General features: G+C 62.9%; 57 protein-coding genes, 3 tRNA genes and 1 pseudogene (2 of these 61 only partly in view). 23 read left to right on the top strand and 38 right to left on the bottom strand.

The window, feature by feature from the left end:
- Positions 1-250, top strand: partial view of a DoxX family protein gene (locus AC1D05_RS00600; RefSeq protein WP_477437263.1) — the 3' portion only. 173 nt of this gene lie to the left of the window's left edge; 250 of the gene's 423 nt are visible here — the last part of the coding sequence; its start codon lies beyond the left edge, outside the window; its stop codon occupies positions 248-250.
- A 172-nt stretch (positions 251-422) separates the two neighbouring features.
- Complete coding sequence (locus AC1D05_RS00595) at positions 423-845, top strand: DoxX family protein (protein WP_477437261.1); 423 nt, start codon at positions 423-425, stop codon at positions 843-845.
- A gap of 21 nt (positions 846-866) precedes the next feature.
- On the opposite strand, the gene ppx is transcribed toward AC1D05_RS00595, so the two are convergent.
- Together ppx and AC1D05_RS00585 are read right to left on the bottom strand one after the other, a co-directional pair.
- Positions 867-2402 carry an exopolyphosphatase gene (gene ppx, locus AC1D05_RS00590; RefSeq protein ID WP_477437259.1) on the bottom strand — a complete coding sequence of 512 codons (1536 nt, stop codon included), beginning with the start codon at positions 2400-2402 and terminating at the stop codon, positions 867-869.
- Positions 2402-4603, bottom strand: coding sequence for an RNA degradosome polyphosphate kinase (locus AC1D05_RS00585; protein WP_477437257.1), 2202 nt, complete (start codon positions 4601-4603; stop codon positions 2402-2404). The genes ppx and AC1D05_RS00585 overlap by 1 nt, the downstream gene beginning before the upstream one ends.
- A 229-nt stretch (positions 4604-4832) precedes the next feature.
- On the opposite strand from AC1D05_RS00585, the gene AC1D05_RS00580 reads away from it, so the two are divergent.
- Together AC1D05_RS00580 and AC1D05_RS00575 are read left to right on the top strand one after the other, a co-directional pair.
- The gene (locus AC1D05_RS00580; protein WP_477437255.1) at positions 4833-5078 is read left to right on the top strand and encodes a zinc-finger domain-containing protein; all 246 of its coding nucleotides are present in this window, start codon (positions 4833-4835) and stop codon (positions 5076-5078) included.
- Between the two features lie 19 nt (positions 5079-5097).
- Entirely contained in the window at positions 5098-6336 is a 1239-nt protein-coding gene (locus AC1D05_RS00575; protein ID WP_477437253.1) for an FAD-dependent monooxygenase, read from the top strand.
- Between the two features lie 14 nt (positions 6337-6350).
- On the opposite strand, the gene AC1D05_RS00570 is transcribed toward AC1D05_RS00575, so the two are convergent.
- The 7 genes from AC1D05_RS00570 to AC1D05_RS00540 form a co-directional block, all read right to left on the bottom strand.
- Entirely contained in the window at positions 6351-7016 is a 666-nt protein-coding gene (locus AC1D05_RS00570; RefSeq protein WP_477437251.1) for a TIGR02117 family protein, read from the bottom strand.
- Between the two features lie 117 nt (positions 7017-7133).
- Complete coding sequence (locus AC1D05_RS00565; protein WP_031240865.1) at positions 7134-7883, bottom strand: amino acid ABC transporter ATP-binding protein; 750 nt, start codon at positions 7881-7883, stop codon at positions 7134-7136.
- A 138-nt stretch (positions 7884-8021) separates the two neighbouring features.
- A complete protein-coding gene (locus AC1D05_RS00560) occupies positions 8022-9179 on the bottom strand; it encodes an amino acid ABC transporter permease (protein ID WP_477437249.1) in 1158 nt (385 codons plus the stop codon).
- A gap of 4 nt (positions 9180-9183) precedes the next feature.
- Complete coding sequence (locus AC1D05_RS00555; protein WP_477437248.1) at positions 9184-10371, bottom strand: amino acid ABC transporter permease; 1188 nt, start codon at positions 10369-10371, stop codon at positions 9184-9186.
- Between the two features lie 63 nt (positions 10372-10434).
- The gene (locus AC1D05_RS00550) at positions 10435-11463 is read right to left on the bottom strand and encodes an amino acid ABC transporter substrate-binding protein (protein ID WP_475451430.1); all 1029 of its coding nucleotides are present in this window, start codon (positions 11461-11463) and stop codon (positions 10435-10437) included.
- A gap of 385 nt (positions 11464-11848) precedes the next feature.
- Positions 11849-12724: a DUF2182 domain-containing protein gene (locus AC1D05_RS00545; protein ID WP_477437246.1), complete on the bottom strand. Its 876-nt coding sequence runs from the start codon at positions 12722-12724 to the stop codon at positions 11849-11851.
- A 9-nt stretch (positions 12725-12733) separates the two neighbouring features.
- Positions 12734-13369 carry a DUF1326 domain-containing protein gene (locus AC1D05_RS00540; RefSeq protein WP_477437244.1) on the bottom strand — a complete coding sequence of 212 codons (636 nt, stop codon included), beginning with the start codon at positions 13367-13369 and terminating at the stop codon, positions 12734-12736.
- Positions 13370-13690: 321 nt separating this feature from the next.
- Here AC1D05_RS00540 and AC1D05_RS00535 point away from each other — a divergent pair, with 321 nt between their 5' ends.
- The 5 genes from AC1D05_RS00535 (at position 13691) to AC1D05_RS00515 (ending at position 17920) form a co-directional block, all read left to right on the top strand.
- Complete coding sequence (locus tag AC1D05_RS00535) at positions 13691-14872, top strand: cystathionine beta-lyase (RefSeq protein ID WP_477437242.1); 1182 nt, start codon at positions 13691-13693, stop codon at positions 14870-14872.
- Between the two features lie 213 nt (positions 14873-15085).
- Positions 15086-16165 (top strand): HPP family protein, encoded by a 1080-nt coding sequence (locus AC1D05_RS00530; protein ID WP_477437240.1) that lies wholly within the window; start codon positions 15086-15088, stop codon positions 16163-16165.
- Positions 16166-16298: 133 nt separating this feature from the next.
- Positions 16299-16970: an RNA polymerase sigma factor gene (locus AC1D05_RS00525; RefSeq protein ID WP_477438110.1), complete on the top strand. Its 672-nt coding sequence runs from the start codon at positions 16299-16301 to the stop codon at positions 16968-16970.
- 105 nt (positions 16971-17075) lie between these two features.
- Positions 17076-17600 (top strand): DUF4142 domain-containing protein, encoded by a 525-nt coding sequence (locus AC1D05_RS00520; RefSeq protein WP_477437238.1) that lies wholly within the window; start codon positions 17076-17078, stop codon positions 17598-17600.
- Positions 17597-17920 carry a cupredoxin domain-containing protein gene (locus AC1D05_RS00515; RefSeq protein WP_477437236.1) on the top strand — a complete coding sequence of 108 codons (324 nt, stop codon included), beginning with the start codon at positions 17597-17599 and terminating at the stop codon, positions 17918-17920. Before AC1D05_RS00520 ends, AC1D05_RS00515 begins: the two co-directional genes overlap by 4 nt.
- Before the next feature lie 76 nt (positions 17921-17996).
- Here the strand turns inward: AC1D05_RS00515 and AC1D05_RS00510 are convergent, their stop codons facing one another.
- Positions 17997-18632 (bottom strand): CGNR zinc finger domain-containing protein, encoded by a 636-nt coding sequence (locus tag AC1D05_RS00510; RefSeq protein ID WP_477437234.1) that lies wholly within the window; start codon positions 18630-18632, stop codon positions 17997-17999.
- 352 nt (positions 18633-18984) lie between these two features.
- On the opposite strand from AC1D05_RS00510, the gene AC1D05_RS00505 reads away from it, so the two are divergent.
- On the top strand, positions 18985-19827 hold the full coding sequence (locus tag AC1D05_RS00505; protein ID WP_477437232.1) for an alpha/beta fold hydrolase: 843 nt from the start codon (positions 18985-18987) through the stop codon (positions 19825-19827).
- 27 nt (positions 19828-19854) lie between these two features.
- Here the strand turns inward: AC1D05_RS00505 and AC1D05_RS00500 are convergent, their stop codons facing one another.
- Positions 19855-20730, bottom strand: coding sequence for a crotonase/enoyl-CoA hydratase family protein (locus AC1D05_RS00500; protein ID WP_477437230.1), 876 nt, complete (start codon positions 20728-20730; stop codon positions 19855-19857).
- 79 nt (positions 20731-20809) lie between these two features.
- Between AC1D05_RS00500 and AC1D05_RS00495 the strand changes: the two genes are divergently transcribed.
- Complete coding sequence (locus AC1D05_RS00495; protein ID WP_477437228.1) at positions 20810-21394, top strand: TetR/AcrR family transcriptional regulator; 585 nt, start codon at positions 20810-20812, stop codon at positions 21392-21394.
- 58 nt (positions 21395-21452) lie between these two features.
- Positions 21453-22169: a hypothetical protein gene (locus AC1D05_RS00490; protein WP_477437226.1), complete on the top strand. Its 717-nt coding sequence runs from the start codon at positions 21453-21455 to the stop codon at positions 22167-22169.
- On the opposite strand, the gene AC1D05_RS00485 is transcribed toward AC1D05_RS00490, so the two are convergent.
- The 7 genes from AC1D05_RS00485 to AC1D05_RS00455 form a co-directional block, all read right to left on the bottom strand.
- Positions 22107-22976 (bottom strand): tetratricopeptide repeat protein, encoded by an 870-nt coding sequence (locus AC1D05_RS00485; protein ID WP_477437225.1) that lies wholly within the window; start codon positions 22974-22976, stop codon positions 22107-22109. The genes AC1D05_RS00490 and AC1D05_RS00485 overlap by 63 nt on opposite strands.
- Positions 22977-22992: 16 nt before the next feature.
- Complete coding sequence (locus tag AC1D05_RS00480; RefSeq protein WP_477437223.1) at positions 22993-24219, bottom strand: anion transporter; 1227 nt, start codon at positions 24217-24219, stop codon at positions 22993-22995.
- 132 nt (positions 24220-24351) lie between these two features.
- Positions 24352-25314, bottom strand: a complete 963-nt coding sequence (locus tag AC1D05_RS00475; protein WP_477437221.1) for a glycosyltransferase family 4 protein — start codon at positions 25312-25314, stop codon at positions 24352-24354.
- A gap of 104 nt (positions 25315-25418) precedes the next feature.
- The gene (locus tag AC1D05_RS00470) at positions 25419-26210 is read right to left on the bottom strand and encodes a GGDEF domain-containing protein (RefSeq protein WP_477437219.1); all 792 of its coding nucleotides are present in this window, start codon (positions 26208-26210) and stop codon (positions 25419-25421) included.
- Between the two features lie 183 nt (positions 26211-26393).
- Positions 26394-26615 (bottom strand): hypothetical protein, encoded by a 222-nt coding sequence (locus AC1D05_RS00465; protein ID WP_477437217.1) that lies wholly within the window; start codon positions 26613-26615, stop codon positions 26394-26396.
- Positions 26616-26787: 172 nt separating this feature from the next.
- Positions 26788-27033, bottom strand: coding sequence for a hypothetical protein (locus AC1D05_RS00460; RefSeq protein WP_477437215.1), 246 nt, complete (start codon positions 27031-27033; stop codon positions 26788-26790).
- 106 nt (positions 27034-27139) lie between these two features.
- Positions 27140-27205: transfer RNA gene (locus tag AC1D05_RS00455), tRNA-OTHER, on the bottom strand.
- A 222-nt stretch (positions 27206-27427) separates the two neighbouring features.
- Between AC1D05_RS00455 and AC1D05_RS00450 the strand changes: the two genes are divergently transcribed.
- Positions 27428-27637, top strand: a complete 210-nt coding sequence (locus AC1D05_RS00450) for a hypothetical protein (protein WP_477437213.1) — start codon at positions 27428-27430, stop codon at positions 27635-27637.
- A 172-nt stretch (positions 27638-27809) separates the two neighbouring features.
- Entirely contained in the window at positions 27810-27986 is a 177-nt protein-coding gene (locus AC1D05_RS00445) for a hypothetical protein (RefSeq protein ID WP_477437212.1), read from the top strand.
- 231 nt (positions 27987-28217) lie between these two features.
- Here the strand turns inward: AC1D05_RS00445 and AC1D05_RS00440 are convergent, their stop codons facing one another.
- The 3 genes from AC1D05_RS00440 to AC1D05_RS00430 form a co-directional block, all read right to left on the bottom strand.
- The gene (locus AC1D05_RS00440) at positions 28218-28625 is read right to left on the bottom strand and encodes a hypothetical protein (protein WP_477437210.1); all 408 of its coding nucleotides are present in this window, start codon (positions 28623-28625) and stop codon (positions 28218-28220) included.
- Between the two features lie 202 nt (positions 28626-28827).
- A tRNA-Arg gene (locus tag AC1D05_RS00435) sits at positions 28828-28904 on the bottom strand.
- Positions 28905-28951: 47 nt separating this feature from the next.
- Positions 28952-29257: an ETC complex I subunit gene (locus tag AC1D05_RS00430; protein WP_015318428.1), complete on the bottom strand. Its 306-nt coding sequence runs from the start codon at positions 29255-29257 to the stop codon at positions 28952-28954.
- A 124-nt stretch (positions 29258-29381) separates the two neighbouring features.
- Between AC1D05_RS00430 and AC1D05_RS00425 the strand changes: the two genes are divergently transcribed.
- Positions 29382-29458 (top strand) — tRNA-Pro (locus tag AC1D05_RS00425).
- Positions 29459-29723: 265 nt separating this feature from the next.
- On the opposite strand, the gene hdaA is transcribed toward AC1D05_RS00425, so the two are convergent.
- From hdaA to AC1D05_RS00410, 3 genes are read right to left on the bottom strand one after another with little or no spacing between them, the layout of a single operon-like run.
- Positions 29724-30428: a DnaA regulatory inactivator HdaA gene (gene hdaA / locus AC1D05_RS00420; protein WP_477437208.1), complete on the bottom strand. Its 705-nt coding sequence runs from the start codon at positions 30426-30428 to the stop codon at positions 29724-29726.
- 1 nt (position 30429) lies between these two features.
- The gene (locus AC1D05_RS00415) at positions 30430-31632 is read right to left on the bottom strand and encodes an AI-2E family transporter (RefSeq protein WP_477437206.1); all 1203 of its coding nucleotides are present in this window, start codon (positions 31630-31632) and stop codon (positions 30430-30432) included.
- Entirely contained in the window at positions 31604-32161 is a 558-nt protein-coding gene (locus AC1D05_RS00410; RefSeq protein ID WP_477437204.1) for a CDP-alcohol phosphatidyltransferase family protein, read from the bottom strand. Before AC1D05_RS00410 ends, AC1D05_RS00415 begins: the two co-directional genes overlap by 29 nt.
- A 215-nt stretch (positions 32162-32376) precedes the next feature.
- On the opposite strand from AC1D05_RS00410, the gene purM reads away from it, so the two are divergent.
- From purM to AC1D05_RS00385, 5 genes are all read left to right on the top strand, one after another.
- Positions 32377-33501, top strand: a complete 1125-nt coding sequence (purM, locus tag AC1D05_RS00405; protein WP_477437202.1) for a phosphoribosylformylglycinamidine cyclo-ligase — start codon at positions 32377-32379, stop codon at positions 33499-33501.
- On the top strand, positions 33498-34205 hold the full coding sequence (gene purN / locus AC1D05_RS00400; RefSeq protein WP_477437200.1) for a phosphoribosylglycinamide formyltransferase: 708 nt from the start codon (positions 33498-33500) through the stop codon (positions 34203-34205). Before purM ends, purN begins: the two co-directional genes overlap by 4 nt.
- Positions 34206-34220: 15 nt before the next feature.
- Positions 34221-34730, top strand: coding sequence for a SixA phosphatase family protein (locus AC1D05_RS00395; protein WP_477437198.1), 510 nt, complete (start codon positions 34221-34223; stop codon positions 34728-34730).
- A 433-nt stretch (positions 34731-35163) separates the two neighbouring features.
- Positions 35164-35841, top strand: a complete 678-nt coding sequence (locus AC1D05_RS00390) for a response regulator (protein ID WP_477437196.1) — start codon at positions 35164-35166, stop codon at positions 35839-35841.
- Between the two features lie 12 nt (positions 35842-35853).
- Positions 35854-37212, top strand: coding sequence for a sensor histidine kinase (locus tag AC1D05_RS00385; protein ID WP_477437194.1), 1359 nt, complete (start codon positions 35854-35856; stop codon positions 37210-37212).
- A 13-nt stretch (positions 37213-37225) separates the two neighbouring features.
- Here AC1D05_RS00385 and AC1D05_RS00380 read toward each other — a convergent pair whose 3' ends face one another.
- From AC1D05_RS00380 to AC1D05_RS00355, 6 genes are all read right to left on the bottom strand, one after another.
- The gene (locus tag AC1D05_RS00380; protein WP_477437192.1) at positions 37226-38104 is read right to left on the bottom strand and encodes an ABC transporter permease; all 879 of its coding nucleotides are present in this window, start codon (positions 38102-38104) and stop codon (positions 37226-37228) included.
- Between the two features lie 11 nt (positions 38105-38115).
- Positions 38116-38925, bottom strand: a complete 810-nt coding sequence (locus AC1D05_RS00375) for an ABC transporter ATP-binding protein (protein ID WP_477437190.1) — start codon at positions 38923-38925, stop codon at positions 38116-38118.
- Positions 38926-39032: 107 nt separating this feature from the next.
- Positions 39033-39989 carry an ABC transporter substrate-binding protein gene (locus AC1D05_RS00370; RefSeq protein ID WP_477438108.1) on the bottom strand — a complete coding sequence of 319 codons (957 nt, stop codon included), beginning with the start codon at positions 39987-39989 and terminating at the stop codon, positions 39033-39035.
- Between the two features lie 256 nt (positions 39990-40245).
- The gene (gene dapB, locus AC1D05_RS00365; protein WP_477437188.1) at positions 40246-41022 is read right to left on the bottom strand and encodes a 4-hydroxy-tetrahydrodipicolinate reductase; all 777 of its coding nucleotides are present in this window, start codon (positions 41020-41022) and stop codon (positions 40246-40248) included.
- A gap of 8 nt (positions 41023-41030) precedes the next feature.
- Complete coding sequence (locus AC1D05_RS00360) at positions 41031-43124, bottom strand: ATP-dependent helicase (protein WP_477437186.1); 2094 nt, start codon at positions 43122-43124, stop codon at positions 41031-41033.
- 54 nt (positions 43125-43178) lie between these two features.
- The gene (locus tag AC1D05_RS00355) at positions 43179-43352 is read right to left on the bottom strand and encodes a hypothetical protein (RefSeq protein WP_172230336.1); all 174 of its coding nucleotides are present in this window, start codon (positions 43350-43352) and stop codon (positions 43179-43181) included.
- Between the two features lie 121 nt (positions 43353-43473).
- Here AC1D05_RS00355 and AC1D05_RS00350 point away from each other — a divergent pair, with 121 nt between their 5' ends.
- Positions 43474-43620, top strand: coding sequence for a hypothetical protein (locus AC1D05_RS00350; protein ID WP_477437184.1), 147 nt, complete (start codon positions 43474-43476; stop codon positions 43618-43620).
- 6 nt (positions 43621-43626) lie between these two features.
- Here AC1D05_RS00350 and AC1D05_RS00345 read toward each other — a convergent pair whose 3' ends face one another.
- The 4 genes from AC1D05_RS00345 to AC1D05_RS00330 all read right to left on the bottom strand — a co-directional run bounded on the left by AC1D05_RS00345 (position 43627) and on the right by AC1D05_RS00330 (position 47730).
- Positions 43627-43818 (bottom strand): hypothetical protein, encoded by a 192-nt coding sequence (locus tag AC1D05_RS00345; protein WP_477437182.1) that lies wholly within the window; start codon positions 43816-43818, stop codon positions 43627-43629.
- 303 nt (positions 43819-44121) lie between these two features.
- Positions 44122-45294: a M20 aminoacylase family protein gene (locus AC1D05_RS00340; protein WP_477437180.1), complete on the bottom strand. Its 1173-nt coding sequence runs from the start codon at positions 45292-45294 to the stop codon at positions 44122-44124.
- The gene (locus AC1D05_RS00335) at positions 45287-46525 is read right to left on the bottom strand and encodes an allantoate amidohydrolase (protein WP_477437178.1); all 1239 of its coding nucleotides are present in this window, start codon (positions 46523-46525) and stop codon (positions 45287-45289) included. The genes AC1D05_RS00340 and AC1D05_RS00335 overlap by 8 nt, the downstream gene beginning before the upstream one ends.
- Complete coding sequence (locus tag AC1D05_RS00330; RefSeq protein ID WP_477437176.1) at positions 46522-47730, bottom strand: diaminopropionate ammonia-lyase; 1209 nt, start codon at positions 47728-47730, stop codon at positions 46522-46524. Before AC1D05_RS00330 ends, AC1D05_RS00335 begins: the two co-directional genes overlap by 4 nt.
- A gap of 74 nt (positions 47731-47804) precedes the next feature.
- On the opposite strand from AC1D05_RS00330, the pseudogene AC1D05_RS00325 reads away from it, so the two are divergent.
- Together AC1D05_RS00325 and AC1D05_RS00320 are read left to right on the top strand one after the other, a co-directional pair.
- Positions 47805-48313, top strand: a pseudogene (locus AC1D05_RS00325) (Lrp/AsnC family transcriptional regulator).
- A gap of 79 nt (positions 48314-48392) precedes the next feature.
- Positions 48393-49535, top strand: a complete 1143-nt coding sequence (locus AC1D05_RS00320; RefSeq protein WP_477437174.1) for a flavin-containing monooxygenase — start codon at positions 48393-48395, stop codon at positions 49533-49535.
- A gap of 13 nt (positions 49536-49548) precedes the next feature.
- Here AC1D05_RS00320 and speB read toward each other — a convergent pair whose 3' ends face one another.
- From speB to AC1D05_RS00300, 4 genes are all read right to left on the bottom strand, one after another.
- Positions 49549-50352: an agmatinase gene (gene speB / locus AC1D05_RS00315; protein ID WP_477437172.1), complete on the bottom strand. Its 804-nt coding sequence runs from the start codon at positions 50350-50352 to the stop codon at positions 49549-49551.
- 105 nt (positions 50353-50457) lie between these two features.
- On the bottom strand, positions 50458-52578 hold the full coding sequence (locus tag AC1D05_RS00310) for a molybdopterin-containing oxidoreductase family protein (RefSeq protein WP_477437170.1): 2121 nt from the start codon (positions 52576-52578) through the stop codon (positions 50458-50460).
- A 215-nt stretch (positions 52579-52793) separates the two neighbouring features.
- Entirely contained in the window at positions 52794-54671 is a 1878-nt protein-coding gene (locus tag AC1D05_RS00305) for an ABC-F family ATP-binding cassette domain-containing protein (RefSeq protein ID WP_140768333.1), read from the bottom strand.
- A gap of 138 nt (positions 54672-54809) precedes the next feature.
- Positions 54810-55153, bottom strand: the 3' portion of a protein-coding gene (locus tag AC1D05_RS00300) for a Ros/MucR family transcriptional regulator (protein WP_477438106.1). It continues 103 nt past the right edge of the window; 344 of the gene's 447 nt are visible here — the last part of the coding sequence; its start codon lies off the right edge, out of view — the gene reads right to left on this strand; it ends in the stop codon at positions 54810-54812.

Raw genomic sequence — 55153 nt, 5'->3', positions numbered from 1 at the left:
CGTAACGGCCGTGGTCGTCGGCCTGATCGAACTGCTCGGCGGCCTCGCCATCCTCGTCGGTTTCCAGACCAGGATCGCAGCCTGGGTGCTCGCGGTCTTCACCATCGCCACCGGGCTTGTCGCCCACACCGGCTGGGCCGACCAGATGCAGATGATCCAGTTTCTCAAGAACCTCGCCATCACCGGCGGCTTCCTGCTGCTGGCTTCCTCCGGCGCCGGCGCCTACTCGATCGACGCCAAGCGCGGCTGAACCTCCCTCCCAAGCTTCCCTCCCGGGCTTTGACATAAGCGGCGCGGAATTTTCCGCGCCGCTTTTTCGTTGTCTGAAGTAGCCGGCTCGCCGGTTTCGGCCGCAGCCGCGCAGGCGTAGACTGCGCGGTGGCCGGCTCGGACCCAATCAGGCGCCGGCAAGGGAGGTGGCCATGGCTCGCAATGCATTGCTTCTGGTTTCGCGGCTGCTGTTTGCCGTGATGTTCGTACCATCCGGCTTCCAGGCGCTCGCCAACATCGCCGGTACATCAGACTATTTCGCCGGCCTCGGCCTGCCGCTGCCGACGCTCGCCGCCTGGGGCACGGGCCTGTTCGAGCTGATCGCCGGCCTGCTGATCCTCATTGGCTTCCAGACCCGGATCGTGGCGCTGCTCTTGGCTGCCTTCTGCGTCGTTGCCGGCTTCATCGGCCATTACGGCCAGGGCGCCGGCGATGCGATGCTCGCCTTCCTGCACCAGCAAATGCTGATGAAGGACATTGCGATATCAGGCGGTTTCCTGGCGCTGGCGATGGCTGGTGCGGGCGCCTGGTCGGCCGATGGACGCGGTTTCGGTATCGGTGCCGACGTGACCTGAGCCTCAGTCCGCCAGAACGCCCTACTTCACCGAAACGCTCGGCCCACCCTCCACAGCCAGCACCAGGCGGCGGTTGGTGATCCGCGCCAGTTGCGCCAGGCGGCCGGCCGGGCGCTCGCCGTAGAGATCGGAGAGCGACGCCGGCAGTACCAGCGCCAGCACGCCATTGGCGCGCTGCTCCCATTTCAGCCTGGGCATGATGCCGGGCATCGAGGCCGTCAGCAGGTAGACGACGCGCATCATCGCCGCCAGCACCCGAGCCCGCTCGAGGTAGCGTGGCGTTGCCAGCGCCTTGATTTCCGGCGCGATGGATTCGTTGAAGATGCCGTCGTGACGATAGGCATTGGCCAACGCCAGGAAGGCGCGGCCGGGATGGTCGACGCCGTAGAAAGAGGCATGGGCAATGATGTTGAGCGACTGCCTGCCGCGGTATTCGGGATGCGCGCGCCAGCCGATATCGGCCAGCAATGCGGCGGCGTGGCGGTAGCGCGCCTCGTCCTCGGTCTCGTCGATGCCGAAGGCGGCGAAGGATTTGGCCGTCCAGTCGACCAGCTCATGCGCATGGGTGACGGAGCGCGAGCGCAACCGGGCGAGCTCCTCGGACGCCGAGATCAACGGATCGGCCTTCTGCTCGGCCTCGTCGAGCAGCGAATAGAGAAAACCTTCGCGCACACCGAGAGCCGAGACGATGACCTTCGACGGCTGCATCGCCGCCATGATCTCCTGCAGCACGATGGCGCCATAGGGCAGCAGCGAGCGGCGGTTCTTCGAAACGCCTTCGATACCCTTGACCTTCTCGATCTCGGCTTTGGCCACCTGCTTGAGAAAGTTTGCCGCGCTGTCGGCCGACATCTCGTAATGGTGCATGACGCCGAGCGGGTAGTTGTTCATCTCCATGTGCAGCCGGGCGAGGTTTCGCCAGGTGCCGCCGACGGCGTAGAAGGGCCGGCCCTGCCCGCCTTTCAACAGCTTGGCCCGCGCCAGCTCGTCGCGGGCGATCTTCTGCGCCTGGGCGAGAGAGTTTTTCGCCATGTCCTGCAGGCGCAGGCCACCCAGCGGCAGAGTTATGCCGTCGCCGATCGCCTCGCCATTGACGTCGACCAGTTCGAGGCTGCCGCCACCCAGGTCGCCGGCAATGCCATTGGCCGGATGGAAGCCGGAAATGACACCAAGAGCCGAATAGTAAGCCTCCTGACGCCCGCTGATGACGCGGATTTCGGTTTTCAGCACCTCTTCGGCGCGGTGGATGAAATCGGGACCGTTGATCGCCTCACGCGCGGCGGCGGTGGCCAAGACATACATATGCTCGGAGCCGGCCTGGTCGGACAGCGCGCGAAAGCGGCGGAACTCTTCCATCGAGCGCGTCACCGCCTCGGGGTCGAGTTTGCCGGTCGAAACGATGCCGCGGCCAAGACCGGCCAGCATCTTTTCGTTGAACAGCATGGTCGGCGAGCGCGCCAGCCCTTCATAGACGACAAGACGGATCGAATTCGACCCAATGTCGATGATGGACAGCGGTCGGCGGTCCTGCAGCCGGCCCTGGGAATCAGACAGCATCAGGTGGACGCTGCGGCGTTCTTCTTGCGGCGCTTGAACTGCGCAATGCGTTTGGGCGCATGCGACTTCAGCGCGTCACCCCGTCCCGACAGGCTCGGATTGGTCATGAAATATTCCTGCGCGTTGAACGGTTCCTCGCCCTCCTCCAGCACCACGCGCCGGGAGGTTCCATCTGCCAATACGTCGAAACTTTGCTGATTGTCCATGATGTTGCCCAGCATGATCTGGCCCAAGATTTGTTCATGCACAGTTGGATTGGTGATCGGCACCATGGTCTCGACGCGGCGGTCAAGATTGCGCGGCATCAGGTCGGCCGAGGAGATGTAGACGATCGCTTCATCCGAGGGCAGGCCGTGGCCGTTGCCGAAGCAATAGATGCGGCTGTGTTCGAGGAACCGGCCGACGATCGACTTGACCCTGATGTTTTCCGACAGGCCCGGCACCTGCGGCCGCAGGCAGCAGATACCGCGCACGACGAGGTCGATTTCCACCCCAACGCGGCTGGCATCGTAAAGCGCGTCGATGATGATCGGGTCGACAAGCGCGTTCATCTTCATCCAGATGCGCGCCGGCTTTCCTTCCAGCGCATGGGCGACTTCGTCGGAAATGTGCTTGAGGATGCGGCTTCTCAGCGTGAACGGCGAGATCGCGATCCGCATTTCATCGGTCGGCTCGGCATAGCCGGTGATGAAGTTGAACAGCTGGGCGACGTCGCGGGCGATCGTCGGATCGGTGGTGAAGAAGGACAGGTCGGTGTAGATGCGCGCGGTGACCGGGTGGTAGTTGCCGGTGCCGAGATGCACGTAGTTGCGCAGCTTGCCGTCCTCGCGTCGCACCACCAGCGACATTTTGGCGTGGGTCTTGAGTTCAAGGAAGCCGAACACGACCTGCACGCCGGCACGTTCCAGATCGCGCGCCCAGCGGATGTTGGCTTCCTCGTCGAACCGCGCCTTGAGCTCGACAAGTGCGGTCACCGACTTGCCTGCCTCGGCCGCGTCGACTAGCGCGCGCACGATCGGGCTGTCGTTGGAGGTGCGGTAAAGCGTCTGCTTGATCGCCACCACTTCGGGATCGGCCATCGCCTGGCGCAGGAACTGCACCACGACGTCGAAGGATTCGTAGGGGTGGTGGACGACGATGTCCTTCTCGCGAATGGCGGCAAAACAGTCGCCGCCATGCTCGCGGATGCGTTCGGGAAAGCGCGGATTGTAAGGCGTGAACTTCAGGTCATCGCGGGGGATGGAGACAATCTCGGAGATCTGGCTGAGCGCCAGCGGTCCGGTGAGCACGCTGATGCGGCTCGACGATACGCCAAGCTCGCCGGCCACGAATTCGCGCAGTTCGCTAGGCATAAGTTTGTCGAATTCGATGCGGATCACCGAACCGCGGCGGCGGCGCTTCAGCGCCGTCTCGAACAGGCGCACGAGATCTTCCGACTCTTCCTCGACCTCGATATCGCTGTCTCGAATGATGCGGAACGTGCCGGAGCCCTTGACCTCGTAGCCCGGAAACAGCTTGCCGATATAGAGACCGACCGCCTCTTCCAGCGGAATGAAGCGGACATGGTGCTTGCGATCGGGCAAACGGATGAAGCGCTTCAGCGCCACCGGCAGGCGCAAGAGCGCACTCATCTCCTCGCCATTCTTCCGGTGGCGCAGCTGCAGCGCCATCGAGAAGCCGAGATTGGGAATGAACGGGAACGGATGCGCCGGGTCGATCGACAGCGGGGTAAGCACCGGAAACACCTGGTCCTGGAAATGGTCCTCCAGCCAGACCTTTTCGTCCTTGGTCAGAGCGTCGCGGGTGATGCTCTCGATGCCTTCCTTGTTGAGCAGCACGGTGAGTGCCGAAAGGCTCTTCTGCTGGTCTTCCTGCAGCCGTTCAACCTCGCGCAGCAATTGTTCGAGCTGCTGCTCGGGCGTACGGCCATCGGGGCTTTTCAGCGTGATTCCTTCGCGCACCTGGCCGGCGAGGCCGGCGACACGCACCATGAAGAACTCGTCGAGATTGGCTGCCGAGATCGACAGGAAGCGGACACGCTCCAGCAGCGGATGATGGGTGTTCAGCGATTCCTCGAGCACGCGGCGATTGAACTGCAGCCAGGAAAACTCGCGGTTGACGAAGCGATCGGGGTTGCCGCCTTCCGAACTGGCCACCTCGACATTGACGAATTCGCTCTGCACCGGCTTCAGTTCGTTCATGGTCCCTGCCCGTAACCGTTCCTTTTGCAGCGCCGCCAGATGGCGATGGACGCTCTAAGATGTTTTTGTGACGCACGATCGGTCGCGGAATCGCTTTGCGTCCGCGCTCACGCGCTTAACCGGCTTAACTTATCCTCTGACAGGCTTTTGCGACAGTTTGATTTCATCGATCTTGCAAAGAGAGCTGTTATGATCCAGATGCATGCGAGACTGCGTTAAGGAGACGACGATGGCAGGCGGTTCCATTCCCCATTTCCAGAACGATGCGGGCCATCCGGCGATCGACATCGGGGTCAAGGAATTCATGTGCACGGGAGCCAACCCGCCTTTCGACCATCCGCATGTGTTTCTCGACATGGGCGACGACAATGAGAAAGTCTGCCCCTATTGCTCGACGCTCTACCGCTATTCGCCGGAGCTGAAGGCGTCGGAAACGCTGCCGGCCGGCTGCCTCTACATCGACCAGGCCGCCTGATTCTTTCGCGACAGAGCTGATGGACGACACGCGCTCCCGGCAAGTCGTCGTCGCCGGAGCGGGCGTCGCCGGGCTGACCGCAGCCATCGCCTTTGCCGAACGCGGCTATTGCGTACAGGTGTTCGAGCAAGCACAGCGCCTGGAAGCCGTGGGGGCCGGCCTCCAGCTCTCCCCCAACGCAACACGCATCCTTCGCCAGCTTGGGGTGCTCGACCGGCTGCTGCCGGCGGCGGTGCGGCCGGAGGCCGTGGTGATAAAAGATGCAAGGACGTTGCGCGAACTGGCGCGGGTGCCGTTGGGACAAGCCGGGGAAATCCGCTGGGGCGCTCCCTATCTCGTCGCGCACCGGGCCGACCTGCAAGAGGCGCTGATTGCGCGTGCTTCTGAGATGCCTGATATCCATCTCAGCCTCGGGGCGCGCGTCGAAAAGATTGCGACTGGCAGCCATGGTGTCACGGCGACTGTCGAGATCGGCGGCAAGACGGCAGAGGAACAAGGCTCGTTGCTGGTCGGTGCCGATGGCGTCTGGTCCTCGGTGCGCGCGCTTGTCGATTCAAACAGGATGGCATCGCCAAGAAGCCGCTTTTCGGGAGAGTTGGCCTGGCGCGCCACCATTGCGGCCGACAGCCCCGCCGGGCACGCCTTTGCCGCGATCGGCGTGGTCGATTGCGTCACGACTTTTCTGCATCCGGGTTTCCACATGGTTGCCTATCCCGTCAGCAAGGGCGACGCCTTCAATCTCGTCGCCTTCACCAAAGGCGAGCGCATTGCCGAGGGCTGGTCCGGCCGTGCCGATCCGAGCATCCTCGCCGCCGCCATGCGCGGCACCGCGTCGGGCCTTACAAAGCTGGTGGCAGAGGCCGGTCCGTGGCTGACGTGGCCGCTCCATACCGTTGAGCAGAAGCAGCCTTGGACAACGCCAGCCGGCATCGCACTGATCGGCGATGCCGCGCATGCGATGACGCCCTTCGCGGCACAGGGGGCAGCGATGGCGATCGAGGATGCAGCGACGCTTGCCAATATCGTAGCCGACTTCCCTGCCGATCCAGTGGAAAGTCTTCGGATCTGGGAGAACCTGCGACGGCCGCGTGTGGCGAGAGTGGCTCGCCGCGGCGCCATCAACCGCCTTGCCTGGCATGCCGCCGGCCCCGTCGCTATGGCCCGCAATCTGTTCATCACCATGCGCTCCTCAGATAAACTCGCCGCCGACCTCGACTGGCTCTATAGCTGGGAGCAGCAGAAAATCATCCGACGCTGATCCGCATTGTCGAGTTAGTTATAGAGCCGCATCGACAGCCCCAGCGAAACCGGCAGCGGGTTCCACCAGCCGGTGCGCAGGCCGGCGGTACGCAGCGCGGCGGCGGTCCAGGTGTTGCAGCCGACCAGTGCGTTGAAATGGCCGTTGGCTTCGAAGAAGCGGTCGAACCTGGAATAGGCCGCGTTCTCGATGACGACCGGACCGCCCGGACCCTGCTGAAAACTGGCCTGGATGAAATCGAGCAGCGCCGCAAAGCGCTCCTCGCCGATGTCGAAGCCGGCGACATCGGGATGCGGCTCGACGATATCGCCGGCGACATCGACATGCATGACCGACGCATCGAGGGTCAGCGCTTTCATCACTGGAACGGCTTTGAGCTCAGACCAGGTCGGCGTTTCTAGATAAAAGGCGCGGCCGCCCCAGCCGAAGACGATGTAGCGTACTTCAGGAATGTCGGCCGGGATGCCGGCTTCGACCAGAAAATGAAAGCGCTGGCGCACGGCATCGTCGACCGGAATGGCGATGTCGGTATGAATAGGGTTTCTCAGCACCAGGATATGACGCGTCGCAGACTTGGCGGCGGCTGTTTGCCAGAGCGGCCGCGGCACCAAAGTACCGAGCGTCACGGCGAGCACGACCGCGATCAACAGCAGACCAAGAAAACGGCCGAGCTTTTTCATGAATGGCGGCCCTGCAAACGCATCCGGCGCGACACGAACCGCCCGCCCTCCTGCCTACCCATACGCAAAAGAGCCCGGCACTGTTTCGGCCGGGCTCTCTTCAGTTCACTGAAAGGCCTAGTGCAGGATCTGGCTGAGAAACAGTTTCGTGCGCTCGTGGCGTGGGTGGTCGAAGAATTCGGCCGGCGTGTTCTGCTCGACGATCTGGCCCTGATCCATGAAGATCACCCGGTTGGCGACCTTGCGGGCAAAGCCCATTTCGTGGGTGACACACAGCATGGTCATGCCCTCTTCGGCCAGGCCGACCATGGTCTCCAGCACTTCCTTGATCATCTCCGGGTCGAGCGCCGAGGTCGGCTCGTCGAACAGCATGATGCGCGGGTTCATGCACAGCGAGCGCGCGATCGCCACGCGCTGCTGCTGGCCGCCGGACAGTTGTCCGGGATATTTGTTGGCCTGCTCGGGGATTTTCACCCGCTTGAGAAAATGCATGGCGATTTCCTCAGCCTGCTTCTTCGGCGTCTTGCGCACCCAGATCGGCGCCAGCGTGCAGTTCTCCAGGATGGTCAGATGCGGGAACAGGTTGAAGTGCTGGAACACCATGCCGACCTCGCGGCGCACCTCATCAATCTTCTTCAGATCGTTGGTCAGTTCCTTGCCGTCGACGATGATCTTGCCCTTCTGGTGCTCCTCCAGCCGGTTGATGCAGCGGATCATGGTCGATTTGCCGGAGCCTGACGGCCCGCAGATGACGATGCGTTCGCCGCGCATCACTTTCAGATTGATGTCCTTCAGCACGTGGAACTCGCCATACCATTTGTGCATGGCGATGATGTCGATGGCGACATCGGTGGTCGAGATGTGCATCTTGGCGGCGTTGACCTTGATCTCTTCCGCACTGACGGCGTTTTCGGTGGCCATGACAGGGTCCCCTTGTTTCTTTTATCTTTGGTTATGATGCATGTCGTTATCCCAAAACCGCAACACACTTTTGGGCGACATGCATCAGCGTTTGTGGCCGGTGTCGAGCCGGCGTTCGGTGTACATTGAATAGCGCGACATGCCGAAGCAGAACAGCCAGAAGATGAAGGCGGCAAAGATCAGGCCGGACTTGGCCGTCTGCGCCGTCGCCCAATTGGCGTCAGAGAAGTTCTGCTTGACGATGCCAAGCAGGTCGAACATCGAGATGATGGTGACCAGGCTGGTGTCCTTGAACATGCCGATGAAGGTGTTGACAATACCCGGGATGACCAGCTTCAGCGCCTGCGGCATGACGATGAAATACATCTTCTGCCAATAGCCGAGACCGAGCGAATCGGCGCCTTCATACTGCCCTTTGGGTATAGCCTGCAGGCCGCCGCGCACCACTTCGGCCATATAGGCGGCGGCAAACAGCGATACGCCGATCAGCGCGCGCAGGTACTTGTCGAAGGTGACGCCCGGCGGCAGGAACAGCGGCAGCATGACGCTGGCCATGAACAGAACGGTGATCAGCGGAATGCCGCGCACGGCTTCGATGAAGATGACGCACAGCATCTTGACGATCGGCATTTTGGAGCGCCGGCCAAGCGCCAGTACGATGCCAAGCGGCAACGACACGACGATGGCCACGAAAGATAGCGACAGCGTTACCAGCAAGCCGCCCCAGCGCGCGGTTTCGACATGCTCCAGACCGAACATGCCGCCCACCAGCAGGAAGAACGCCACAACAGGTAAACCGACGATCAGCAGCAGGGCGTTGAGGCCCTTGCGCGGCACGCTCGGCATCAGCATCGGCACCATAAGCAGGACGAGCAATATGCCGACCAGAATCGGCCTCCAGCGCTCCTCGATCGGATAGGTTCCGAACATGAACTGGCCGAACTTGGCGTTCACAAAGGCCCAGCAGGCGCCAGACCAGCCGTCCGGCTGAATTCCGCCTTGCGTTACCGTGGCGCATACGGTCCGGTTCGGTCCTGTCCAGACAGCGTTGATGAAGGCCCAGTTGATGATCTGCGGCAGGATCATCACCACAAGCGCGATACCGACTGTGGTCATGATGGCATCGCCCGTGGAGGCGATCAGGTTCTTGCGCACCCAGGCACCAGGGCCCGTGACGCCGGCAGGCGCCGGTTGCGCCAGCATCATTTCGGTGCGCACCCAGGACATATCATGTTCTTGCATGTCCTTACCTCTCCACCAGCGCCATTTTGGCGTTGAACCAGTTCATCAGCAGCGAGGTCAGAATGCTGATGGCCAGATAGATCGCCATCATGATGACCACGCATTCCACAGCCTGGCCGGTCTGGTTGAGCACCGTGCCGGTCGTCGCCGTCAGGTCGGGATAGCCGATGGCGATGGCGAGCGAGGAATTCTTGGTCAGGTTGAGATACTGGCTAGCCAGTGGCGGAATGACGATGCGCATGGCCTGCGGCACGACCACCAACCGTAACGCCTGGCCGGAACGCAGGCCAAGCGCCGCCGAGGCCTCGCTCTGGCCCTTGGCGACGCCGCGAATGCCGGCGCGCACGATCTCGGAAATGAAGGCGGCGGTATAAAACGACAGCGCCAGATAGAGCGACAGAAACTCCGGCTTGACGACGAAACCGCCGCTCAGGTTGAAAGTCGACTGTTTGGGAAAATCGAAAGTCAGCGGAAAGCCGCTCAGCGCATAGGCGAGCAGCGGCAGCCCGACAATCAGCGCAAGTGATGTCCAGAACACCGGGAATTGCTGGCCGGTCGCCATCTGGCGCTGATGCGCCATGCGGGCGACGAACCACGCCATGGCGATGCCGACAAGCAGACCCACCAGAATCAGCCAGGAGCCGTCACCCCAGATAGCGCGCGGGAAATAGAAGCCGCGCTGGTTGAGGAAGGAGCCGAAAGGCAGATGATAGCTGTCACGCGGCGCCGGCAGCACGGCCAGCACGCCGGAGTACCAGAAGAAGATGACCAGCAGCGGCGGGATGTTGCGGAACACCTCGACATAGACGGTACAGATCTTCTGGATCAGCCAGTTTTTCGACAGCCGGCCGATGCCGACGATGAAACCGATGATGGTGGCGGTGATGATGCCGACAAAGGCGACGATCAACGTGTTGATCAAGCCGACAATGATGGCCCGGCCATAGGTGGAGTCCGACGTGTAGGCGATGGGCGTGTCCGATATGTCGAAGCCGGCGCGTCCCCTCAGAAAGCCGAAACCGGAGGCAATGTGGAGGTTTGTGAGGTTCACGATGGTGTTGTGGACAATCCACCAGACACCCGACACCAGCAAAGCAACGACCAGGCATTGGTAGAAAATGCTACGGACTTTGGGGTCGTTTATAAGAGAAGCGCGACTTGGCGCCTCGCGAAGAACTTCCTGCGATGCCATTCGACCATCCCCTGGAAAGAGAAACCGGGAGGCAGACGATCTGCCTCCCGGATCACATTTCGGTCAGCGGATCGGCGGAGCGTATTGCAGGCCGCCCTTGGTCCACAGCGCATTGATGCCGCGGGCTATCTTGAGCGGGCTACCCGAGCCGACATTGCGGTCGAACAGTTCTCCGTAATTGCCGACAGCCTTGACGATGTTGACGACCCAGTCGTTGGAGACACCGAGATCGGTACCGATCTTAGTGTCGGCTTCCTGGCCGAGCACACGCTTGATCTCCGGGCTGGGGGAGTTCTTCATTTCATCGACGTTGGCCTTGGTGATGCCGAGTTCTTCCGCCTGCAACAGCGCGAAATAGGTCCACTTGACAATGTGGTACCACTGGTCATCGCCCTGGCGCACGGCCGGGCCGAGCGGCTCCTTGGAGATGATCTCGGGCAGCACGACGTGATCGGCCGGTGACGCCAGCGTCAGGCGGATGCCGTATAGGCCCGACTGGTCGGTGGTGTAGACGTCGCAGCGGCCGGCGTCATAAGCGGCGTTGACCTCTTCGAGCTTTTCGAAGACGACCGGATTGTACTCCATCTTGTTCGCCTTGAAGTAGTCGGCGAGATTGAGCTCGGTGGTGGTGCCGCTCTGCACGCAGACCGCGGCGCCGGAAAGCTGCAACGCGGAATTGACGCCCGGCAGCTTCTTGGCGTTGATCATGAAGCCCTGACCGTCATAGTAGGTGACGCCGACAAAGTTCAGGCCAAGTGCGGTGTCGCGATTGATGGTCCAGGTGGTGTTGCGCGACAGGATGTCGACCTCGCCGGACTGCAGCGCGGTGAAGCGTTCCTTGGCGCTGAGCGGCGTGAACTTGACCTTGGTGCCGTCACCGAAGACAGCGGCGGCCACGGCGCGACAGAAATCCGCATCGATGCCTTGCCACTCACCCTTGTCGTCCGGCGCCGAGAAGCCGGCCAAACCGGTCGAGACACCACACTGGATAAAGCCCTTCGCCTTGACGGTATCGAGCGTCGTAGCCGAGGCGGCCGACGCCATCAGTCCAAGCGTAGCGGCGCCAAGAATGCCGATAGCGATATGTTTCATGACCCACAGACCCTTTTCTCTGTTTTTCAGGCAAACCCTGATCTTTTTTCCCGTGTGAACGCAGCTCCCATTCCAGCCCATTCCCGGAATCCCACGTCGTAACCGACGCGCCACCTCCCATTCACGAACAGCATCGAAGGCGATAATTCTCGTGAGGTCAAGGGAAATGACCGAATCCGAACGTGTTTGAAAATCGATTGCCTGAAATGCCCGAATTGCAGACAAACGCGCCCGCGATTTAGTCACGGCGCGAATAAAGTCGGCAAAGCTCATTCAACGCAAATGCGGACCAGCGGCGAAATCCATCCCTGGCACCAGCCTGGCGTGACTGATCTGGATGCGGGATGAATTGGCACGTCCGAAGACTGTTATCAGACACGCGCCGTCAAAGCGCGCGAGAGATGAGCCACGCCCCCGCCGCCACCATCAACATGCCGGAAATGCGCGGGATCCACTGCCCGACCATGACTGTCTTTTCCAGGAGAACGAGGATGGCGATGCCGGCGATCCACAGGACGTTCATGACGCCGCCGACGAACAGCAGAGCCATCAGCGCCCAGCAGCAGCCAAGACAATAGAGGCCGTGATCAATGCCCAGCCGAAGCGCACCGAGTGGCGCCGAGCGAAACCCGCCGTGACTGGCCAGGAACGCGATTGGCCCCTGACATTGGCGCAAGCAGGCACCCTTGATCGGCGTCCATTGATAGAGGCCGGTGGCGATCAGGACGAGGCCGCCGAGGATCGTGCTGCCGGTCGCCATTGAGGGATCGAGCAAGGCGAGGCGCGCGAGCAGCCATTGCGCAACGGTTGCCATGATGCTGAAGACGATCCAGACGGTAAGATAGCCTGTAAAGAACCATCCGGTCGAAGCGATAGGCCGGCCATCCGCCTGTGCCTTGCGGCCAACGCCGGCATAGAGCAGCAGCATAGGCGCGACCGAAGGCGTCATCATGCCGACCATCATCACCGCCCACATCGTGAAAATGAAAGCGAAATCGGCAGGTGCCCAGGCCCGGAAACCGGGCGCCACGGCCGAGCCCATATCCATGTCGCCCATGTTCATGCCGCCCATGTCCGTCTTCGACATGTCCATTCCGGCCATGCCGCCGCTCGCTCCGGCCGGCATGGGGGAAGCGGGCATGGCCATGTCGGTGGCGAGCCACAGCACATAGGCCCAGGCGAGCACGGCAATCACGACGAGCGCGGTCATCACGACCGCGCGGTCGCGCCGCAGCACTGCCTCGAGGGCTGTGTCACTCATTGGATCAGGTCAATGGACGACGCCGCTCTGCGTGAGGTGCAGATTGGCGAAATGGCTATGCGTATCGGCCACCTCGAACTTGATTGGGCCCGTCGTCTTGGTCCAGCCACGGCCGATTTCGGCAATCGCGTATTCGAAGCCGTGCGGCAGGTCGATGCGTGCCCGATGCTCAGCGCCGGTGACCGGATTCTTGATCGGTTCGCCATGACCTTCGGTCACGCCCTTGACGTGCAGCCGTCCGGTTCGAGCGCCGACGTCGACCTCGAACTCGATCGGGGCAAAGATCGGGTCATGGAATTTCTCCAGCGTGGTCGAAAACACCTGGAATATTGTCGCGCCTGGTTCGGTGTCCTGGCCACCCAGTATGCGCAGCAGCGCCTCACGCTGGGGTGCGCTCGCCCGCTCGTCGATAACCACCGCTGCTTCGCCCTTGCCCTCGTGTATCGCGCCGGGCCAGCGGAAAATCCCGACAAACCGCAATCCATCGAGCTTGGTGCTGCCATGGTGGCCGCTCTCGATCTCCATGCCGGCAACCGCCTGGCAGAAGCCGTATGTCGGCAAGGCGTTGAACTGGCATGGGCAGCCATAGGCGCAATTGCAGTTGATGAATTCGCGCGCCTTCATTGTCCATTTGACGTCGGGCATGGCATTCCTCCCCTTGCCGCGCTCATACTCCGCAAGCGCGATATCCGGATCGAAGGGACCAAGAGGCCAGCCGGCAAAAACCATCCGGCAGCATCTGATCGAAGCAGTCCGGCGATTAATATTAGAAGTTTATTATATACCATTCAGGACCGCCCACAATAGGCCGGCCGGCGCGCTTCGGTCAGGGCGCAACCTCGGTTACGGTGTTTTTCAGGCGCAGAATTGGCATATCCGAAGTCCGCGCCCTGGCGGACGGTGTGCTGTTGCACGGTCCATGACGCCGCACTATGGCTAGCCGCTTGTCAAACAGGGCGACGAAGAATGGCGAAAGACGGCAACGACCAGCTCAGCGGCAAGATGGGCATCAACACGCGGCTTGCCCATTCGGGCAACAATCCGCACGACTATTTCGGCTTCGTTAACCCGCCTGTCGTGCATGCCTCGACCGTGCTCTTTCGCAATGCCGCCACAATGGCGGACCGCAACCAGAAATACACCTACGGCACGCGCGGCACGCCGACGACGGACGCCCTTGCCCACGCCATTGACGCGCTGGAGGGCTCGGCGGGCACGATCGTGGTGCCCTCCGGGCTCGCGGCGGTGACCATTCCGCTGCTCGCCTTCGTATCGGCGGGCGATCACTTGCTGATCGTCGATACCGTCTATCACCCGACTCGAAACTTCGCCGACACGATGCTGAAGCGGTTGGGAGTCGAGGTCGAGTACTACGCTCCCGATGTCGGCGCCGGCATCGCAGCGCTGATCAAGCCCAACACCAAAGTGGTGTTCACGGAATCGCCAGCCTCCAACACGTTCGAGCTACAGGACATCCCGGCGATCGCCAAGGCGGCGCATGCGGCCGGCGCCATCGTCATGATGGACAACACCTGGGCGACGCCGCTCTACTTCCGGCCGCTCGACCATGGTGTCGACATCTCCATCCATGCGGCGACCAAGTATCCGGCTGGGCATTCCGACGTGCTGCTTGGCACCGTCTCGGCCAATGAGAGCCACTGGAAGCAGCTCTATGAGAGTTTTTGCACGCTTGGCTGCTGTGCGGGACCCGATGATGTCTACCAGGTGCTGCGCGGCCTGCGCACCATGGGCGTGCGCCTGGAGCATCATCAGCGCAGCGCACTCGCCATCGCGTCATGGCTCGAAGGCCAGAAGGGCGTGGCGCGCGTGCTTCACCCTGCCCTTCCCAGCCATCCGGACTACGATTTGTGGAAGCGCGACTTTTGCGGTTCGAGCGGCATCTTTTCCATCGTGCTTGCCGGTGGCGGCCAGAAGGAGCAGCACGCTTTCCTCGACGCGCTCAGGATATTCGGGCTCGGCTATTCCTGGGGCGGGTATGAGAGCCTTGCCGTGCCGGTCTGGCTCGGCGACCGCGTCGTCGCCAAAGCCCCTTACGAGGGTCCGTTGATCCGCCTGCAGATCGGCCTCGAGGATGTCGACGACCTGAAAGCCGACATTTTGGGTGGTCTGGCCGCCGCCGCTGGCTGACGCGCTAACTACCGGACAGAATCAGCAAAGGGACGCAAGGCCCTGACGCTGATGACAAAGCGCGAGCCGCTCGCAGCATCCCAGCGAGGGGCGTCGCGCAATATTATTCTGCCGGGCCGCGACTTTGCGGATTTGTTTGACTTTCAAATCCGTGGGTTCGGCTGCATTGCGTGCTGCACGGTATTCACCAATCCATTTGTCACGAAGCTTGCCATGGCCTTTCGCCTTTTTGTCCCCATCCTTGCTGGCGCGACGCTGCGCGAGCGGCTGCTTGCCTGCATCGGCGCTACGATCGGCATCGCGCTGACCGGCGTGATCAGCGGGCTGGCGATGGGTGGGGGTCCGCATGTGGCGCTGCTGGTGGCGCCGATGGGCGCTTCAGCCGTGCTCCTGTTCGCCGTGCCGGCGAGCCCGTTGGCGCAGCCCTGGTCGATCATCGGCGGCAATTCCATATCGGCGCTGGTGGGCGTGACCGTGGCGCATTTCGTCCATGATCCGGTATTTGCCTCGGGGCTTGCCGTGGCGCTCGCCATCGCGGCGATGTCGTTCACGCGCTGCCTGCATCCGCCGGGCGGAGCGGCAGCACTGACCGCGGTGCTCGGCGGGCCGGCCGTTGTCAGCGCCGGCTTCCTGTTTCCGTTCGTGCCGGTGGCCCTGAATTCGATCATCCTGGTCACGCTCGGCTTGCTCTTCCACAGGCTGGCGCGGCGCAACTACCCGCATGTCGCCGCAGCCGCCGCCAACAGCCACGGCACCGCCGATCCGCCGGCGCGGCAGCGCGTCGGCTTCCGGCCCGAGGATGTCGATGCGGCGCTGACCACGCTCGACGAGACCTTCGACATCGACCGCAACGACCTCGAACGGCTGTTGAGGCAAGTCGAGCTGCAGGCCATGGTGCGCTCGCACCGGACACTGCTGTGCGAGGACATCATGTCGCGCGACGTGATTTCAGTGCCCGAGCAAGCCACGGCCAACGAGGCGCGCCAGCAACTGCTCGATCACAATATCCGCACCTTGCCGGTGGTCGATGCGGATGCAAGGCTGGTCGGCGCCGTCGGCCTGCGCGAGCTGACGAAAGCCATCGATACAGTGAAGAGCGTGATGTCCAAGGCCGGCACCGCCTCGCCCGAGACACCGGCGATGAGCCTGCTTCCCGTGCTGACCGATGGCCGCAGCCATGCCGTGGTCATCGTCGACGGTGAGCGACGCATTCTCGGCCTGATCACCCAGACCGACCTTCTGGCGGCGGCAGCACGCGTGCAAACGACAGACAAGGGACTGGCGGCGGCTTAAGATAGCGAAGCCCGATTGCTGAAATCCGGGAACCTTTTGTCGGCAGGTGCATCCAACGGGCAGTCAAGCGTCTATTCGGGCGTCTATTCGGGCGTCTGTTCGGGGAGATCCTGTCGCGATGAGCAAGCTCGCAATGCCCGCCACAACACCCGAGGCGGCTGAAGGCCACTCCGGCGACCTTCTGCTGGCGCACCGCGCGCTGGCACGCGAGGCGGACGCCTTCCGTGTCATCATCAAGACGCACAACCAGCGGCTCTACCGCATCGCGCGCGGCATATTGCGCAACGACGCCGAAGCCGAGGACGTCGTCCAGGAGGCCTATGTCCGCGCCTTCGCCAGTCTGGCGACATTTCGCGGCGACTCCTCGCTCGCCACCTGGCTGTCGCGCATCGTCATCAACGAAGCGCTCGGCCGCCTGCGCAAGAGGCGTCGCACCGCGGCGATGCCCGAAAATCCGGAAGCGCGGATCATCCGCTTTCCCCTCAACCCAAGCGACGACCCGGAGCGGACGATGGCGCAGCGGCAGATTCTCGCACTTGTCGAACGGGCGACCGACAGCTTGCCCGACATCTACCGCATGGTCTTCGTGGCCCGCGTCATCGAGGGCCTGAGCATGGAGGAAACCGCCGATCTACTCGGCGTCCGGCCGGAGACCGTCAAGACCAGGCTGCACCGGGCGCGTGTCCTGCTGCGCAAGGCACTGGACGACGAGGTCGGTCCGGTGCTGCTAGATGCCTTCCCCTTCGCGGGCCGGCGCTGCGATCGGCTGACCAAGGCCGTGATGGGGCGACTGGGCTTCGAATGATCCTTGCCGATTTTTCGGAAACGTTTCGCTCCGCTGCGCATCCAATCAGCGTCAACTGAAAATATGAGCTCGGCGCCTCCTCGCGGCCGGGCGAAGGAGGATGCCATGTTTACCCGATATACCGCGGCCCTTGCCGCCCTGCTTTTCGTCGGCGCTGCCCCGTTCGCGCAAGCGGCCGACAAGCCGACCGACCCGCAGATCGCCCACATTGCCTACACAGCCGGCGTGATCGATGTCGAGGCAGCCAAGCAAGCGCTGAAGAAATCGAAGAACAAGGAGGTGCTTGCCTTTGCCAAGGACATGGTGCGCGACCATGAGGCGGTGAATGTGCAGGCGCTCGACCTGGTGAAGAAACTCAAGGTGACGCCGGAAGATAATGCCACCAGCCAGGCGCTGACCAAAGCCGCGGCGGAGGAGCGGGCCAAACTCGCCAAACTCAAGGGCGCAGCCTTCGACAAGGCCTATGTCGACAACGAGGTGGCCTATCACAAGCAGGTCGACGGCGCGCTCGAAACCCTGCTCATCCCGTCGGCCAGCAACGCCGAATTGAAGAGCCTGCTGGAAACCGGCCTGAAGATCTTCCAGGGGCATGAGCAGCACGCCGAACATGTCGCCGGCATGCTGAAATGAAAGCGAGCGCCTTGAATCGCCTGTCATGGCTGGCCACGCTGGCGCTGGCCCTTACGGCGGTGCCGGCGGAGGCCGCAACCATAGAGGTCACCATCGACAAGCTGGTCTTTTCGCCGGCGACCGTCGAGGCGAAGGTCGGCGACACGATCGAGTGGGTGAACAAGGACGTGATCGCCCACACCGCCACCGTTAAGGGCGGCTGGGAGGTGATGATCCCGCCGAAGAAGGCGGCAAGCCTGACATTGAAGGCGGCGGGAGCGGTCGACTATTTCTGCCGTTTCCACCCCAATATGAAAGGTCATGTGACCGTGGTGCCATGATGTCCTGCGAGGGCTGGCGGCGAAAGCCGCCAGCCCTCGCAGGACTCGATCCCGGTTCTTGCAAGGAGCCGTGGCTCTAGTCGTGATGCGCCTTGACGCGGTGGCGGTGCGCGGCTTGCTTTGCCCGGTTGCCGCACTGCGCCATGCTGCACCAGCGGCGCCGATGACCGCGCGTGTGGTCGGCGAACAGCAGCGTGCAGGCCGGACCCTCGCAGGCTTTCAGATGTGAGAAATCCTCGCTGCAGACGAACCGCGCCAGCGCTTCGCCGATCGGCAGCAGAAGCGCCTCGGGCGTGCGCCACTTACGAGCCGTCTGAAGCTCAAATGGAATCGCGTTGCCGCCCGGCATCTCTTTGCCGGCAGGGACGGGGGCGATCCGGGTAAAAATCTCGTCGCGTTCGAGCAGGCGATTGAGCGGCTCCAACTGCGCAAGATTCTCAGCGGCCAATGGACGCCCCTTGTGTTCGCGCACGAACCCGCGAAACCACTCCCTGAGGCGCCGCGCCTGATCGGCGACCTTGTCGAGTTCACCCGGCAGGGCTTGCTTGCGCATGTTCTCAAGCGCTTCGGGCGGCGCCAGCCGCGCCTGTTCGACCCAATCCAGCAATCCTTCACCGTCCTTGATCCAATCGACGGGGATATCGAGCGGCGTTGCGATCGAATTGAGGAAATCCAGGCCGAGCGCGTCACCGACAAAGATCGCTGCGGTCATTCGTAAACTCCGATCGCGCATCGGCTCCGCCGAGCGCCCTAAACACAAATCAGTGATAACCCTCTCGACATCGGTTGACAAGTTACCTTCATGTCTCATAACCCTCTTGTAGCGCTTTGACAGGTTACTAGATCAACTCCACCTAGGAAGGAAACACCGCGATGTCCTCGAACGATGTCAGTGTACTGCTCGTCCATGGCGCCTGGGCCGACCGGTCGAGCTAGGCCAGGGTCATCGTCGTCGAAGCGGCGCGTGCCGGCGAGGCCCAAGGCTAAGCCCGCCGGTGAGCCTCCCGCCCTTTCTCAATAACCTTCCCAATGTCGATTTTTCGGTTACAGCAATGGAGAGAAACATGACCGCCTACCGCAACGCCGATGTCGATGGCTTCAACATCTTCTATCGCGAGGCCGGCACATCTGGCGCGCCGAAGCTGCTGCTGCTGCATGGCTTCCCGAGTTCGAGCCATATGTTCCGCGATCTCATTCCGCTGCTTGCTGACCGCTTCCATATCGTCGCGCCCGACCTGCCGGGATTTGGCCGCTCCGACATGCCGGCGCGCGAAAAATTTACCTATACGTTCGACCACATTGCCGAGATCATCGACCGCTTCACCGAAGTGGTCGGCTTCGACCGCTACGCGCTCTATGTCTTCGACTATGGCGCGCCGACCGGTTTCCGGCTGGCGGTGAAGCACCCCGAGCGAATCAGCGCCATCATCTCGCAGAATGGCAACGCCTATGAGGAAGGTCTCGGCGAGGACTGGAACCCGATCCGCGCCTATTGGCGCGACCCCTCGCCGGCCAACCGCGAGGCGTTGCGCCCCGCCTTCAAGCCGGACGCTATCGCCTGGCAGTACACGCATGGCGCGCCTGCCGACCTGGTCTCGCCCGACGGCTATTCTCTGGACAGCTTCTATTTCGGCCGGCCGGACGCCGAGGAAGTGCAGCTCGACCTGTTTGGCGACTACAAGAGCAACGTTGCCCTTTATCCCGCCTTCCAGGCCTATTTCCGCACCCACAAGCCACCGTTCCTGGCGGTGTGGGGCAAGAACGACCCGTTTTTCCTGCCGCCCGGCGCCGACGCGTTCAAGCGCGACATGCCGGACGCGGCGGTGCGTTTCCTCGACACCGGCCATTTCGCGCTGGAAACGCATGCCAACGAGATCGCCGCGGCGATCCGCGACTTCCTGCGCTGACCAAAAGAGGAGACTTGCCATGACGCATCACCTCGACGCTTTGCCTTGACCCACCGCCTGGTCGAGCCGCAGCGAGGCGCGCCTTGCCTCGTCCGGCCTTGCGATGTGCGTCCAGGAGCCGTCATAGCTGGGCTTGCGCCGTTCTATCCAGGCGCCAAGCCCTTCCCTGAGATCGGCGGTCGGGGCCATGCGGGCGAACTGCTCGGCTTCGACCAGCAGCCCTTCGGCGATGCTGAGGTTGATCCCGCGCGTCACCGCGGTGAGAATGCCGGCGAGCGCTGCCGGCGAATGCGTGATGATGCGGCGGGCAAGATCGTGCGCCGCCGGCATCAGCTCGGCATGCGGCACGACCTGATTGACGAGACCAAGTTCGAGCGCCCGCGGCGGCGGAAACCAGTCGCCTGTCAAAAGCAGTTCCAGCGCGCGCTTGCGCCCGGCAAGTCGCGGCAGGCGCTGCGTGCCGCCGAAGGTCGGCGGCATCGCAAGGTTGATCTCCGGCTTGGCGAACAGGGCGCGGTCGCTGGCGATCGCCAGCGGCACGGCTTCGGTGATCTCGCAGCCGCCGCCGAAGGCAATCCCGTTGACCGCGGCGATGATGGGCTTGCGGAAGGCTTCAAGCCTTGCTGTCAGGCGCTGGCCGCGCATGACGAAATCGCGCAGTGCCACATCCGCACCGCGAGCCACGCTCGACGAGAATTCGTGGATATCGCCGCCCGCCGAAAACGCCCGCTCCCCTGCTCCGGTGAGGATAACAGCCCGGATGCTGCCATCGACTTCAATGTCGTCGAGGATCGCGAGCAGGCGATCGATCAGGGCATAGTTCAGCGCGTTGAGCTTTTCCGGGCGGTTGAGTGTGAGGACGCTCACCCCGTCGCGGGTCTCGTTCAGGACAAGATCGGCCATTGTTCTTCCTTTCCAGATACGACGGAAAGGGATCATGCCTTCGATTGCGTGTATATTCACTAGTCGGTATACTTGCTTCATGCCTGAAGCCGCCAGCCCGACCCGTAAACGCATCGTCGATGCCGCGACGAAGCTGTTCTATGCCGAGGGAATCGGTCGCGTCAGCGTCGATGCCATTGCCGAAAAGGCAGGGCTGACCAAGCGTACGCTCTACTACCACTTCAAGAGCAAGGACGATCTCATCGCCGCCTATCTCGATGGTCGCGACCAGCCCAATCTGCAGCAGATGGCCGGCTGGTTCGACGCGGCGGAAGGTGGGGCGGACCGCAGGGTCGAGGCGATCTTCAGCAATCTGGCGCGGGTTGCGCGCCATCCGAAATGGAAAGGATGCGGCTTCCTGCGCACGGCCGCGGAACTTGCCTCGATGCCCGGCCATCCGGCGGTCAAGGTCGGGTCGCGCCACAAGTCAAATTTTGAAACATGGCTGGCTGGCGAATTGTCCGGGCATGACATTGAGGAGCCGCAAGCCTTGGCCCGCGAGATCGTGCTGCTGATAGATGGCTGCTTTTCGATCATGCTGATCCACCGCAATCCTGACTACGTCGAGGCAGCAGGACGAGCTGCGGCCACGCTCGTTCGCGCGAGATCCCGGAACAATGACTGACTGGCCGCCCCTTGGAGCGTGGCCGGCAAGCATGGTATCGCAAGGCCAGGAGGCGGCGATGCGTGTGATTTTCCGATGCGATCCAATGCTGGTCGAGCATTTGCCGCGCCCGATCCTGGCGCGCGGCGCTCTGCCGGATTGGCTGCGCGCAATGCCCGCCACCGCCTACTCGGCGATCCATGGCCGCGACATTCGCACGCTCAAGCAGTGCCCGCCGGTGGTTGACGCGATGACATATGGCTTCATGATCCTGCTGCCGTGCGACGTCGTCGTCGACAAGGGAACTTTTTCCTGGGACTGGAACATCCCAGATCCGGTCACTAAAAACCACCCAAGGGCGCCGCTGAGCTTTCACACGCCGGGGCAGCTCGCCGGAAGCCCGTTTGCCACGCCCGGCCAAGCCGCCCTCAAATTCAACAGCTTCTGGACCATCGAGGTCGAGGATGGCTGGTCACTGTTCGCGACACACCCTGTCAATCGCGAGGATCTTCCGTTCAGGCTGGTGACGGGCCTGGTGGATTCCGACCGATTCAGCGACGGCGGCATCAATTTCCCGGCGGTCTGGACGGAGCCCGAATTCTCCGGCGTGCTCCGGAAAGGAACTCCGGTCGCGCAATGCTTTGCGGTTCCGCGAGCTGCGCTTCAGCTCGAATACGAGGTGTTCGACGAGAAACGGCGGGTATCCTATGCGCAGACGGTCGCGGATGTCCTGTCAACGCCCGGCGTCTATCGCAAGCGATTTCGGGCCAGGCGGGGGCGCGCCACCGCCGAGTGAGCGACGCAACGCCGCCTCATCAAGCCATAGACGGCCGTTCGGCGCCGATGTAAGCGCCATGGCGATCACGCCGAACGTGGATGGGCGCAGACGATAGGCCATCGAATACGCCGCCATGGCCCCGTCGAGGTCGCCGGTTTCCTGCAAGACGACGCCCAGATTGACGGCAGCCTCCGGTGCGTCCGGGTTCATTTCCAGCACCCGTCGATAGGCTTCGGCGGCGCTGCCGAACTTGCGCATGTCCTGGCGCACCAGCCCGAGGTCGAACCAGGCGGCCGGATGCCCACCGCCGGCGACGGCGCGTTCGAGGAAGCCCTCCGCCTCAACAGACGCACCGCTCTGCCAGGCAAGGCGCCCGAGGCGCGCCGCAGCCTCCGCGGATTCCGGATCCTGCCGCAAGACAAGCGTCCAACATTCGCGCGCAGCCGAGGCATCGCCGGCCTGATCGAGGGTGCGTGCCCGCTCGAGGAGGATCTCCGCCTGCGACGATTGCCTTGCCGCGCGATCCAGAAGCTGCAACGCCGCTTCGAACCGGCCTTCGGCCCGGGCAATCCGGCATGCGAGAATCAAGGCTGGCCCATTGTTCGGACGGGCGGCAAGGCTCGCTTCGATGCGCGTACGAGCCTCCGGCAAGTCGGCCCGCGCGAAGAGGACCGCGGCCATCAGATGGCAAAGCGCCGGATCGCCCGGATGCTGCTTCAACCCCAGCTCACACAGATCCACCGCCTGCCCGTGATTGCCGGAATTGAAAGCCGCCACGGCGCGGCGGATCAGATCTCCGCTTTCACCTTGATTGGCGTTCACCATTGCCTTGCCGCTCCCTCTAGAACCCAAACGCCAGCCATGCCGTCCCGACCACGAGCGTGATAAGCGTCAGCGGCAAGCCGACCTTGAAGAAGGCACCGAAAGACAACGGCGTGCCGGCAGCCTTGGACTGCTCGGCGACGATCAGGTTGGCGACCGAGCCGAGCAATGTGAAATTCCCCGCCAACGTCGAGCTCATCGCCACCACCAGCCAGGCGCGTTCGGGGTTTTCCATTCCGGGTATGAACGGCCGCAACGCCAGCACTGCCGGGACATTGCTCATGATGTTGGAGAGTACCGCGGTGAACCCGGACAAGCGCCAGACGTCGTCGAGGCCGAGATTCTTGGCCGAGGCGATGAGATCAGGCGTCAGCAGCGTTCTTTCGGCGCCGGCAACAACCACGAACAGACCGGCGAACATGAACAGCAACGGACCGTCGATCTCACGGTAGATGCGTTCCGGCTTGATGGCGCGGGTGAGCAGGAGAATGGCGCCGCCGATCAACGCCGCCTTGGCAACGGGAACGCCGGCGAAGAAGGCAACGGCCAGCCCGATGCAGACGATCACCGCCTTCAGCACCTGCCCCCGATGCATGCGGCCGCGCGCGACATGCGGCGTCAATTCACCGGTGCGGGTGAATTCGGCCCGATAGACGATGCGCACAATGACGATGACCGCGACGAGACCGAACAGCGCGACCGGCGCGAGTGCGGCCGAAAAAGCGGGATAGGAAATGCCCGACAGGGCGCCGATGACCATGTTCTGCGGATTGCCGGTGATGGTGGCGACGCTGCCGCAGTTCGACGCCGTGGCGGTGGCGATCAGATAGGGGATCGGATTGCGGTTGATGACGCGGGTGACGTGGACGACGATCGGCGCCATGACCAGGCAGATGGCATCGTTGACCAGGAAGGCCGACAGCACGCCGGTGAGCAGCGTCACCATCACCAAGAGCATGAACGGCGCGTGCGCATGTTCGATGGCGATGGCACCCAGGCCGCGAAAGGCGCCCGATACCTTCAGATGCGCCACCACGATCATCATGCCGAGCAGAAGCGTGATGGTGTCGAAATTGATCGCGCGGTAGGCATCCTCCATGCTGATCGCGCCGATGGCGATCATCGCCGCGCCGCCAAGCAGCGCGATCCCCGCCCGGTCGAGACGCAGGCCTGGGATGCGGCCAATGGCGACGCCGGCATAGGTCAGGACCAGGATCAGCAGTGCCGCCGCGCCCATCAATGTCATCGCTAAGGAGCCCCGCTCGATGTGGTGGCGCCGATGCGGTCCGCCCGATGGTTCCTTTGCATGTCAGCTTTGGCGATGTCGAGATTGGTGACAAACGGAGTAGGCAGACCGTGGTTCCGCAGGTCGGTATCGCTAACGTCGATAGAAATCCAGCCGCTCCAACTGTGCCTGTGGCGAAAACAGCTGCTCGACGGTCTGCCGCGCCTTGTGGCCCACTCTTGCCCGCAGCGCCGGATCGGCTTTGAGCTCGGCCAGGATCCGCGCCGCCTGTTGCGTCGTCTCGAACAGAAAACCGTTTTCGCCATGGCTGATATGATCGGCATAGCCGCCATGCGAATGGCAGACCACGGGCAAACCGCACGCCATCGCCTCGAACACCACGCGGCCGAATGTCTCCACATGCGAGCCGGTGCGATAGTAGAACACGTCGAGCGTCGGCAGGAACTGTTCGGCGGCAAACTGGCCCTGCGGCAGGAGTTCGAGTTGCGGATGTGGCGCGAGCCTGTCCTTGAGCGGCATGCCGCCCTGGATCCGCACCGCGACGCCATCGGCCAGCAAGGACTCATAGAGCGCCACATCGTCTGCATGATGCTTGTCTGCCGTGTCGCGGCTCAGCCGCCCCACCGTGAACGGGATATCAGGCCTTGCCAGCCGTGGTGAGAAACGCTCGATATCGATCGGCGACGGATGCACGGTGCCTTCGACGTGCAGCACGCGTTTCTGGAAGTCGGAGATCAGCACCAGTTCGGCGTCCGGCCAGCCCAGCAGGCGCGGCATCCGCGTCGTCAGCGCGATGATCTTCGGGTGAAAGGTGTTGAAGACATAGATCAGCCGGCGCGGCCGCGCGATCAGGTAAGGCCAGATTTTGTTGCGCCAATGCGCACCAAGGAAGACATAGGTGCCGCCGTCCGGCACGTCGCGCGTTGCTGGCGAGACACGCCGAATCGGAAATTGCCGCATCAGCTCTTCGGAGACGCGCGATGAGGTTGCCCACAGGCGCACCTGTCGGTCAGCGCCCAACAGCCGGTACAGTTCCAGGGTTTCGCGCTCACTGCCGCCAAACGGGTTCTGAAAGCCGTTGAACAAATGGATCATGCGTTGCGCTTACCTGGGCCGCCCGGATGCCGGAGGAAGCACACCGACAAGAAAGCGTCAAGGAAAGCGGTCGGCGTCAGCCATCACGCACGGCAAGGCAGCGGTCAATGCACAGTGGCGACGCTGGGCTGGGGCACCTGCGAGGCGGCTTCCGTCGGGTCGAAACTGACCTGATCGCGTCCATTCGACTTGGCGGCATAGAGCCGTCTGTCGGCGGCGGAGAAGATCGCCTCGTAAGTCGTCGGCCCACTGAAGCTGGTGCCGCCGATCGAGACGGAAAGCGGACAGGCTCGGCCGCCGGGCGAAAAGTCCATTTCGCGTATCCGTCGGCGTATGCTTTCGGCAACCAGCCAGGATTGCGAGGGGTCGACACCGGGCAGAAACACGCCGAACTCTTCGCCGCCGATGCGGCCGACGATATCGCTGCCGCGCAGCTGTCCCTTGATCGCCTGCGCGATCAGCTTGAGCGCCTGGTCGCCGCAATCATGGCCGAGCCGGTCGTTGATCAACTTGAAATGGTCGGCGTCGATGATCAGCAACGCACCGGAATGGGTCTGCTCCTGCTTGCGGGTCTGCTCGAGATAGGCCTCGACCAGCATCGAGAAGGCGCCACGGTTCAGCACTGCCGTCAGGCTATCCGTCGCGGCAACAATGCTGAGATCACGCTGGGCTATGGCCAGCTGGCGGATTTTCCACATGAGAAAAAATAGAAACGACCCGCCCAGCACGAGGGGCAGCATGAGATCTGTCAGTTGCGCGCGCCAGACAGCCTCGGGCGAGAGATAGGGGAAATTGAACGAATCAACGAAAAACGCCACGGCAATGAAGAATGCCGTACCGGCGGCGGTGACAGCGATCACCCTGCCCCAGCTCGTCGGCGACAGATCGAGCCTCATTGCGTTCAACTCCGTTAGCCGTCGCTACTATGACGCACCAACGCAAACAAAATGATAAGACTTTCCTTTCAATTCGAGATCAGATGAGCGGAAGCCGGAGCATGCTCCACCCAATAGGCGGCCGTGCTCCGGCGATGAAAGCAAGCTCGTTCACTGAATTGCAGGTGCAGGGAATCCCGAACGTCAACGGCTGGACGTCGGTCCACCCGCCGCGACGACGAAGGAGGCCGCGATCAGGTCGTCTGCATCCAGTCGTAGCGAACCATCGCCTGCCCCCATGATGGCGGCGACCTTGTGGAAGGTCTTCATCTCATGATCGGATATTTCGGCATCCTGCATTCTGGCCTTGAGTTCGGCGATACGCCGCCCCAAGGCAGGGGACGTTCCAATTTCACGTTTCGACATGGCCTTGTTTTCTCCTCCCCCAACCCGCTTTTGTTTTGCCCCGCCCCATCCGCCAGCCACATTGCCCTTTTTATGAGGCACCGCGAATACAAGGCCCCGAACGCCTCATAGGGGCTAAGGTTCCAATCCCGGCAGATCACGAAATAATTACGGGCCGCCCGCGAGCTTTGTCTTATTGCCCGGCCATCAGCACGAGCGTCACAACAGAGTTCCGCGCCTCGACCCGCTTCAGGCACCGACCCGGAATGTTCGGCCAGGTCGCGGTGACGCATTCCTTGTCAGTGACCGCAACGCGTTCACTGGGCTGGACATCGGCCGCTTGAGTGGCCGTGGATGCGAAAAGAACGGTCTGCGTTATCAGCGCCGAGAAAACGGCAACCTGGAACAGCACGGCGGCGAAGGCGATCTTCTTGAGCATGCGAGGCAACGCGCCGGCGGGCATCAGGTTCCCACTGGTCGTTTCTCACGGCGCAGACCGACACCGTGCAGGCACGACAACAGACGTCCTGCGCTCCCAAAATTATTGGCGATCCCGACAGGATTCGAACCTGTGACCATCGGCTTAGAAGGCCGGCTTAAACCACTTGCCTTTGCTGACACGCGCCTACTTAGCGCACGCTTACCATCAGGTCGACAGTCTGTTGGGGTAGGTCGCGATCGCGCAGCTAAGGCAAAATGAATAGGGCACCTCACTATTTCTACAATCGACAGACGTAAAGGCTGAAGGTTCTGCAGTTCCCTGCAACACTTTGGGTCTGTACGATCATCGCGCCATCGCCTGCCGACCGCACAAAAAAGGATGGACGTTTCTTATGGAAGCAGCCGAATTGCGGGCGATTAGCGACACTCTCATCCGGATTGTGAGGCCCGAGATGACGCCCAAGCAATTGATCAAAGCGGCACGCAGGGTGCATCCACACGCCTCGAAGAAGAACATCGTTCGGGCCGCGTTCTTCTTGATCATTTCCCATGCGGATGAAGACCTCGGCAAATCGAGGAAATTGTGGTGGCAACGGCGATGAGAATCGGCAAAGGGCGCCAAGATCGGAACTCTATCTGAGAAGGCCCGACGCGCCGGCAGCGATACGGCGCGCCGAGTTAGATCAAAAGTGTAAAGCCTGTCACATTGCGGCAGCGGGCGGATTGGAACATTTTCCCCGGTGATGACGTTTCAGCGACATCAGGGGGGAATTGATGAACAAGCAACCGTGGAAGACTTCGGTCGAGATCGAGGAAGTCGAAGATAGGTATTACGTGCGGGTAATCGAGGACGGTGTGGTAAACATCAAGGGCTTCAGTTCCAAGGGAGACGCCAAAGCCTTCGCCCAAGACGAACAGGCGCGGCTCGGGCTCCTGAAGACCATTTCCTAGAGGGCCGACTCACACGCAAGCGGGGCTCTCCCCCCGCAGGTGGTGATTGACGATTTGGCACTGGTAACACGCGTGCATCACTACGCGCGGGCTGCCCGTCCATGAAGAAACGCCTTTGGAATAGGCCAGGCCCGCGACTCTATACCCATAGGGTTGAACAAAAACCCGAAACTCGAGCTCGCTGCCTCACGGTGGCGGGCCATCCGTGCTAAAGTGAAGTGCCGCTGATTTTCAATGGGTGGCCGGCGATAATTCAGACGCCGAGCGCACGTTGGCATTTGTGAAAACCACAAAGGCGAAAAGCAGCACTGCGGCGGCCACGATTAGCGAGCCGACGGCCACAACAGGCTCAAGCGCTGTATTGCCTTGCAGCATCAAATACAGCGCCGGCAACATCACCACCAAGCCGACGTTGTAGAGGCCGTAGTGGACCATCGCTATTTTCCGATCTGCCTTTGCCGGGTTGAGGGCGTAATAGCCGCCGAAGATCGCACTTGTGACCCATCCGAGCAGATTGATATGTGCATGCGCTGGAAAGGCGCCGTGGTCACCGGATATCGCCATTTGCAAGCCAGCGCTAATCCCTAGAATGAGCCAAACGACAGCCGTCTTAAAGAAAAGATCCGAAACCTTAGGCACGAGACTTCCCCTCCCTAGAATGCCGATTGCAACGCGGCAATATTAGAGTTTCCTAAAAAGGCGGTTGGATCAAGGTCAAGCACCGCCACAATCGTGTTACCTCACGGTGGTGGGCTTTTCAATTTTCTGCTGACACGACGGATAATGCCCTTGCCGCTGACAGTCGGTCATACGAAATATAGTAGCAAAAACAAGGAAATATTGGCGATCCCGACAGGATTCGAACCTGTGACCATCGGCTTAGAAGGCCGGTGCTCTATCCAGCTGAGCTACGGGACCGCTGGCCGGCCCAAGGGGCCGGCTGGATATCTGGCGCTGGCCGCCGTTCAATGCGTCCAGGGCGTCCTGCGGTCATAGCGGAAATTCTCCGCATAGGAAATCTGGCGACGCTTGGTCTCTTTCGGCTCCTCGACGCGGAAGGCAAGCCCTTCCTTTTCGGCGTAGGCCACGGCCTCTTCCCGCGTGTCGAAGGTCAGCCTGATCTGGCTTCTCATGTCTCCCGACGTCGTATATCCCATCAAGGGATCGATCTTCTTGCGCATCTCGGGGTCGAATTCCAGCACCCAGTGGCCGGTCTTGGCCTTGCCGGACTGCATAGCGGTTTTGGCTGGGCTGAAAATGCGCGCGGACATGGCCACCTCATTGTTGTGCAAGGCAGCATCGCCACCCTTCGCCCGTCATTACTGCGCAATGCGCATGGCGGCAAGGTTTTTGCACTTGCCATGTAGCACCGAAATGAATAGGCAACAGACCGTTCGGAGTGTAGCGCAGGCTGGTAGCGCATCTGGTTTGGGACCAGAGGGTCGGGAGTTCGAATCTCTCCACTCCGACCATCCCTCTCGAAAATGCAGTATCGATAGTGCGTGGCCACCTTGCGCCGCTCCAGCCACGGGCCTTGCCGCGACGATAAATCTAGAAGGCAAGCTCGCCGGGCGAGAACCCCAACAACCTCATTCCCGGCGAGCCTACAACCTGATTTGGAACGCAATCAGGACCGGGGTCAGCCGGCAAGCTGGTGTAGCAAGATGGATGCCAGCTGTTGTTTCCCGAAATGGCACACGGCAGTCCGTTTGCCGGTCGTCTGCACGTCGAGTTTCTCTAAATCTCGAACTCGCGCTGCCCCTCATCCATGGCGCTGACCGTTTCGGCGGCGAGCGCCCGCGTGATCGGCGTCTTGCGCTCGAGCGCGGTGCGATCGAGCCGCTCGACAACGCGCATGGCTGTCGCCAGCGAGCGTTCGATGCGCCGCACCAGATACTGCACGACATGCGGTTCGACCTCGACCTGGCGGTCGGCGAACAGTTTGGTGATGACACCGGCCAGCAGCAGGTCGTCGGGCTCGTGGATTTCGACCGTGGCCGCCGCCTTCAACCGCGAGGCCAGATCGGGTAGCGAGACGCCCCAAGCGGAGGGAAAACGCCGTGCGGTCAACAGCAGCGTCGAGCCGGCACCGCGCACCGCGTTGATCAGATGGAACAGGCCTTGTTCGTCGATCGCGCGCGTATCGACATCGTCGATCAGCGCCGGCCGGGCGCCAAGACTGGCGATGCTGTCGCCAATGCGCCCGGCGTCGACAGCCATGGCGTTGGCGCGCGCACGCCAGATGGCGGCCAGATGCGTCTTGCCGGAGCCGGCGGGACCTGCCAGCACCACCACCGGCGAAGGCCAGTCCGGCCAGCGGTCGACCAGTGCGGCCGCCTGGTTGTTGGTACCGGAGACGACAAGCTCGTCACGCGAATAGCCGGTGCCGTGGCCGAGATCGAGCGGCAGTTGGCGCGGCGGATCGGTTTTTTCGGCGGTCACTTCAGCGACGCGGTTGCGTGCGGTGGCCGCCGCCACGGTCGGCCGGCAGCGGCGGAGCGGGCTCCATCGCGTGGCCCTTGTAGAGCGGCGATTCCAGATAGCGGGCGATGGCGAAGCGCACCAGAACGGCGACGGCGGCGGACGCCGGCACGGCAATCAACAGGCCGACAAAACCGAACAGCGCGCCGAAAGCGAACAATGCAAACATCAACCATACCGGATGCAGGCCGACGCTTTTGCCGACCAGCCTGGGCTGCAGGATGTTGCCTTCGATGAACTGGCCGATGAAGAACACTACTGCGACGGCAACGATCATCGTCCAATCGGGCCAGAACTGGACGAAGGCGACGCCGACGGCCAGCACCAGACCGGTCAGCGAGCCGACATAGGGAATGAACGAGATCAGCCCGGCGAACAGACCGATGAGGATGGCGAAGTTCAACCCGGTCAGCGTCAGGCCGGTGGCGTACATGGCGCCCAGCACTAGGCAGAGCGTGCCCTGCCCGCGCACGAAGCCAGCGGTCGCGGTGTTGATGTCACGCGCGATGGCGCGCACGGTCCCGACATGGTCGCGCGGCACCCAGCTGTCGATGACCGCCACCATGCGGTCCCAGTCGAGCAGCATGTAAAAGGCGACGACCGGCGTCACCACGAACAGGCTGACCACTGAGACCAGCGCCATGCCGGAACTCCACAGCGAGGTGAAGACCGTGGTGATCAGGCCAAAGCCGGAGGTCAGCAGCGAATTCAGCCCGTCGCGCAAGCCATTGGCGTTGACGCCGAACTTCTGCTCCAGCCATTTCGGATCAAAGGAGGTGATCAGGCTCTGCAGCCGGGTCAGGTACTCCGGCAATTTGCCGGCGAAATCGGCCATCTGCGTCGCCAGCACCGGAATGAGGATGACGAAGGCCAGCACCAGCACGATCAGGAAGGTGATGAGGATGACCACCGTCGCCATGAAGCGGGACAGGCCAAGCCGCTGCAGCCGGTCGGCGACCGGGTCGAGGAAATAGGCAAGCACCATGCCGGCGACGAAGGGCAGCAGGATATCGCTGAAGATATAGAGGAACAGCGCAAGTCCGGCGACGCCAGCCACCCAGAAGGAGATCTGGCGGCGGAACGCGGAGGCCGCAGCAAGATCGGCGGCCGCAGCCTCGATCACTGCCGCTTCTTTCTCAGATGTCCGGATGGGAGCCTTCGCCATAGCCGCTCATATGCCTCAGCCAAGCCACGAGATAGGCTGCGGCCGAAGCCACGGTCAAGACCCCGGACAGCAATATGAGGGCCGGCCGCAGCGGGTCGAGGTGCACGGCAAAGGCAAGTTCGCCCAGCACGACAGCCGCCAGCACGATCTGGACGGCGGTATTGGCCTTCGACACCAGAAACGGTCTTATCTCGACCGGATGGGCCATCACCGTGGACAACAGGACCGCGCAGACGATCAGCGCGTCGCGCGACACCATGGTGACGACCAGCCACAGCGGCAATTGCCCGATGAAGCCCATAACGACGAACACCGACACTAAAAGCAGCTTGTCGGCCATCGGATCGAGATAGGCGCCGAGCCTGGATTGCTGGTTGAAACGGCGGGCGATGAAGCCATCGACGCCATCCGAGACGCCAGCAATGACGAAGCCGGCAAAGGCCCAATCCCAGCGCGCCTGCAGCATCGCCAGCACCACGGCAGGCACCAGAAGTAGGCGCAGGATGGTGATCAGGTTGGGGATGGTCAAATGCTCGGCCCGTCCTCTCAGGTCAGGGATAGATGATGGAGATAGGGAGGCGCCGCAAGTTCCTTGCCACGCAATTCGGCCGTCACGTTGTTCGCCGCGAATGTCGGAAATGCTATCCACGCTTTTGTCAGGCTAAATGGCGCTCGGTTCCGCCGTTATCCTTGCCCCCCGAAACCATTCATGCGAAGAGCCCGCAAACGAGCAGGAAAATTGCGATGAGCAAGCGCGACACAAGCCAGCGCAAAACGGGCCAGGACAAAACGAGCCAGCCCAAAACGAGCAAGCGCAGGAACGGGCTCACCTATGCCGAGGCGGGCGTCGATATCGATGCCGGCAATCTCATGGTCGAGAAGATCAAGCCGCTGGTGCGCGCCACGCGCCGGCCGGGCGCGGATGGCGAGATTGGCGGTTTCGGCGGCCTGTTCGACCTCAAGGCGGCCGGCTTCACTGATCCGGTGCTGGTCGCCGCCAATGACGGCGTCGGCACCAAGCTCAAGATCGCCATCGATGCCGGCAAACACGACACGATCGGCATCGACCTCGTCGCCATGTGCGTCAACGACATCGTCGTGCAGGGCGCGGAACCGCTGTTCTTCCTCGACTATTTCGCCACCGGCAAGCTCGATCCCGACCAGGGTGCGGCGATCGTCGGCGGCATTGCCGAGGGCTGCCGACAGGCCGGCTGCGCATTGATCGGCGGCGAGACGGCGGAAATGCCCGGCATGTATCACGGCAACGACTATGACCTCGCCGGCTTTGCCGTGGGTGCGGCTGAACGCGGCCAGCTTTTGCCCACCGACGACATCGTCGAGGGTGATGTGCTCTTGGGTCTCGCTTCCTCGGGCCTGCATTCGAACGGCTTCTCGCTGGTGCGCCGCATCGTCATCACCAGCGGTCTGGCGTGGAGCGATCCGGCGCCGTTTAGCGATGACGCGACGCTGGCAGAAGCGTTGCTCGAGCCGACCCGCATCTACGTCAAGTCGATCCTCAAGGCCATTCGCAACACGCATGGCATCAAGGCGCTGGCGCACATCACCGGCGGCGGCTTCCCTGAAAACATTCCGCGCGTGCTGCCCAAGGATTTTTCGGCCGAACTCGATCTCGAAGCCATCGACGTGCCGGCGGTGTTCTCGTGGCTTGCAAAGACCGGCGGCGTGGCGCCGGAAGAGATGATGCGCACCTTCAATTGCGGCGTCGGCATGATCCTGGCGGTCGCTTCCGGCCAGGCGGCGCAGGTCGCCGCCGTGCTGCAGGAAGCCGGCGAGACGGTGACGCCGATCGGCCGCATCGTGCCGCGCCGCGACGCCGGCGTCATCTATCGGGGCTCGATCGGCCTATGAGCAGAAAACGCACAGTCGTCCTGATCTCGGGGCGCGGTTCCAACATGACCGCGCTGATCGCCGCGGCCAGCGACCCGGCCTTCCCGGCCGAGATCGTCGGCGTCATTTCCGACAAGGCCGATGCCGCCGGCCTCGCCATCGCCCGGGCGCGCGGCATCGCCACGCAGATCATTGCCCGCGCCGACCATGGCAGCAAGCAGGCGCATGACGCGGCGATCGATGCAGCACTCACGGCCTTCAATGCCGAGATCGTGGCGCTGGCCGGCTACATGCGCATCCTCTCCGCCGGTTTTGTTCAGAAATGGCAGGGCCGCATGATCAACATCCACCCTGCCCTGCTGCCGGCATTCAAGGGCCTCGACACCCATGCGCGCGCGCTGGCCGCCGGCCTGCGCATCCATGGCTGCACCGTGCATTTCGTTACGTCCGAGATGGATGACGGCCCGATTATCGCCCAGGCGGCCGTGCCGGTAATGGTCGGCGACAATGCCGATACGCTGGCTGCCCGGGTGCTGAAGGCCGAGCACAGGCTCTATGCCCTGGCGCTGGGGCTGGTCGCCGAAGGCAAGGCACGCATGGAGGCCGGCCGCACCGTACTTGCCCACTTCGCCGACGATGCCGACAACGGCACCTCGGTGGTGATGGCGCCAGATCCGCTGCGCGAGGAAGCCGATCTCGAGCATCTGGCTCGGATTACGCCCTGAGCCGAGAACACGGGCGTGAAACAGCTGCTTCTCCTACGTCACGCCAAATCGAGTTGGGACGACCCTGATCTCGATGATTTCGACCGGCCGCTCGCCGAACGCGGATTGAAGGCGGCCAAATTGATGGGGCGGGAGCTTGCGGCGCGCGACTGGCTGCCGGACCAGGTGCTCGTGTCGTCGGCGCTACGCACCCGCGACACTTGGCGGCTGGTCGCCGCGGAACTGCCGGCGCATCCCCGCGTCGTGTTTGCCAATGCGCTTTACGATGCTTCGGCGGCGGATGTTCTGAGCCAGATTCGCCTGGCCGACCCGTCGAGCGGCTGCCTGGCGGTGGTAGGCCACAATCCGGGCCTGGAAGATCTGGCCAAACAGCTTGCCGGTTCAGGCTCGGAGGCCAAAGCCCGCAAGAGGATCGAGGAAAAGTTTCCGACGACGGCTCTTGCGCGCTTTGTCTTCGAGGGCGATTGGTCCGGCCTGTCGTCCGGGCGGCTGACGCATTGCCTGCGCCCGAAGGATCTGACCTAGAAATCCGCCGCGGACAGGTGCGCTCGGACCACCCCGAAGTAGGGAATGGTTTTTGGGACTACCAGTCGCGCCGGTTTTGCAGATTTTCCTTATATTATAGATAATGGATATTGCGCTGCAGCAATTTTGAGGCGATTTATGTAATAATTTCAGTATATTAAGCTCAGAGGACCCACCGAAGCCGGAGTGCTTTTGGAGGCCATTGTTCACTGTTTGCGATACAATCCGTCAATCAGAACCGAACCGTTCGGTTCTATTTACGAGTGAGAACAGACCTACCTGAGCCTGCAAGGACCTGTTGTCAGCCGTGACCAAGATCGCATTTGTCTTGCGTTGAGATCGATCTTGTCGCTCATTCAGAAGAGATCAGGGGTGCCACGGCCGATCAGGCCCAAGGCGAACCGCTGGGGATGAGATCCGGACTGCCATAGATATGCGACTGCTGCTTGTTGAGGACAATCGTGAACTGGCCGACTGGCTGGGCAAGACCCTGCGTCAGGCGAATTACGTGGTCGACATTGTCCATGACGGCGAGGATGTCGAGCACGCGCTTGCCGCGGGCGATCATGCGCTCGTCATCCTCGACCTGGCGCTGCCACGCATGGGCGGGATGGAGGTGCTGCGCCTGCTGCGGGCGCGCGGCAATGCCGTGCCGGTGATCGTGCTGACCGCCAATGCCAGCCTCGACGGTCGGGTCAAGGGCCTCAATGAAGGCGCCGACGACTATCTGGCCAAGCCCTTCCAGATCGAGGAGCTCGAGGCACGCATCCGCGTGCAGCTGCGCCGCGCCAATGACCGAACCGCACCTGTCGTTGCCTGCGGCGATCTCGTCTTCGACACCAACACAAGACTGTTTTCGCTGACCGGCGAGACACTGGCGCTGACGCCGCGCGAACATGCAGTGCTGGAGCAGTTGATGGTCAAGGCCGGGCGCACGGTGAGCAAGGCAGCACTTTCAGCGGCGATCTACGATTTCGAGACCGATGCGGATCCCAGTGCCATCGAGATCTATGTGCACCGCGTGCGCAAGAAGCTCGAGGGATCACGGGTCCGTATCGTCACGCTGCGCGGCCTCGGCTATCTGTTGCGTCATGAAGATTTGGCGCCATGACGATTAGGCACCATGAGGATTAACAGTCTCCGCTTGCAGCTTTTGGCCTGGGTGGTGTTGCCGCTCGCCGGGCTCGCGACCATCAATCTGTGGACCAGCCACCGCAACGCGCTGGCAACCGCGGACCTTGTCACCGACCGCATGCTGATGGGCTCGGCGCGAGCTATTGCCGAACGTGTCGCCGTGGCCGACGGCGTGCTCGACGCCACGATACCGCCGGCGGCGATCGAAATGTTCGATACCGGCGACCAGGACAGCGTCTACTACCATGTCAAGACGGCTGGAGGGCGGCTGCTGACCGGCTACCCGGACCTGCCTGAGGCACCGAAGTCTTCCAACAGCGAGGCAAGCTATCGCGACCATCGGCTGAGGCTGCTTACCTTCAGCCACGCGGTGGTCGGTGCCGGCAACGATTCGCCGATCACCGTTACCGTTGGCGTCTCGCTTGCCGGACACGACGCCATGGTGCGCCGTCTTTGGTTTGGCGCCTTTGCCCAGCAGCTGGCCCTGGTGGCGATTGCGGGCTTGTTCGTTCTGCTGGGTCTGCATCGTGGCCTTGCGCCTCTGATCCGTTTGCGCGACGCGGTGCGCTCGCCGCGCCGAAGCGACCTTGACCCCGTTGAAGTGCCGGGTGCGCAGAACGAGATCCGCCCGCTGATCGACGCTCTGAACGCCTATATGGAGCGGGTGCGGGCGCAGATGGCGGCGCAGCGCCGCTTCATCGCCAATGCGGCGCACCAATTGCGCACCCCACTGGCACTGCTGTCGACGCAAGCGAGCTACGCGCTGCGCGAAACTGTCCCCAACGCACGCCAGGAAGCGCTGGTGGCGCTGCAGGCAAGCTCCGGCAAACTGGCGCGGTTGGCCGAACAGTTGCTCACCCTGTCCCGGGCGGAGCCGGGCAGCCGGCGGCCGCGCGCCGACCGCATTGACCTGACCGAGGCCGCCCGCCACGTGCTGGAAACGCAGGCGCCGACAGCGGTTGCCCGCAACATCGATCTCGGCCTCGAGGAGACCGGTCCCGTGCCGGTCATCGGCGACGGCACCATGCTGCGCGAGATGATCGTCAATCTCGTCGACAATGCGCTGCGCTACTCCTCAACAGGCGGCAGCGTCACGGTGACACTGGCGGCCGTTGACGGCGAAGCCGTGCTGACGGTCGCCGATGACGGGCCCGGCATCCCGATCGACGAGCGCGATCACGTGTTCGAGCGCTTCTACCGCATCGCCGGCTCGACCGAGGAAGGCAGCGGGCTGGGGCTCGCCATCGTGCGCGAGGTCGTTGAAAACGCCGGCGGCCGCGTCACCCTTGGAGATGGCGCGGCCGGCGGACTGGTGGTTGAAGTGCGGCTGCCGCTAGCGGGCAGTTAGTATACGTCGCCGCTCACTGCGTCTCGTGCAACGGCTGGGGGCGCCATTTTGCGAGGCGGTTCTCGACCATCGTCATCAGGTACTCGGCACCGAGCGCCACCACCATGACAATGACGATCGCAGCGTACATGCCGGCGGCGTCGAAGGATCCCTTGGCGATGTTGATCAGCAGGCCAATGCCGAAGCGCGCACCGACGAACTCGCCGACGATCGCGCCGATGATGGCAAAGCCGAAGCTGACATGCAGGCTGGCGAAGATCCAGCTCATCGCCGAAGGGACAATCACCGAGCGGGTCAATTGCCAGTTGGACGCGCCGAGGATGCGGGCATTGGCGATCATAGCCCTGTCGGCTTCCCGCACGCCCTGGAAGGCATTGTGGAAGACAACGAAGAAAACCATCACGAAGGCAAGCGCCACTTTCGAAGCGAGGCCAAGGCCGAGAATCATGATGAAGATCGGGGCCAGAACCACGCGCGGAATGGAATTGATCACCTTGATGTAGATGGAGAAGATGTCGGCGGCCATCCGGTTGCGGCCGAGCGCGACGCCGACGATGATGCCGGCGACCGAGCCGGTCACGAAGCCGATGACCGATTCCTCCATGGTGACATAGAGATGATACCAGAGCGGCCCCTCGGACGTTCCTTCCGTCGTCCATTCATAGAGCCGCTGCGCGATCGCGCTCGGCATTGCGTAGAAGAACGGATCGATCCAGGCGAGGCGCGCGGCGACTTCCCAAAGGCCGAGAAAGGCAATGAGGATGGCGACCCGCCAGAAGATCACGGTGCGGCGACGGTGCTGCGATGCCTTTGCCGCGGCCGCTTCGATTTCCGCGTCTGATGTACCAGGCTTGAAAGCCCCTGCTCTGATGTCGATGGCGGCATCTGTCATGGCGTTCCTCCTCAGGCTGCCGCACGCGCATAGCTGGTCTCGACCTCTTCCTTGAGATCGGCCCAGATCGTGCGCGAGTAATTGATGAAGCTCTGCTCGTAGCGGATATCGGCGACGACGCGCGGGCGCGGCAGATCAATCGTGTAGACCGATTTTACGGTGGCCGGCCCGGCGGTCAGGACATAGACCTTGTCGGCGAGCGCGATCGCCTCTTCGAGGTCATGTGTGACGAAGACCACGGAAGCCTTTGCCTCAGACCACAGGCGCAGCAATTCCTCGTGCATCAGCACGCGCGTCTGTACGTCAAGCGCTGAAAACGGCTCGTCCATCAGAAGGATTTCTGGGCCGTTTATGAAGGTCTGTGCCAGCGCCACGCGTTTGCGCATGCCGCCGGAGAGCTGATGCGGATAATGGTGCTCGAAGCGCGACAGGCCGACGCGCGCCAGCCAGTCGCGTGCAGCGGCCGAGGCATCGGCCTTGGCTCTGCCGCGAAACAGCGGGCCGGCCATCACGTTCTCGATCACGGTTCGCCAGGGAAACAAGGCATCGCTTTGGAAGACAAAACCGATGCGTGGGTCTATCCCTTTAACAGGGGCACCCATGACACGGACCTCGCCAGCGCTCGGGCTGGCCAGCCCGGTGACGAGGTTCAGGGTGGTGGACTTTCCGCAACCCGTTGGACCGACAACGGCAACGAATTCGCCGCGCTCGACGGTCATGGTGAAATCGCGCAGCGCCGTCAGCGATTTGCCGGTGGGCGAGAGGAAGCGACGGCTGACATTGATCAGCTCGATCGCTGGTGTGGTCTTTTCAGGGGCCATGGTGGAACTCCGGGTTCGAGCGGACGCCAGCCGTCGGCTAGGGCCGCCGGACGTCAAGAACTGACGATTTGCCGGCGCGATGTCGCGCATCGCGCCGGCACGGTCTGCTATTTGGCGTTCTTGACGAATTCCGAGGTGTAGGTCTTGGAGAGGTCGATCTGCTTGCCCTGCAGTTCCTTCTTGAAGGCTGAAAGAACCGTCAGCACCGTCTCCGGCCCACCTGCAGGCATGATCCCGTCGGGGGTGAACATCGCCTTGCCGGCATCGAGGGCCTTCACATAGCCTTCCTTGTCGCCGACATAGTAGTCCTTCGGCATTTTTTCGGCGATCTCGGCGCCGCTATGCGTGTTGATGAACTTCTGCGTCTTGACGAAGGCATTGGCCAGCTTCTGAACGACGTCCTTATGCGCTTCGACCCAATCGGTCTGCATATAGAGGGATGCGGCCGGGTAGGTGCCGCCGAGGGCAGCCTTGGTGCCTTCCATCGTGCGCATATCGACAAGCACCGACGCTTCGCCGGTCTTCAGCAGCCGCGTGATCGTCGGCTCGGTCGTCATGCCTGCCTGGATCTTGTCCTGCTGCATGGCGGCGATGAAGGTGGTGCCGGCACCGACCGGAACCGAGGTGAAGTCACCGAGCTTCAAGCCGTTCTTGACGGCGAGATATTCCGTAAGAAAATTCGTCGATGAGCCCAGACCGGTCACGCCCAGGCTCTTTCCCTTGAAGTCGGCGGGTGATTTGATCTCCGGATGTTTCGTCGAAACCAGCTCGACCTCGCCCGGCGCCTGGCTGAACTGGACGATGGATTCAACGAATTTGCCTTTTGCCTGCAGATCGATGCAGTGATCATAGAAGCCGACGACGCCCTGCACGGCACCGGCGAGCATCTCGTTTTCGGCGTCGACGCCAGCCGGTTCATTCAGCAATTCGACGTTGAGGCCCTCGTCCTTGAAGTAACCGAGCGCCTCGGTCAGCTTGGCGGGCAGATAAATCTGTTTTTCGTAGCCGCCGACCATGATGGAGATTTTTTCGTCGGCGCGTGCGGACGGCGCTGACAAGGCCATGGTGGCGACGAGTGCGGTTGTGGCGGCTGAATCAAGCAGAATTCGCGCGAGCGACATGGCCTCTTCCCTTTGTTCGTTTCCCGCGCCCCTCTCTCTCCCATCGCTTTTGCACGACAATATGGGGGCGCCAGTCAACAGTTATGGCACCAACCTTTCATCCAGCTTTCAGGGTAAAGCCGAAAATCAAAGCTTACAGATTGGTAAGCTGCGGCTGTCCGCCACCATAGGCGGACATGCCGCGACAACGCACGCCTGCTCAATCGTTCAGCGCAAGCACGTCGCGCATATCGTATTCGCCGGGCGAGCGTCCCGACACCCAAAGTGCGGCGGCGATGGCGCCACGGGCAAACATGATTCGGTCGCCGGCGGCATGCGACAAGGTCACAAGCTCGCCTTCGGCACAGAAGCTGACGCTGTGCTCGCCGATGATGCTGCCGCCACGCGTCACCGCGAAACCGATCTCGCCGGTGGGACGCTTGCCGGTGACGCCGTCGCGGACGCGCCTTGCGACCGTGTCCAGTGCGACGCCGCGTCCACCGGCAACGGCCTGGCCCAGCATCAATGCGGTGCCGGATGGCGCATCGATCTTGTGGCGGTGATGCGCCTCGAAAATCTCGGCATCCCAGTCCTTGGGATCGAGCGCTCTCGCCGCCTGCTCGACCAGCCCGACCAGCATGTTCAGCCCAAGCGAAAAGCTGCCGGAGCGGGCAATGGGAACCGTTTTCGCGGCATCCGCTATGGTGGCCAGTTCGGCGGCATCGAAACCGGTCGAACCGATCACCAAAGCGGGGCCGCCGCGGTTTGCGCAAAACGTTGCCAGTTCGGCTGATGCAGCAGGCGTGGTGAAATCGATCACGACATCGGCCTTGGCAAGCGCCTCGTCGCGGCTCACCAGCCCGTCACCGACACTGCCTGGGCGATGGAAGCGGGCGGTAAGCGCCAGCCGCGGATCGGCCTGCACAGCCTCGGCCATCTGGCGGCCCATGCGGCCGAGCGCCCCGGCGATGGCAATCCTGATCGGCGGCTGCGCCATGGCGTCGGCTATTTCCACATGCCGCGCATGCGCGCGCCGATGTCGACGCGCACTTCCGGCCGAGGCGCCCTGCCCTGTGCTTCTTGCGCGCTCGGCCATGATACCTGCTGGAACGCAGCAAGGATCGAGGCCGGGATGAAGCGGGTGCGCGAGGCATAGAGATGGCGATCGCCGCGCGCCGCCTGGCCGTGCGGAAAGAAACGCTGCGGCATGACCAGGTTGAGATTGTCCTTGGCCCGCGTCATTGCCACGTAGAGCAGCCGGCGCTCCTCCTCGATGTCCTCCTTGGTGCCGACGCCGAGATCGGCCGGAATGCAGCCATCGACCGTGTTCAGCACGAAGACATTCTTCCACTCCTGGCCCTTGGCCGAGTGGATGGTCGACAGGATCAGATAATCCTCGTCGCGATGCGGCGGTCCGGCCTGGTCGCTGGTCGCGTCCGGCGGATCGAGCGTCAGTTCGGTCAGGAAGCGTTCGCGCGACGCATAGCCCGACCCGATCTGCTCGAGCTGCAACAGGTCGGCGCGGCGTGTGATCGCGTCCTCGTGGATGCGCTCAAGATGCGGCTCGTACCACAGCCTGACCTGTTCGAGGTCGGCCGGCCATTTGGCGCCGGCTCGCAGGCCGGCATAGAGCGAGACGAAACCTGGCCAGTCATCCGCCGCGCGCTGCGGCGGGCGCCAGCCGGCCAAGCCCATAGCCTCATCCAGTGCCGTGGTCATCGTCTCGACGATCTGTCCGGCGGCCGAGGGGCCAATGCCCGGCATCAGCTGCAGGACGCGAAAACCGGCGACACGGTCGCGCGGGTTTTCAGCAAAACGCAGCACCGCCAGCACATCCTTGACATGCGCGGCGTCGAGGAATTTCAGGCCACCGAACTTGACGAAGGGAATGTTGCGCCGCGTCAGCTCGATTTCCAGCGGCCCGCTGTGGTGCGAAGCGCGAAACAGCACCGCCTGCGATTTCAGCGCCGTGCCGGCCTCGCGCTCGGCAAGGATCGTATCGCAGACAAAGTTCGCCTGCTCGACCTCGTCGCGCACGCTGACCAGCCTAGGCTTGTCGGTTGATTTACGCTCCGACCAGAGGTTCTTCGTAAAACGCTCCGAGGCCTCGCCGATCACCGCATTGGCGGCGGCCAGAATGGTCTCGGTCGAGCGATAGTTGCGCTCCAGCATCACCACATCGGCGGCTTGCGCGAACTGGTTGGGGAAGTCGAGGATGTTGCGCACCTCGGCTGCGCGGAACGAATAGATCGACTGCGCATCGTCGCCGACCACGGTCAGCCCGGCACCGTCCGGTTTCAGCGCCATCAGGATCGAAGCCTGCAGCCGGTTGGTGTCCTGGTATTCGTCGACCAGCACATGATCGAAACGCCCGCCGAGATGCGCCGCGATTTCCGGCTCGGCCGCCATCTGCGCCCAGTAGAGCAGCAGATCGTCGTAATCGAGGACGTTCTGCGCCTGCTTGGCCTCGACATAGCCGGCGAACAGCTGCTTCAGTTGCTCGGCCCAGCCGGCGCACCAGGGGAACGCTGACCCCAGCACTTCGCCCAGCGGCGCTTGCGCGTTGACGGCACGCGAATAGATGGCAAGGCAGGTGCCCTTGGTCGGGAAGCGCGCTTCCGTCTTGGAGAAGCCGAGTTCGTGGCGCACGAGGTTCATCAGGTCGGCGGAATCCTCGCGGTCATGGATGGTGAAGGCCGGATCGAGGCCGATCTCCAGCGCATAGTCGCGCAAAAGCCGGGCGCCGATGCCGTGAAAGGTGCCGGCCCAGGTCAGCGCATCGGTGATGACCGCGGCGTCGCGGCCGAGCACCTCGCCGGCGATGCGCTCGACGCGTCTCGCCATTTCGGAGGCGGCGCGGCGCGAAAAGGTCATCAGCAAGATGCGGCGCGGGTCGGCGCCCTTGACGATCAGATGGGCGACGCGATGCGCCAGTGTGTTGGTCTTGCCCGATCCGGCGCCGGCAATGACCAGCAAAGGACCGGCGATCTTGCCGTCGCCATGCTCGACCGCCTGGCGTTGGGCATCGTTCAAGCGAGCGAGATAGGCAGGCGCGACGGTCGATTCCACAAAGGTCGAATCATGGGCGGCGAGGTTCATCGCCCATCAAGCATCGTTTCCGCTTTGTTCGCAACACCGAAGCGGCACGACGAATTAGCGCCGGGGATCGACACCCATGGCCGCCGATTGTCGGCGCAGAGCGTCGCGGTCGCTTCTCGATGCGGGCAACAGAAGGGGATCGATGTCGCCGGGCACGTCATCGATCATCCTGCGCGCGAGGCGGTAGGTGAGAAAGGCAAATGTGCCGGCCAGAAGCAAACGGATCATGCTGCGGTCTCCTCTAATAGGGATCAACCGCAGGCATGGCGTTTTGTTCCCGTTCGCAACCAAACCAACATCGCCTCGTTTTGAGGATTGGAGGTTCGTTGTGAGATTGGAGGCGGTAGCGATGAAAAAGCTAGGATTAAGCCTCGTTCTGGTGGCTTTGGCTGTCTCGGCCTGCGACAACAAACTGCCACCGACGAAGGCTCCTGGTGCCGAACAAAGTTCTCACGCCAGCAATCCTGTCCCGAACGCCGGGATTGTCGGCAAGTGAATATGTTCAGGTGACAGTCGGAACGTCAGGCATTGCCGCGATGCACTCCTCAAGGCGCTCGAGGCGAAACTTGGCATTGCGCAGTTCGTGTCCGGCTTCCTGCCGCGGTTGACGGCCCGAAGAGGGCGACGCCGCGGTCAGGTTTCGTTCAAGTTCAGCGATGCGCGCGCGCACCTGCCGCGCTTCGTCCTGACGCAACGCCTTTATCCAGCCCCGCCCGCGCATCCGTCTTCCCGCAAAAACCCCAAAGACCGGCGGCTTTCATGCCAGAAAGATTTTAACGTCCGGCAAGCGCGAATATTCCAAATTTAATGAGCACTAATTTAGCGGCCAGCGCCGCAACGAAGAAGGCCGGCGCCGCTTGGGAGGAGAAGGCGCCGGCCAAGCGGATAAGAGGTCCGCCGCGTAGCGGAGGTTAGCTGAGTCTTTCCGTTGCGTCATTGAGGATCGTCGTTTGATAAAAACGTACAAAGCCGGTTCGAGCAGCCAATCAAACCACGATCATCTGTCGGTCTCGTTGCCCAGTCTTTGCCTGACGATGGCAGCATGGAAGTTCGTGCCGAACAACAACCCGTCATCGTTGAAGTCGTAGCTGGAATTGTGCAGCGGCGCCGAGGCCTCACCATTGCCGAGGAAGACAAAGCAGCCCGGCACGTGATCGAGGAAGCGGGCAAAATCCTCCGACGCTGTCATCGGCTCGCGGGCGACCGCGATATTGCCGGGCTCGAAGACGTTTCCCGCGGCGGCGAAGGCCGCGTCAACCAGTTCGGCATCGTTGCGCAAAGGCACAAATTCTCTGGTGTAGTTGACCTCGGCGGTGACGTTGTAGGCGGCAGCGGTGCCCTCGGCAATAATGCGCATCTGCCGTTCGATCTCGGCGCTGACTTCCGGCCGGAAACTGCGCGCGTCGCCGAGGATGCGGGCAAGACCGGGCAGTGCATTGCGGGTGCCGTCGGTGATCAGTTCGGTCACCGACACCACCGCTATGTCGGCCGGGCTCAGACGGCGCGAGACGATGGTCTGCAGATTGGTGACCAGCGCACAGGCGGCGACCAGCGTTTCATTGCCCGAATGCGGCCGCGCCGCGTGGCCGCCGAGCCCGCTGAGCACGATCTCGAAGTTATCCTCGGCCGACATGACGGGGCCGACTCGGGTCTCGAAGTGGCCGATGGGAAGGCCGGGCATATTATGCAGGCCAAAAACCTCGTCGAAGGGGAAGCGCTGCATCAGGCCATCGTCGAGCATCGCCAGCGCGCCCCTGCCCCACTCCTCGGCCGGCTGGAAGATGAAGCGCACGGTGCCGTCGAAACCGCCCTCGCCGGCCAGCAGCTTTGCCGCACCAAGCAGCATGGCGGTGTGGCCGTCATGGCCGCAGGCGTGCATCACTCCGGGATTGCCGGAGCGATAGGACGCGGCCGATTGCTCTGATATGCGCAGCGCATCCATATCGGCCCGAAGCGCTATGGCGCGGTTGCCGGTGCCGCGCTTCAGCGTGCCGACGACACCGGTGCCGCCGACACCCTCCGTAACATCGTCCAGGCCGAATTCGCGCAGCTTGGCCGCGACGAAGGCAGCGGTGCGTTTCTCCTCGAAGCCGAATTCGGGGTGTGCATGCAGGTCGCGCCGCCACCCGGTCATCTCGCGCTTCAATGTTTCGGGATCGAGTTCAGCCATTCCTCCGCCCCTCCGCAAGTTCGGTGATCACATCAAGCAGGATGTTGGCGCCGGCAACAAGCTCGGCATCTTCGGTGTGCTCATGCGGACTGTGGCTGATGCCTCCGGCGCTCGGCACGAAGATCATCGCCGCCGGCGCGATGCGCGCGATCATCTGCGCGTCATGGCCGGCGCCCGAGGTCATGCGCCGCGAGGCAAGCCCGCGCTTCCTCGCCGCGGCCTCGATCAGCTCGACGACTCGGCCGTCGAAAACAACCGGCTCGAAGCGAGCCAGCCTTTCGACCGTCACGGTGATGCCCTCCGCGGCGAGCTGTTGCAGAAAGGCAGCCAGCGCCGCCTCCTGCGCCTGCAAGCGCTGCTCGTCGGGATCGCGCAGATCGACGGTGAAGACGGCGCGCGATGGAATGACGTTGATGGCGTTCGGCTCCAAGCGCATCGTGCCGACTGTGGCAACGGTTGGCGCGTTGGAGGCCGCTGCCCGGTCATGCAGGAAGGTGACGATTCGTGCCGCAGCATATCCGGCGTCGCAGCGCATCGACATCGGTGTGGTGCCGGCATGATTGGCGACGCCATCGAGGGTGATGCGCTGCCAGGAAATCCCTTGCAGGGTTTCCACCGCACCGATCGGGATGCCTTCGCGCTGCAGAACTGGCCCCTGTTCGATATGCAGTTCGACATAGATGTGCGGCTTGAGAAAGCCGGGCTCGCGGTCGCCGGCATAGCCAATGCGGGCGAGTTCCTGCCCGAGCGTGCTGCCGTCGGTCCCGACAGCGGCAAGTGCTGCTTCGACATCGACGCCGCCGGCATGGACCAGCGACCCCATCATGTCGGGAGAAAAGCGCACGCCTTCCTCATTGGTGAAGGCGGCGACGGCGAGCGGGCGCGACGGCGAGAGCCCCGAGGCCTTCAGCGTCTCGATCACTTCCAGCCCGGCAAGCACGCCGTAGCAGCCATCATAGATGCCGGCATCGATGACCGTGTCGATATGCGAGCCGATGAGCAGCGGTGTCTCGCCGGCATTGTCGGCGCTCTGCCAGATGCCAAAAATGTTGCCGATGCGGTCGATGGCGACATCGAGCCCGGCCAGCCGGAGCCAGCCGACGAAGAGGTCGCGGCCCTGCTTGTCGGTGTCGGAAGCGGCCAGCCGGGTCAGCCTGCCCTCACCGTCGCGGCCAGTGGCGCCGAGTTCATGGATGCGATTGAGCAAGCGCTGTGCATCAATCGCGATCATGGTGTCGCCTCGGCAGCGAGCTTGCCGGCCAGCACGTCGGCCGGGCTCATGCCGACCAGTTCGGCATAGCGATGCGGGTCGGTGGCACCTTCAGTGTTGATCACCAGCACGCGGGATTTGCCGCCGAGGCCGAGATCGGTCCTGTTATCAGCCACCGCCCGGATCAGTCCGGCAAGGCCGACGCCGCCGCTCTCGCCGGCGACGATCACCGGATCGCTGCCGGCCGGCCGTGCCAGCCGCTGCATCACCGCGATGGCGTCGTCCTCGTCCACGGTCATGAAGGCGTCGGCGACACGCACCAGCACCCGCCAGGCGACCTGCGACGCCTCGTAGCATTCAAGCATGGCCATGACAGTCGGCTGGTCGTGCGCGACCTTGACCACATGCCCTCCCCGGGCAGCCGCGACAACGCAGGCCGCGCGGGCCGGCTCGACGACAATGAAGGTTGGCCTGGCGTCGCCGAGCACGATGGCGAGATGGCCGGCCACGGCGGCAGCGATGCCACCAACGCCCGCCTGGACGAAGACGTGGGTCGGCGGCTCGCGGAGCTGGCGCAGCGCTTCGCGCACGATCGCCGTATAACCCTGCATCACCAGGCCAGGAATGCGCTCGTAGCCCGGCCACGACGTATCCGACACCACGGTCCAACCTTTCTCGGCCGCGACCTTGGCGGCTTGCTTGACCGAGTCGTCATAATTGCCATCGACACGGATCATTTCCGCGCCGTAGCGGGCGATTGCGGCGATCCGCTCGTCGCTGACGCCGGCATGGACGAAGATCACCGCCCTGGCGCCGGCAAGTTCGGCGCCTTGCGCGACAGAGCGGCCATGATTGCCGTCGGTGGCGCAGGCAAATGTCATCTTCGCCGCAACCGAGTGAACATCGGGGCTGTTGAGATCCTCGACATCGACGGCGTGGCCAAGCCGCTTGGCCGCCTCCTCCAGCACCAAGCGGAAGACAGCATAGGCGCCGCCCAGCGCCTTGAAGCTGCCGAGGCCGAGACGAAAACCCTCATCCTTGACATGCAGTGCTGCGAGGCCGAGTTCGCCGGCCAGCGACGGCAGCGCGTGCAGCGGCGTTTCACGATGGTTGTTACGATGGGCGAGGAAGCGCTCGACCGTGTCGGCTCCGGCAATCCCAAGGGTTTCGGCGTCGGCCGCATCAAGCGGCTTACCGTGCAGGGCATTGCGATTGGGCAGGAACACTGGCGACCTCCTTGGCAGTCAGCGAGACCATATTGCAGGACAGGCGCAAAGAGCGCTGTAATTGAGCCTCCGAAATGCAAGTTTGTTTCGCCGGGATAGCTCCATTGCCTCAACCGCCGCCTCCGCTCGACAGTTTCGATCTCGCCATCCTTGCCATCCTGCAGCGGGACAACACCACGCCGCAGCGCCTGATCGGCGAAGCGGTTAATCTGTCGGCGCCGGCGTGCAGCGCCGCATCAAGCGCATGGAGCAGACCGGCGTCATTGCAAGCAATGTCGCCATCATCGAACCCGCGGCGGTCGGCCAGCCGATCACCATCTTCGTCGAGGTGGAGCTGGAGAGCGAGCGCACCGAGCTCATCGACGCGGCCAAGCGGCAATTCTCGGAAACGCCTGAAGTGCAGCAATGCTACTATGTCACCGGCGAGGCTGACTTCATCCTCGTCCTCACCGTGGCCGACATGGGCGCCTATGAGGCGCTGACGCGAAAACTGTTTTTCGGCAGCAACAATGTCCGGAAGTTCCGCACCTTCGTGGCCATGGACCGCGTCAAGGTCGGGTTGACGGTGCCGTTGCCGGATTGAGGCTTGCCGGCAGGCAGGCACCAGTCCGCCCGCCATGCTTTTGACATTCTCAGGACGCGAATTGAGCTGGGAGGCGCGCTTGGGCGACACCACGACAGTAGCGATCATCGGTGCCGGGCCGGCGGGCCTGGCCGTTGCCGCATGCCTGCGGCAGGCCGGTATCGACTTCATCATCATCGAAAAAGAGCAACAGGCCGCGCCCGCCTGGCGGCGCCATTACGAGCGCGTCCACCTGCACACGACCAAGCGCTATTCGTCGCTGCCCTTCGTGCCCTTTCCCAAGAACTATCCGCGCTATGTGCCGCGCGATCTCTTCGTCGACTATCTCGATGCCTATGCGCAGCGCTTCGACCTCAAGCCCCGGTTTGGAGAAACGGTGAACGCGATCACCCGGGAGGGTCGCGGCTGGCTTGTGGAGGCGACATCCGGTCCGATGCACGCCAAACATGTGGTGATCGCGTCAGGCTACAATGCCGAGCCCCTGCGGCCGGGATTTGCCGGCATCGACACCTTTGCGGGCAAGACACTGCACAGCGCCGACTATCGCAATGCCGTGCCTTTCGCCGGTCAGTCCGTGCTGGTCGTCGGCATGGGCAATACCGGCGCCGAGATTGCGCTCGACCTGGCGGAAAACGGCGCACAACCGACGATTTCCGTGCGTGGCGGCGTTCATATCGTGCCGCGCGAACTGTTCGGCGTGCCCATCCAGATGGTCGGCATGGCGACGCGCCTGGGGCCGCAGCGCCTCAATGATGCTCTGTTCCCCGTCATTCTCGACCTCGTGCTGGGCAGGCTGGAAAAATATGGGCTCAGACGGCCGGGACAGGGACTGCTGGAACAGATTGCGATTGCATCGCGCATTCCGGTGATCGACGTGGGCACCATCGGCAAGATCCGCGAAGGCGCCATCAAAATCGCGCCCGACATCGCCGAGGTCTCGGAACGCGGTGCGCGTTTTACAGACGGCAACCACGGCGAATTCGACGCGATCATCTTCGCGACCGGTTACCGGCCGGGCTATCCCAGATTCCTCGAGCCCGGCATCCAGCCGGACCGCAGTGGCGTTACCCCCAAAGCTTCGGATCTCGGCCTCTACCTCATTGGCTTCCACAATGCAGTCACCGGACTGCTGCGCGAAATCGGGATTGAAGCCCAGGCGATCGCCGACGACATCCGGCACCGGCTGAACAGGAAAAAGGCGGCCGAAATCCTGCCGGTGTGATTTGCGGTCTGCCCTATCCCAGCGCAGTCTTCAGCATCATGCCGGCGATCTCCTTGGTCAGCTTGGCGGCGACAAGCGCCGTCATGTTGGAGAGATCCTGGCGCGGATTGTATTCGACGATATCGGCGGCCACGATCGGCTGGTTGATGCCCTGAATGAGATTGATGACTTGCCGGGTCGACAGCCCACCCGGCTCGCGGTGCGAGACGCCGGGCGCAAAGGCAGGGTCAAGCCCATCGAGGTCCATCGAGATATAGACTGGTGTTGTCAGGTCGATCTGCAAGCTCTCGCTGACATGACGCGCCTCGACCACCTCAATGCCGAAGCGCCTGACCTGGTCGCGAAGGTCGTCGTTCAGGGTGCGCAGTCCAATCTGGATCAGCCGGACTGCCAGCCGCTCCTCCATGATGCGGGCGAAGGGCGAGGTATGCGAGCGCGGGTTGTCGCCATAGGAATGATAGAGATCGGGGTGCGCATCGATTTGGACGATCGTCAGGCTGGGGTGGCGGCGGCGCACGGCGCGTAGAACCGGCCAGGCAATGGCGTGATCGCCGCCCAGGCTGATCAGCGGATGGCCCACATCCAGCGCGCGGCCAACCTCACTTTCGATCCGTTCCCAGGGGTCGCCAGCGCCAGCGAAGTCGATGTCGCCATGATCGACGAAACGGCCGGTCAGATCGAAGCCGGTTTCACTCCATGAGCTGTAGGCATCGGAGTGCAGCTCCCGCCGGATCAGAGCCGGCGCCTCGGCCGCGCCGCGCAGATAGGACGAGTTCTCGTCATGCGGTATTCCCATAAGCGAAATCGCGCCTGCCATCGACATCCTCCCCGATGCTGAGAATGCCTCTATAGCCGCGCGAGTTGGCCGTTGCGACGATAGCTGCTTGGGCCAGGTACAGCGCCAGGTGAGATCGCCGACCGGCTAGGCCGCCAGCTCCCTCGCCTTGCGCAGCCAGACCTTGTTGTCGTGGAAGGCAGCACCACCATAGGGTGCTGGCGCATCGGCGCCGGTCAGCACATTGATGCCCTCGCCGCGCTCATGGGCGCTGTTTGGCCAGATGCCTTCGGCGATCACGACGCCGCGCTTGATGCCGTCGAAGAATTTCGCATGCAGCACCAGGTCGCCGCGCCGGTTGCCGACCTCGACACGATCGCCATCGGCAAGCCCGAGGTCAGCCGCGTCGTCGGGATGCAGGAGCAGCACCGGCCTGCCTTCCTTTTCCTTCGACACCGGCGTCTCGGCAAAGGTCGAGTTGAGGAAATTGCGTGCCGGCGAGGTCGTCAGCCGGAACGGATGCGCCTCATCAGCCACTTCGATCAGGTCGACATGATCGGGAAACTCGGGCAGCCGTTCCACCGGTCCGAACAGGCCCATGCTCTTCGGCGGCCGGTTGGGAGCCGCCTGACCGGTCCAGTCGGCTCGAAAGCGGAATTTTCCATCCGCATGGCCAAACCCCTTGATGAAATGCGCGGTCTCGAAATCCGGCTGCAGATCGAGCCATTTTTGCTCTTTCAAGCTGTCGAAGCTGCCCAGCCCGCGCTTGCCGAGAATGATGTCGATATGCTGCTGCTCGGTGAGGCCAAAACCTGGGCGGTCGGCGACCCCCAGGCGCTCGGCCAGTTGCTCGATGACGAAGTGGTTGGTGCGCGGCCCCTCCGGCGGCTCGATCAGCTTCGGTCCGAGCGTGATGTGCTGATTGCCGCCGCCCTTGTAGACGTCGTCGTGCTCGAGGAACATCGTCGCCGGCAGCACCACATCGGCCAGCTTGGCGGTGTCGGTCATGAACTGCTCATGCACGCACGTGAACAGGTCGTCGCGCAGAAAGCCCTGCTTCACCAGCCGCTGCTCGGGCGCGACATTCACCGGGTTGGTGTTCTGGATCAGCATCGCCGTCACCGGCGGGCCGCCATAGAGCGCGTCGCTGGCGCCGGTCAGCACCGGGCCGATGCGCGAATGGTCGAGATAGCGGATCGAGGGATCGCGCATCCTGGAGCCTTCCAGCACATCCTGGTTGAGCTTGAAGATGCCGGAATTCGAGTGGAAGGCGCCACCGCCCTCATATTGCCAGCTGCCGGTGACCGCGGCGATGCAGGACGCGGCATGCATGTTGACGGCGCCGTTGCGCTGGCGGGCAAAGCCGTAGCCGAGACGGAAATAGGTTTTCTTGGTCGTGCCGACGAGGCGGGCGAAGGCTTCGATTTCAGCGACGCCAAGGCCGGTGATCGCGGCGGCCCATTCCGGCGTGCGCGTCTTCAGATGCGCCTCCAGCCCGGCGGGATCGTCGGTGTATTTCGAGAGATAGACGCGGTCGGCCAGGCCTTCCCGGAACAGCACATGCATGACCGCGCAAGCCAGCGCGCCGTCGGTGCCGGGCTTCAGCACCAGACCCATGTCGGCCTGCTTCATGGTCGCGTTTTCATAGACGTCGATGACGACGATTTTAGCGCCACGCTCCTTGCGCGCCTTGATGGCGTGGGTCATGACATTGACCTGGGTGACCACGGCATTGGTGCCCCAGATCACCACGCAGTCGGATTTCGCCATCTCGCGCGGGTCGGGCCCGCGCAAGGCGCCTGCCCCCATCATCCAGCCAGTCCAGGCCAGATTGGTGCAGATCGAGCCGAAGAAGCCTGAGTACTTTTTCGCGTGACGAAGCCGGTGGATACCGTCGCGCTGAACCAACCCCATCGTGCCGGCATAGAAATAGGGCCAGACCGTCTCCGAGCCGTATTTTGCCTCGGCCGCGACGAATTTTTCGGCGACGAGGTCGAGTGCGGCGTCCCAGCTCGCTTCCTTCCAGACGCCATCGCCCTTGGCGCCGGCGCGGATCAGCGGCTTCAGCAGCCGGTCGGGGTGGTGGACGCGGTCGGAATAGCGCGCCACCTTGGCGCAGACCACACCGGCCGTATAGCTGTTGGATTTGGCGCCATGGACACGGCCGATGCGGTTGCCGTCGAGCAGTTCGACCTCGAGCGCGCAGGTCGACGGGCAATCATGCGGACAGGCCGAATGGCCGATGCGGAGCTTGGCGTGCTGGTTCATGGCGAGCAAACTAGTCGTTTATGACGGCGGCGTGTAGGGCCAGATGGCCTTCCCCTTCTCCCCCTGTGGGAGAAGGGGAAGCGGCGCGCAGCGCCGAGACGGTTGAGGGGTGTTCCAGCGGAGTGAGGCGTTTGCGTTCCCTGGAACACCCCTCATCCGACCTCGCTTCGCGAGGCCACCTTCTCCCGCAAGGGGAGAAGGGGAAGAACGCTCCCCTACTCCGCCGTGCCTTCCTCATATTCGGCCGACATGGTCAGCCATTTTTCCTCGTGGCCGGCCAGCGTCTGGGCCAGCTGCGAGCGCTCCTTGGCCAGGCGTGTCGCCGTCGAGGGATCCTTTTCGTAGATCGCCGGGTTGGCCAGTTCATCCTCGATGCCGTCGATGCGTTTGCGGATACGGTCCATCAGCGCTTCGGTGGCGCGGATTTCCTTGGCCAGTGGCTCGAAGGCGGCACGGCGCGCTGCCGCGTCGCGGCGGCGGTCGGCTTTTGAGGCCTTGTCCGCCTCGCGCTTGCCGCGGCGGTCGCCGGACACGCCGGTGACCAGCGTCTTGTAGTCCTCCAGGTCGCCATCATACGGGTTGACCGCGCCGTCCTTGACCAGCCACAGCCGGTCGGCTGTCGCTTCTAGCAGATGGCGGTCGTGCGAGATCAGGATGACGGCGCCGGGAAATTCGTTGAGCGCATGGATCAGCGATTCGCGGCTGTCGATGTCGAGATGGTTGGTCGGCTCGTCGAGGATGAACAGGTTCGGCCCCTCGAAGGCCGACAGGCCCATAAGAAGGCGCGCCTTCTCGCCACCCGACAGGTCCTTGGCGGGCGTATTCATCTTCTCGGTGGTAAGACCGAACTGGGCGACGCGGCCGCGCACCTTGGATTCCGGCGCTTCCGGCATCAGCCGGCGCACATGCTCATAGGCGTTTTCCTCCGGCCGCAGGTCATCGAGCTGGTGCTGGGCGAAGATCGCCACCTTCAGCCCAGGCGCCACCGTCATCGTGCCGCTCTCCTGCTTGAGCCGGCCGGACAGCAGTTTGGCGAAGGTCGACTTGCCGTTGCCGTTGGCGCCGAGCAGCGCGATGCGGTCGTCGGCGTCGATGCGCAGCGTCATCTTCTTCAGGATCGGCTGGCCCTCGGTGTAGCCGACATTGACGTTGTTCAGCGCCACGATCGGTGATGCCACCGTCTTCACCGGTTCCGGGAAGGAGAACGGCCGCACCGAATCGTTCACGATGGCCGCGATCGGCTTCATCTTTTCCAGTGCCTTGATGCGCGACTGCGCCTGTCTGGCCTTCGACGCCTTCGCGCGGAAGCGTTCGACGAAGGATTCCATATGCTTGCGGGCGGCTTCCTGTTTGACGCGACCCTTTTCCTGCAATTCCTTCTGCTCGGTATACTGGCGCTCGAACTGATCGTAGCCGCCGCGCCAGAAGGTCAGCTTCTTCTGGTCGAGATGAACGATCGAGTTGACGGCGCGGTTGAGCAGGTCGCGATCGTGCGAAATCAGCAACACGGTGTGCGGATACTTCGACACATAGTTTTCCAGCCACAACGTGCCTTCGAGATCGAGATAGTTGGTCGGCTCGTCGAGCAGCAGAAGGTCAGGCTCTGAAAACAGCACGGCTGCCAGCGCCACGCGCATGCGCCAGCCGCCGGAGAAGGACGAGGCGGGACGGCGTTGCGCGGCGTCGTCAAAGCCGAGGCCGGCGAGGATGGTGGCGGCGCGGGATTCGGCGGAATGTGCGTCGATGTCGGCCAGCCGCATATGGATGTCGGCGATGCGGTGCGGATCGGTGGCTGTTTTTTCCTCTTCGAGCAGCGCCGTGCGCTCGAGGTCGGCCTTGAGCACGATCTCGATCAGCGGCTCCTCGGTTCCCGGCGCTTCCTGCGCTACCTGGCCGATGCGGGTGTTCTTTGGCAGGCTGATCGAGCCAGTCTCGGAGGGAAAATCTCCGGTGATGGCTTTGAACAGCGTCGTCTTGCCGGTGCCGTTGCGACCGACAAGGCCGGCCTTGGTGCCGGCCGGCAAGGTCAGCGAGGCGTGGTCGAGAAGCAGGCGCCCGGCCATGCGGAGCGAAAGGTCGTTGATGATCAGCATGCCGGGGCTTTTGCACTGGACATCAACGCTTCGCAAGACCTTGCGGGCCAGTTGGCCGCACAAGGCCTGAAAACGGCGAGCACAACTGCGGCGTCAGGGCAAGCCGATCAGTGGCTTGCCCTACCAGTCAAGCCGCGCTCAGGCAGTCGCCTTGCGCTTTGACTTGGCCACGGCGGCCGGCACTGCTGCCGGCTTGCGGCCGAGTCCTGTCGACTTCGCCAGCGCCGACCGGGTCGCCGAGTAATTCGGAGCGACCATCGGATAGTCCGGCGGCAAACCCCATTTGGCCCGATAGTCGTCCGGGCTCAAACCATAGTCTGTCCTGAGGTGTCGCTTGAGCGACTTGAACTTCTTTCCGTCCTCAAGGCAGACGATGTAGTCGGGAAACACCGACTTTTTCGGGTTTACGGCCGGAACCAGGCTCGGGCTTTCCACAACGGCCGCACCAGCCAGCTTTCGAACCGATGCGCTGACGCTGGCAA

This window comes from Mesorhizobium sp. P2_E9 (assembly GCF_056403815.1).
Note: the sequence above shows the minus strand (reverse complement) of the source record. Positions and strands in the feature narration are given on the sequence as shown.

Coding starts and splice junctions, on each gene's coding strand:
- AC1D05_RS00495 (WP_477437228.1), top strand. CDS start 20,810: ATGCCTGAAGCCGCCAGCCCGACCCGTAAACGCATCGTCGATGCCGCG.
- AC1D05_RS00475 (WP_477437221.1), bottom strand. CDS start 25,314: ATGATCCATTTGTTCAACGGCTTTCAGAACCCGTTTGGCGGCAGTGAG.
- AC1D05_RS00515 (WP_477437236.1), top strand. CDS start 17,597: ATGAAAGCGAGCGCCTTGAATCGCCTGTCATGGCTGGCCACGCTGGCG.
- AC1D05_RS00310 (WP_477437170.1), bottom strand. CDS start 52,578: ATGAACCAGCACGCCAAGCTCCGCATCGGCCATTCGGCCTGTCCGCAT.
- AC1D05_RS00460 (WP_477437215.1), bottom strand. CDS start 27,033: ATGCTCAAGAAGATCGCCTTCGCCGCCGTGCTGTTCCAGGTTGCCGTT.
- AC1D05_RS00450 (WP_477437213.1), top strand. CDS start 27,428: ATGGAAGCAGCCGAATTGCGGGCGATTAGCGACACTCTCATCCGGATT.
- AC1D05_RS00385 (WP_477437194.1), top strand. CDS start 35,854: ATGAGGATTAACAGTCTCCGCTTGCAGCTTTTGGCCTGGGTGGTGTTG.
- AC1D05_RS00530 (WP_477437240.1), top strand. CDS start 15,086: ATGGCCTTTCGCCTTTTTGTCCCCATCCTTGCTGGCGCGACGCTGCGC.
- AC1D05_RS00305 (WP_140768333.1), bottom strand. CDS start 54,671: ATGCTGATCATCAACGACCTTTCGCTCCGCATGGCCGGGCGCCTGCTT.
- AC1D05_RS00415 (WP_477437206.1), bottom strand. CDS start 31,632: ATGGCGAAGGCTCCCATCCGGACATCTGAGAAAGAAGCGGCAGTGATC.
- AC1D05_RS00595 (WP_477437261.1), top strand. CDS start 423: ATGGCTCGCAATGCATTGCTTCTGGTTTCGCGGCTGCTGTTTGCCGTG.
- dapB (WP_477437188.1), bottom strand. CDS start 41,022: ATGGCGCAGCCGCCGATCAGGATTGCCATCGCCGGGGCGCTCGGCCGC.
- AC1D05_RS00335 (WP_477437178.1), bottom strand. CDS start 46,525: ATGATCGCGATTGATGCACAGCGCTTGCTCAATCGCATCCATGAACTC.
- AC1D05_RS00370 (WP_477438108.1), bottom strand. CDS start 39,989: ATGGCCTTGTCAGCGCCGTCCGCACGCGCCGACGAAAAAATCTCCATC.
- AC1D05_RS00525 (WP_477438110.1), top strand. CDS start 16,299: ATGCCCGCCACAACACCCGAGGCGGCTGAAGGCCACTCCGGCGACCTT.
- AC1D05_RS00375 (WP_477437190.1), bottom strand. CDS start 38,925: ATGGCCCCTGAAAAGACCACACCAGCGATCGAGCTGATCAATGTCAGC.
- AC1D05_RS00430 (WP_015318428.1), bottom strand. CDS start 29,257: ATGTCCGCGCGCATTTTCAGCCCAGCCAAAACCGCTATGCAGTCCGGC.
- AC1D05_RS00445 (WP_477437212.1), top strand. CDS start 27,810: ATGAACAAGCAACCGTGGAAGACTTCGGTCGAGATCGAGGAAGTCGAA.
- AC1D05_RS00350 (WP_477437184.1), top strand. CDS start 43,474: ATGAAAAAGCTAGGATTAAGCCTCGTTCTGGTGGCTTTGGCTGTCTCG.
- AC1D05_RS00390 (WP_477437196.1), top strand. CDS start 35,164: ATGCGACTGCTGCTTGTTGAGGACAATCGTGAACTGGCCGACTGGCTG.
- AC1D05_RS00480 (WP_477437223.1), bottom strand. CDS start 24,219: ATGACATTGATGGGCGCGGCGGCACTGCTGATCCTGGTCCTGACCTAT.
- AC1D05_RS00580 (WP_477437255.1), top strand. CDS start 4,833: ATGGCAGGCGGTTCCATTCCCCATTTCCAGAACGATGCGGGCCATCCG.
- AC1D05_RS00510 (WP_477437234.1), bottom strand. CDS start 18,632: ATGACCGCAGCGATCTTTGTCGGTGACGCGCTCGGCCTGGATTTCCTC.
- AC1D05_RS00555 (WP_477437248.1), bottom strand. CDS start 10,371: ATGGCATCGCAGGAAGTTCTTCGCGAGGCGCCAAGTCGCGCTTCTCTT.
- AC1D05_RS00575 (WP_477437253.1), top strand. CDS start 5,098: ATGGACGACACGCGCTCCCGGCAAGTCGTCGTCGCCGGAGCGGGCGTC.
- AC1D05_RS00485 (WP_477437225.1), bottom strand. CDS start 22,976: ATGGTGAACGCCAATCAAGGTGAAAGCGGAGATCTGATCCGCCGCGCC.
- AC1D05_RS00500 (WP_477437230.1), bottom strand. CDS start 20,730: ATGGCCGATCTTGTCCTGAACGAGACCCGCGACGGGGTGAGCGTCCTC.
- AC1D05_RS00550 (WP_475451430.1), bottom strand. CDS start 11,463: ATGAAACATATCGCTATCGGCATTCTTGGCGCCGCTACGCTTGGACTG.
- AC1D05_RS00560 (WP_477437249.1), bottom strand. CDS start 9,179: ATGCAAGAACATGATATGTCCTGGGTGCGCACCGAAATGATGCTGGCG.
- speB (WP_477437172.1), bottom strand. CDS start 50,352: ATGGCAGGCGCGATTTCGCTTATGGGAATACCGCATGACGAGAACTCG.
- ppx (WP_477437259.1), bottom strand. CDS start 2,402: ATGCTGTCTGATTCCCAGGGCCGGCTGCAGGACCGCCGACCGCTGTCC.
- AC1D05_RS00340 (WP_477437180.1), bottom strand. CDS start 45,294: ATGGCTGAACTCGATCCCGAAACATTGAAGCGCGAGATGACCGGGTGG.
- AC1D05_RS00585 (WP_477437257.1), bottom strand. CDS start 4,603: ATGAACGAACTGAAGCCGGTGCAGAGCGAATTCGTCAATGTCGAGGTG.
- AC1D05_RS00540 (WP_477437244.1), bottom strand. CDS start 13,369: ATGCCCGACGTCAAATGGACAATGAAGGCGCGCGAATTCATCAACTGC.
- purM (WP_477437202.1), top strand. CDS start 32,377: ATGAGCAAGCGCGACACAAGCCAGCGCAAAACGGGCCAGGACAAAACG.
- AC1D05_RS00535 (WP_477437242.1), top strand. CDS start 13,691: ATGGCGAAAGACGGCAACGACCAGCTCAGCGGCAAGATGGGCATCAAC.
- AC1D05_RS00490 (WP_477437226.1), top strand. CDS start 21,453: ATGCGTGTGATTTTCCGATGCGATCCAATGCTGGTCGAGCATTTGCCG.
- purN (WP_477437200.1), top strand. CDS start 33,498: ATGAGCAGAAAACGCACAGTCGTCCTGATCTCGGGGCGCGGTTCCAAC.
- AC1D05_RS00565 (WP_031240865.1), bottom strand. CDS start 7,883: ATGCACATCTCGACCACCGATGTCGCCATCGACATCATCGCCATGCAC.
- AC1D05_RS00505 (WP_477437232.1), top strand. CDS start 18,985: ATGACCGCCTACCGCAACGCCGATGTCGATGGCTTCAACATCTTCTAT.
- AC1D05_RS00520 (WP_477437238.1), top strand. CDS start 17,076: ATGTTTACCCGATATACCGCGGCCCTTGCCGCCCTGCTTTTCGTCGGC.
- AC1D05_RS00470 (WP_477437219.1), bottom strand. CDS start 26,210: ATGAGGCTCGATCTGTCGCCGACGAGCTGGGGCAGGGTGATCGCTGTC.
- AC1D05_RS00355 (WP_172230336.1), bottom strand. CDS start 43,352: ATGATCCGTTTGCTTCTGGCCGGCACATTTGCCTTTCTCACCTACCGC.
- AC1D05_RS00360 (WP_477437186.1), bottom strand. CDS start 43,124: ATGAACCTCGCCGCCCATGATTCGACCTTTGTGGAATCGACCGTCGCG.
- AC1D05_RS00545 (WP_477437246.1), bottom strand. CDS start 12,724: ATGAGTGACACAGCCCTCGAGGCAGTGCTGCGGCGCGACCGCGCGGTC.
- AC1D05_RS00380 (WP_477437192.1), bottom strand. CDS start 38,104: ATGACAGATGCCGCCATCGACATCAGAGCAGGGGCTTTCAAGCCTGGT.
- AC1D05_RS00570 (WP_477437251.1), bottom strand. CDS start 7,016: ATGAAAAAGCTCGGCCGTTTTCTTGGTCTGCTGTTGATCGCGGTCGTG.
- AC1D05_RS00465 (WP_477437217.1), bottom strand. CDS start 26,615: ATGTCGAAACGTGAAATTGGAACGTCCCCTGCCTTGGGGCGGCGTATC.